The following is a 57671-nucleotide window of genomic DNA, read 5'->3' on the forward strand; positions in this document are numbered from 1 at the left end:
ATGCCGCCCGAGCATGACGAAGGCCAGCACGAGCAAGCCCGTGATAAGGGCGACCAGCAGCTTTTCGATCCGACGAACCCTGGTGGGCCGCGCGTGCGTTGGCTGGGTTTCCGTCGCCGTGCCCGAAGGCACATCCGGCTGCGCGGCCGGCGTGGCGGCGGCATCCCGGATCATGGCCGGCACCAGGTCCAGATCCGCCGCCGTCACTGCCCTGCGCTGCGCCAAGGCCTCGCGTGATTCGGCAAAGCGCACGTCGGCGTCGAGGCGAAAGCCAACGCCATGCACGGTGTGCAGGTAGCGGTTTTCCTCGCCGCTTTCGCCGAGCGCGTGGCGCAGCAAGGCAATGATGCGGCTGAGCGAGGATGGCGTGACGTGGTTGTGCCCCCAGACCACGTCGAGGATCTCGTCGCGGCTCAGCACACGCCCGGGTTCGCGTGCCAGCAGGACGAGCACGGCAAAGGCCTTGCGCTCCAGCCCGACCTCCTCGCCGTCGACGAACAGGCGATGCCCGAGCGTGTCGATCTCGACCGTGCCGAAGGCCATCCACGCGGCGGAGGCGGACTCAACAGCCATCGGTTCGACCTCCGTTGCTGCGCGTGGTGCCGCTCAGGTTACACCCAGCCTGTCGCAAGCTTCGGTGGAGCCCGAGTGATTCCGGGGTTGACTGAACGGCCTTCCGGCGCCGCCCTTCCTCAAAACGACGAACCGAACGCCGGCAAATCGACCTGGCCGCCCTATCGCTCGGTTGGACACTGACAGCCGCTTCGCGTGGCGCGTGGTTGAATACTGCCCGGCAGTATGCGATACATACTCCCAACCAGTATCAGTGAGGCACCCGCATGCCGCATTCCGCCGAAGAGAAAAAACGTGTCCTGGCGCGCGTGCGCCGCGTGCGTGGCCAGCTCGACGCGCTGGAGCTGGCGCTGGAGAAAGGCGAGGCCTGCGGGCCCATCCTGCAGCAGATCGCCGCCGTGCGCGGCGCGATCAACGGGCTGATGGCCGGCGTGCTGGAAAGCCACTTGCGCGAGGAGTTCGCGCATCTGGCGCATGGCAGCGACGCGCCCGAAAAATCCATCGACGAAGTCGTTTCCCTCGTGCGCTCGTATCTGCGCTGACACATTCCGGCGCCTGCTGTTGACGCGGCGCCACCTGTTTCCCCTGCTTCGAGGACTCTCATGAAATCACGTGCCGCTGTTGCGTTTGGACCGGGCCAGCCCCTGCAGATCGTCGAGATCGACGTCGAGCCGCCCCGCAAGGGCGAAGTGCTGGTGAAGATCACCCACACCGGCGTGTGCCACACGGATGCATTCACGTTGTCCGGCGATGATCCGGAAGGCCTGTTCCCCGTGGTGCTCGGGCACGAAGGCGCGGGCGTGGTGGTGGAAGTGGGCGAAGGCGTCACCAGCGTGAAGCCGGGCGACCATGTGATCCCGCTGTACACCGCCGAGTGCGGCGAGTGCCTGTTCTGCAAGAGCGGCAAGACCAACCTGTGCGTGTCCGTGCGCGCCACGCAGGGCAAGGGTGTGATGCCCGACGGCACCAGCCGCTTCAGCTACAACGGGCAGCCGATCTATCACTACATGGGCTGTTCCACCTTCAGCGAATACACGGTGGTCGCCGAGGTGTCGCTCGCCAAGATCAATCCGGATGCCAACCCGGAACAGGTCTGCCTGCTGGGCTGCGGCGTCACCACCGGCCTCGGCGCGGTGAAGAACACCGCCAAGGTGCAGGAAGGCGATTCCGTCGCCGTGTTCGGCCTGGGCGGCATCGGCCTGGCCGTGATTCAGGGCGCGAAGCTGGCCAAGGCGGGCCGCATCATCGCCATCGACACCAACCCCGGCAAGTTCGAGCTGGCGCGCCGCTTCGGCGCCACCGAGTGCATCAATCCCAAGGACTTCGACAAGCCCATCCAGCAGGTGATCGTGGAGATGACCGGCTGGGGCGTGGACCACAGCTTCGAGTGCATCGGCAACGTCAACGTCATGCGCGCCGCGCTGGAATGCGCGCATCGCGGCTGGGGCCAGTCGGTGATCATCGGCGTGGCCGGCGCGGGCCAGGAAATTTCCACGCGCCCGTTCCAGCTGGTGACGGGACGCAAATGGCTGGGCACCGCCTTTGGCGGCGTGAAGGGCCGCTCGCAGCTGCCGGGCATGGTGGAGGACGCCATGGCCGGCCGCATCGAACTGGAACCGTTCGTGACGCACACCAAGCCGCTCGCCGGCATCAACGAAGCCTTCGACCTGATGCACGAAGGCAAGTCGATCCGCACCGTCGTGCATTTTTGATGCAGGCGTGATCCATCGACGGCGCAAGGCCGTCGATGGATCCATTCGCGTATGGCAAAAGAGAGCTTCGCCTCCTTGGCGAAGCCCTCCTCCCGCTCAGTGTTGATGCGACAGCGTGGTCGGCGTGGCGATAAAGCCATGCTGCTGATGGTTCGCATCGCGGTAGTAGCCGGACACCACGCCGAAGTTGTTGATGGTGGTGACCGCCGTGCCCGTCGCGCCCGGCACGTCGAGCTGCACGAACTTGCCCTGCGTCAGCACGAACGAATGCAGCGGCCCGGTGGAGCTCCAGTAGTAGCCCGCGATCTGGCCCACGTCGTTGATGGCGAACGCCACCGTGTTGCTGGCGCCGGGCACGTCCACCGTGGTGATGCTGCCATTCGCGTCGCGATAGAAGCCGTGCGGCTGCGGCGCCTTGGGATTGGTGTCCCAGTAGCCCACGGCCTGGTTCAGGTCATTGATGCCCAGCGGATACGTCTCCGCCGAGCCGGCCACGTCGAACGGCGTGTCCCAGCCGTGGCCGCGGCGCAGGATGCCGTGGAACGCGCCGTCGGCATCCCAGTACACGCCCAGGATGGTGCCGAACTCGTTGTAGCCGTCCACGTTCGAGTTGAGATGGCCGGGGAAATCCACCGTCTCGAAACGCTTGCCGTTGATCACGAAACCATGCTGCGTGCCGGTGGCATCGGCATACGCGCCATAGGTGTTGCCCAGGTCGTTGGGGCCGCCCGCCGCGCTGAAGTACGTGCCGAGCATGGACGGGTCGAGCTGTTCGAAGCGGCCGTGGCGATACACCATGGCATGCGCGGTGCCGCCGTTGACGGCGAACTGGCCGCCCAGGTCGCCGAAATCGTTGATGCCCCAGAAAATGGTCTGCGACGAACCGGGAACGTCGAGCGTCTGATAGGTGTAGCTGCCAGGCGTTGGCTCAGTGCCATCGGCGAAGGCGACACCCGCAAGGCTGGCGAAGGCCAGCCCGAAAGCAACCGCGGCCCTTGTGAGCCGGCCGTACGTAGCGCGATGATTCGACATGACTTCTATGCCTCTCTTGGATGCGACGGGCGATGGCATTCCCTGGGTCTGTGATCGTTCCGTACTGGGCCATCTCCCCTTACAGCGCAAAAAGGGAGCCGATAGCGACATGACCGTGGGAACCTCGACGCGCATGCCTGCGGAACCGCAGATCACCCAGGTGCTATCGCGCGCCGCCAACGGCGATGCCACAGCGTTCGACACGCTGATCCCGCGCATCTACGCCACCCTGCGCCGCCTTGCACAGCACCAGCGCGCCCACGAGCCCGCCCACACGCTGCAGACCACCGCCCTGGTGCACGAGGCCTACCTGAAGCTGGTGGCCGGCGACGAGCTGGCCTTCGCCGATCGCGCGCACCTGTATGCCTACATGAGCCGCGTGATGCGCCACCTGCTGATCGACCACGCGCGTCGCAGGAAGGCACAGAAGCGGCAGGTGCCGGAGCTGACCGCGGAGCGCGCGTCGCCGGACATGCTCGACGTGCTTGCCATCGACGAGGCGCTGACCCGGCTCGCCGACACCGATGCACGGCTTGCCCGCGTGGCCGAGCTGCGCCTGTTCGCCGACCTGTCCAGCGCGGAAATCGCCGAGGCGCTGGGCGTCACCGCGCGCACGGTGGAACGCGACTGGCTCAAGGCGCGCACCTTCCTCAGCGCCTGCCTGATGCCCGATGCGTAAGCCATGTCGGAATCTGCCCGCTGAATACGCTTTAGGGATAGGCACACCGAGGAACCCGCGCCGCCGATGAACTCCGTCTTCGCCGAACGATGGCCTGAGATCGAACCGCTGATCGACCAGCTGTTCGACGTGCCCGCCGACGAGCGGGCCGAATGGCTGCGCAAGCACTGCGACGACGCCACCCTGCGCACGCTGGTGACGCAGGCGCTGGACAACGCGCCCGGCACGGAGGCGCTCGAACGTGGCATGGGCCAATGGCTGCCCGCGCTCGCCGACACCTCGGCCGACACGCTGCCCGCCATCGACGGCTACCGCGTGCTGCGCTTCGTCGGCGCCGGCGGCATGGCCAGCGTGTTCGAAGCCGAGCGCGAACTCCCCGGTGGCCCGCAGACCGTGGCGCTGAAGCTGCTGCGCATCGACGTGCACGACGCCGACGAACGGCGGCGCTTCCTGCGAGAACAACGCATTCTTGCGCGCCTTCGCCATCCGCATATCGCACAGTTGCTGGACGCGGGTTTTTCGCCAGCGGGCACGCCGTTCCTGGCGCTGGAATTCGTCGACGGCACCGACCTGGTATCGCATTGCGCGATGCACGCGCTGCCGACGCATGCACGCTTGGCCCTGTTCCTGGATGTGTGCTCGGCTGTCGACCACGCGCACCGCAACCTGATCGTGCATCGCGACCTGAAGCCGAACAACGTGCTGGTGGGGGCGGATGGCCGCGTCAAGCTGGTGGACTTCGGCATCGCCAAGCTGCTTACCGGCGACGGCGAACGCACGCGCACCGAAGCTCGCCGCCTGACCCGCTCCTACGCTGCGCCCGAACAGCTGGCCGGCGATGCGGCCACCACGGCCATCGACGTCTACGCCCTGGGCGTCCTACTCGCCGAACTGCTAGGCGACCAGCAGCCGCATCGCGGCGACGAACAGGCGGACGTGAAGACCTCGGTGTTCGACGACGATGCGCTGCGCCGTACCCTGGGCGTGGACCTTCACGCCATCGTGCAGGAAGCCACGCGCGCCGATCCCGCGCGGCGCTACGCCAGCGCGGCGGCGCTGGGCGAGGACATCCAGCGCTATCTGGACGGCAAGCCGCTGCAGGCGCGTGCGGACACGCTCGCCTACCGCGCACTGACTTTTGCCAGGCGCCACACGCTGGCGGTTTCCATCGGCATCGTCATCGCGGGCGTACTGGCGGGCGCAACGGTGCTCGGCCTGCACGAGGCGCGCCTCGCGCGGCACGCCGCGAAGGACGCGCGCGCGCAGGCCATCGCCGCGTCCGGCGAAGCGCGGCGCGCGGATGCGCTCAAGTCCTTCATGGAGGAACTGTTCGACAGCGCCACGCATGGCACCGAATCCAACGAAACCGCCGAAGAATTGCTCGCGCGAGGCCGCGAACGCGCCGACCGCGACTTCGCCACGCAGCCGGCGCTGCGCGCGGAAATCCTGGCGCTGGTGGGCGACCTGGAACGCCGCAGCGGCCATCCCGAACGCGCGTGGCAGCCGCTGGAAGAAGCCGCCGCCTTGGCGAAGACGCAGTTCGGCGTCACCGACCGGCGCACCATGCACATCGAATACCTGCTCGCGAAGGAAGCGGACGAACTGGGCCGCGTGCGCGAAGCGACCGCCCGCCTGCAGGGCGCCGTCGATGCCTTCGAGGCCGGCCCGCAACGCGACTCGCCCGAGGCCGTGCAGGCGCTGGCGTGGCTGGCGGGCCTGGACGAGCGCCTGGGCGAATCGGCCAAGGCCATCGAGGTCGGCGAGCAGGACGTGGCGCTGGCCCGCCGCGTCCTGCCCGGCGATAGCGAGGCGCTGACCGAAGCGGTGCTCAACCTCGGCTGGATCTTCGAGGATGCCGGCCAGCCGCAGCGCGCCGAGCCGCTGCTGCGCGAAGCACTGGCGCGCAAGCGCAGTCACCTGGGCAACCGTCACGCCGACGTCGCCGACACCATGACCCTGCTCACCGGCGCGCTGGTGCAGTTGGGCCGCTACGGCGAAAGCGAACAGCTGATGCGCGATGCGCTGGCCATCGACGCCGCCGCGTATACGCATCCCAATGCCCACACCGCGTGGCACATGAACGACCTCGCGGCCGTCTATATGGTCGAAGGCCGTCTCGACGAAGCGCAGGCCTTCTACACGCAGTCGATCGCCATCGACGAGGCGCTCAAACCCGCCTCGGCCTCGCAGGAGGCGATAAGCCTGGGCAATATCGCCAAGATCCGCTTCCGCCAGGGCGCCTACGCGCAAGCCGAAGCAGGCATGCGCGATGCGATCGAGCGCAGGCAGCGCACGCTTGGCGTGGATTACATCGACAACGGCCGCGCCTACGACCACACCTATCTCGCCCAGATGCTCATCGCGCGCGGACATCTCGACGAAGCGCGCACGCAGGTGGAAGACGCGCTGGCCGAGGCGCGCCGCCGCCATCGCGACGCGCATCCCGACACCGCTTTCGCGCTGGCCGTGCAAGCCGAGCTCATGGCGGCTATGGGCGAACAGGAACGCGCCGCCTCATTGGCTTCGCAAGCCGTGGGCATGTACGCCGATCTGTCGGACGAGCAGTCGGACAAGGCGATCCGTGCCCGGATGGTCTACGCCGATGCGTTGCAGGCGCTCGGCCGACATAGAGAGGCAGCGATACAGCTCGATGCCGCCCTCGCGGCAGCCCATGCCGACTCGCCCAACACGAACGTGCTGGTGGCGCGCATCGAAGCCGATCTCGCGCAGGCCGATGCCGCACTCGGCGACAAGGTCAGCAGCGGAAACCTGCGCGGCGACGCGCGCCTGCTGCTGGCCCGCGCCGAGCCTGGCCCCAACACCGACCGCGACGCGGCCATGCGCCTGCTGGCCGCCGCGCCCCGGTCCCGCTGAGCGGCGCGCGGCATATTCAGGCCTGCGCCGCGGTCAGTGGCAGCCCGATCAGCTGATCGGTGGTGAGAACGTCGCCGAACGTATCCTCGATGCTCGCCAGCGCCGCGCGATGCAGCATGGCATGCGGCACGCTACCGCCGTCGGCGTTGTCCAGGTCGCGGGTGGCGCAGGCATCCCCGATCACCATCACGCCGTAGCCCAGCGGTACGGCGTCGCGCGCCGCGCCCGCCACGCAGGCATGCGTCATCAGGCCCGTCACGATCAGCGTATCGATGCCGGACTGCTTCAGCCGGCGGTCGATGTCCGTGCCTGCAAACACGCTGACCTCGCTCTTGTTGACCACGTGGTGATGCGCGGCCGGTTGCGCACCCTCGTGGAAGGCGGATGTCGCACTGTCTTCGGCAAACACCGGGCTGCCTGCCGGCGTGACGTGCCGCACGTGATACACCGCCATGCCCGCTGCGTCCGCGTGGGCGATCAGGCGCTGTGCGTGGCGCAAGGCGTTGCGGCCGTCGGGAATGGGCAAGCGCCCATCGAAATATTCGTTCTGGAAATCGATGACCAGCAGCGCCGTGCGGGCCGGCGCCAGGGCCTTGGGCGCGCAGGCGCCGATCATCGTGCGGATGGTGGAATGTGTCATGGCATGGTCCTCTGGTCAGGTCGGAGGCCGCCATGGTCGGCGGTTGGCGCCGGCGCCAACAGTGGCAGAAATGACAATATGCTATGGGATTCGGCCAACCTTGCCTCTGGTGACACCCATGCACACCGTTGCCGTCGTCGCTTTCGACGGGATCAGTCCATTTCACCTCTCCGTGCCCTGCATCGTGTTCGGCGACGACCTGCTCAAGCTGGGCACGCCGCGCTATCGCCTGTTTGTCTGCGGCGAACGCCGCGGGCGCGTCGCCACCATGTCCGGCTTCGATATCGAGGTGAAACACGGCCTGGCCACGCTGCGCAAGGCCGACACCATCATCGTGCCCGCGTGGCGCACGCCGGGCGAACGTCCGCCGGAAGCGCTGCTGCGCGCGCTGCGGCAGGCGCATGCACGCGGAAGCCGCATCGTCGGCCTGTGCCTGGGCACCTTCGTGCTGGCCGAAGCCGGGTTGCTCGAGGGCAGGACGGCGTCCACGCACTGGGCGTGGGCGGAGGAGTTCGAGCGGGCTTATCCCGGCGTCACGCTGGACCGCCATGCGATCTATGTCGACGAAGGCGACCTGCTCACCTCGGCCGGCACGGCCGCCGCGCTCGACTGCTGCCTGCACCTGCTGCGCAAGGACCTGGGTGCCGACATCGCCAACCGCGTCGCGCGACGCCTGGTGGTCGCGCCGCAACGCCACGGCGACCAGGCGCAATACATCGAAAACCCCGTGCATGAAGACCATGCACCGGACGCCTTGAGCAAGACGCTGGACTGGGCCATCGCACACCTGAAACAACCGCTTTGCGTCGAGAAGCTGGCCGCTCACGCCGGCATGAGCGTGCGCACGTTCAGCCGCCACTTCCGCAAGAAGACCGGCAGCACGGTCATTCCCTGGCTGCTTCACCATCGTCTCGCGGCGGCGCAGCGCCTGCTGGAGACCAGTCGCCGCTCGATCGACCAGATCGCCGAAAGCGTGGGTTTCGGATCGACCGTGTCGTTCCGCCAGCACTTCACCCGCGCGTTCTCGATTTCCCCGGCCAGCTATCGGCGGCAATTCCGCGCGCAACCGGTATCGTGCTGAGGGCCGCGACGGAAACGGTGCGCCTGCCGTTTTAGGATTCGTCTTATGTGTTGCCTTCACCCGCTCGGGCAATCTGCCGCCATCCGACCGCCGCGCAACGCGGTTCATCGATGGAGGCCGACATGCTCCCCGCTCGCTTCGTACCGCACAACGAATTCCACGTGTTCCGCCGTGGCGAGTGGCAGTTCAGCGTCGCGGAGCTGCGCCTGAAGCACGACGAGGCATCGGCGGCGCAGCCGCTCGCGCACCAGTACTGCCTGCGCGCGCCGGGCTTCGACCAGGTGGCGTTCGACGTGCGCGACATCCGTTCGATGGATCCGCAGGCGGCGTGGGATCCGCACCTGGGCGTGGGCCGGCTCACACGCCTGCTCGGCAAATGCTTCGACGCCACGGAAGAACTCATCGACGCCATCGCGCCTTACATGTGCCCGCTCGATGCCTCGGTGCGCTTTGCCGCGCTACCTGAGATGGAAGCCACGCCGCATTGATGCGCGCGATCAGGAGGCCGCTCGCCATTCCTCGATCAGCGTCTGCAACAGCGCGCCCGCGGACATCGTCCGCGCCATCGGCGCGCCCTGCCCGGCCCAGTGCGCGCCATAGCCGGATTCGCCGGCTGCGCGCGCTGCCGCATTCAAGGCCTTGCCCGCGTCGTAGGCGATCGGGTAGTCCGGCACGTCGGCATCCTGCACATCAGTGCCAAGGCGCGTGAACAGGCTGGCCAGGCTGCGTGCCGGCCGCCCCGACACGGCGCGCGTCATCACGGTGGCGTGGGCCGCATCGCTCGCCAGCGCCTTGCGGTAGCCCGCGTCCGCCAGCGATTCATCGGTGCCGACGAAGGCCGTGCCCAATTGCGCCGCCGCCGCGCCAAGCTTCAAAACGGCGGCGATGCCAGCGCCGTCCATGATGCCGCCGCTGGCGATCACCGGAACGCCGATGTGCTTAACCAGCAGCCGCGTCAAGGCGAAGGTGCCCAGCGCGCTGTCATCGGCATCCGGATCGAACACGCCGCGATGTCCGCCGGCTTCATAGCCCTGCGCCACGACGGCATCGATGCCGGCCGCTTCGAGAGCCTGCGCTTCCCGCAACGTGGTCGCCGAGCCCATGAGGAAGATGCCGGCGTCATGCAGCGCCTTGACCTGATCCGGCCGCGGCACGCCGAAGTGAACGCTCACCACGGCCGGACGCTCGGCCACCAGCATGGCAAGCATCGCGTCATCGACAAGAAACGAGGTGTAGATTTCCGTCAGCGCCTGCGGTGGCTTCGCACCGAAGCGCTCGAATGCCGGCGCGAGCCGCGCCAGCCAGGCAGCCTCTTTCGCCGCGTCGGCATGTGCTGGACGATGCACGAACAGATTGACGTTGAGCGGGCCGCTGCTCAGTTGACGAAAGGCATGGATGGTGTCGCGCGCCTTGTCCGCCGTCATCGCACCGACACCCAGCGAGCCCAGGCCGCCACCGTTGCTGACCGCCGCCGCCATCGCGGGCGAGGAAACCCCGGCCATCGGCGCCTGGATGATGGGCACGCGGATGCCGACGGCCTCGAGCAAGCGGGAAGACGCGTCGGTCGCCATGATGAATCGCTCCTGCCGTGTAGGGACAGAGGCGAATTTTACGCGCCCGAGATGTCATGCCAAAGCGGCAGGCACCCTCAGTCAGCCGAACCGTCCTGATCTTCCTCAGCGCGCCCGGTGCAGGCCGGATGATGGCAATGGCATTGCGTGTCGGCGTCTCCCGCCGCCTTGGCCTGCCGGCAATGCGCGCTGCAGTACTCGCCCGGTTTGTCGACGTAGCAGCGGCATGGCGGATATGCGCAATGGAAACCCGTGGGCATGGCGAACCTCCGCAGGGGAAAGCCTCAGCTTAGCCGCCGGCGTCGAGGCAAGGGTCACCATGGAGTCAGCGCAGCGTTGCCATTTCGATAGATGGCATCACGCAAACGTGCGGTCGATACGAAGACACGCAGAGCCGTCCGCCAACGCGGCGGACGGCTCCGTTCCAGGTTGCAACCGACTACGTCAGTGCGTGGTGGTCGCAGGCGCAGGCGAGCTCTGCGCCGGTGCCGGGGTCGTGCTAGCGGGTGCGGGCGGTGCGGCTGGCGGCGCGGCAGGTGCCGGCGCGGCGGTGCTTGCAGGCGCCGGCGGCGTTGCGTTGTCGTTGCCGCCCTGATTGCCGCAACCGGCCAGCGTCGCGGCCGCCAGCACCAGGGGCACACCCAATTTCTTGACTGAAAGCATCATGTTTCACCTCCGTGGGACTTCGGATTGATCAGGACCTGCATACGCCCTGTTCGTACGTGCCGCTTCCTCACCGCACCGAATGTATGCCGTGCATTCCCTCGCGCACTTCCCAAACTGCGCTGGCATGTTCAGCGGCCTTCGCGCCAGCCGACTGCGTTGCGAGTCGCCAGCCACGTTCTTGCGCATGGTTGCCTCGCAACCGACTATCGCCTTCGATTGTCTTTTCCGTTTAGGCAACCGTATGTGCATAGCATGTCATCCTTTTGCACATGCTGGCCAATGTTCAGTGGGAACTTATGCATCTTCACGCGTCTGTCACGCCTTGTCGCCGCTGCGTCGACGAACAGCGTCGTCATCGGCGCGCATCTACGGCACATCGGCCTTCTCCATGCGGGCCAGGCCATCCAGCAGGGGACGCAACGCGGCCATGACGTTCGCCAGCGCGCGGTCCACGTCCTGCGAAGACGCGCCGCTCTTGCAGGCCTGCTGCAAGTCGCTGGCGGCTGTTGCCACCGCCGACGCGCCGATGTTCGCGGCCGATCCGCGCAGCGTATGAGCCGCGCGATACGCCGCCGTGGCATCGCTCCCGTCGCGTGACGCCTTGAACGCCTGCTCGAAGCCTTCGTTGTTCTGCAGGAACAGGCGCAACAGGCGTCGATACAGCGACGCGTTGCCGCCGCAGATGCGCAAGCCCATCGCCTGATCGAGCCCGGGAAGCTCCCCATCGCCCCTGGTCGCTGCGGCAGGCGCGGACCGCGGCGTGATCCATCGCGCCAGGGTGGCAAGCATCGCGGGGATGTCGAGCGGCTTGGCCATGTGATCGTTCATGCCAGCCGCCAGCGCCCTTTCGCGATCTTCCGCCGCGGCGTCCGCCGTCATGGCGATCACGGGAAGGTCGGCCATCCGCAGTTCGCCGCGAATGGCGCGCGTGGCCGCATAGCCGTCCATGACCGGCATCTGGCAGTCCATCAGCACGCCATCGATACGGGCGTCGGCAGACAGCACCTCGAGCGCTTCGCGGCCGTTGTGCGCCTCCACCACCTCGATGCCGTGACGTTGCAGCAACTCCGTCGCCAATGCCCGGTTCAGGTCATTGTCTTCGACCAGCAGCACGCGCCTGCCCGCCAGCGCCGTGGTGTCGATGCCTTTGGCGCGTGCTGTCCGATCCTGGCGTGGTCGATCGGATGCGGCCGCGCTGCCTGTCAGACGGACCAGGGCACTGCCCAGCGCATGCGGCAATACCGGCTTGACCAGCAGCGGATGGCGCGTGGCCGCAGGCGTACTTGTATCGTCCGAGGCGCGCCGATATGGCGAAACCATCAGCAGCACCTGCTCGCCCTGCCGTGCATCGTCGGCGACCGACTCGTATGCGGGCACGGCCGCATCGATCAGCAGCACGCGATAGGGCCGCCCTTCACGGCGCGCCTGCGCCATGCGTTGACGCGCCACTTCCGCCGTCGATGCGACATCCACCGCCAGCCCCCATCCGCGGGCGATGGCCGCGAGCACGCCGCTTGCGGCATCGCTGGCTTCCACCAGCAGCAGCGACACCCCCGCAAGAGCCTCTGGCGCCGGCGACGCCTTGGCATCCGCCTGCAGCCGCAACCGTACCTCGGCGTGAAAGGTGGAACCGCGCCCCGGCGTGCTCTCTACCCACATCCTGCCGCCCATCAGCTCCACCAGGTTGCGGCAGATGGCGAGGCCCAGCCCGGAGCCGCCGTATTTCCGCGTGGTCGACGAATCCGCCTGCACAAAGGATTCGAAAATGCGTTCGCACTGCTCCTGCGTCATGCCGATGCCGGTGTCGGTGACGCGAAGATGCAAGGTCGCCTGCGCCTCGTCTGCCGCCGTCATGTCGGCCCGGACGAGCACGGAGCCGCGCTCGGTGAACTTCACCGCGTTATTCACCAGGTTGATCAGGATCTGCTCCAGCCGCAGCGGGTCGCCGATCAAGGCGGTTGGCAGCTTGTTCTGGTACTGGAACAGCAGCTCCAGCCCTTTTTCCTCCGCCTTGAGGCCGATGATGCCGGCGACGTGCGCCATCACGTCGTCCAGGTCGAACGGCACCTGTTCCAGGCGCATGCGCCCGGCTTCGATCTGCGAGAAGTCGAGGATGTCGTTGATGATGCCGAGCAGGCTTTCCGCCGCGCGCTGGATGTTTTGCAGGTAACCGCGCTGCCGCTCGTCGGCGGCCGATTCCAGCGCCAGGTGGCTCATGCCGATGATCGCGTTCATCGGCGTGCGGATCTCGTGGCTCATGTTGGCAAGGAAGTGGCTCTTGGTGCGCGTGGCTTCCTCGGCTACCTCCTTGGCGCGCTGCATGGCGGCCTGCGCCGCCTTGCGCTCGGTGATGTCGATGAGCCAGGCAAGCACGCCGGGCTCGCCGTCATAGTCGATAGGCAGGAAGGAAACCAGGATGTCGCGTTCACGCCGCTGCGCGTCGTACATGCGCACGTCGCGGCTGGACACGCTGCCCTCGCCCTCCAGGCTGGCCCATATGCGTGCGCGCGTGCCGGCTTCCACGTACATCGGCGCCGTGGTGTCGCCCACGCCCACGCCAAAGGTCTCCACGAACTTCGGATTGGCGAAGCAGATGCGTCCCTGCGTGGACACGGCGATGCTCACCGGACTGTTGTCCAGTATCTGCCGAAGCCGCTCCTCGCTGTGCACCAGCGCCAGCTCCATCGCGCGCCGCTCGCTCACGTCACGCACGGCGGCGCAGACGCAGCGGCCCTGCCCGTCGAGCTCCGGCAGAAAGGAAAGGCCGATCTCCACGGAGAGCTCGCTGCCATCCTTGCGCCGGCCGCGCAGGTCCGCGTTGCCGCGTCCCATCTGCCGGCTCTGGCCTTCGGAGAAGAACGTTGTGCGCAACCTGGCGTGCTGCGTGCCCGTTCCCGGCGGCACCAATTGCTCGACCGGCACGCCGTCCAGTTCGCCGCGGCCGTAGCCGAACATGGCCTCCAGACGCGGATTGGCCAGCACGATGCGGCCTTCCTGGTCGGCGATCATCATGCCGTCCGGCGCGGATTCGATGATGCCCCGATACCACGCGCGCGCCGCCTCTATCGTGTGCTGCGTCGCCTCCAGCGCCGCCGTCTTCTCGATGAGCGTGGCCGCCTGGCTGGCGGCGAGCTCCGCATGCTCGCGGCTCTGCGCCAGCAGGTGGCGCATGTCCAACGCCTGCTCGAGCAGCTCCATGTTGATCGCCAGCACGGGTATCAGTTCGTCGATCAGTTCCCGCTGCGCGTCGCTGAGTGCGGCGAGCGTGCCCAGTTCGACGACGCCCAGCAGGCGGTCGGTCCTCTGCACGGGGATGAGCATCAGCTGGGCAAGCGGCGCCTCGCCGAGCCCGGAGGTCACCTTGAGAAAATCCGGCGGTGGCGGCGACACGACCAGGGTGCGCTCTTCCAGCGCGCATTGCCCAACCAGGCCTTCCCCGACGGCGAACACCGGACGCGCCAGCGCCGCGGCGTAGCTTCCCTGCAGGCGTAGACGCCGCGCCAAGGGTTCGTGTGCGTAGAGCGCGGCGTGAGCGACGGGCGCCAGTCGCGCCAGGGCCGACAGGAAGCGGTCGGCGAGTTCGTCCGGTTCGGTGATCGATTGCAGCTCTCGCGATATCTCGGCCACATGCGTCTTCACCCAGCGCTGCACTTCCACCTGCCGGCCTTGCGTCTGCAGCGTGACGATGGCGCGCGCCAGTTCGCCGGCCTCGTTGGGATAGTCCGTATAGGGCACGGTAACGTCCAGGCGGCCTGCGCTCAGCGCTTCCAGGGCCTTGCGCAAGCCTTCGCTGGGGCGGCGCACCGATCGGCTGATCAGCCGTCCGAACAGCACGCCCGCGCCCAGTCCCAATACGATCAACCAGAGGGTGAGCTGCACGCCGAAATGGAAGCGCGCCACGGCATCGCCCACTTCGGCGTTGGCCCCTTCCCGCTTCAGCCTTTCCATGCGGTCGAGCGCATCGCGGGAGGCCGTGGCCGCCTGCAGGAAATCAGGGGAGACGATCAGATCCGCCGCGATGCGTGCGCGATCGTCGCCGGCCCGCAGCAGCAGCGCCGCGCCATCGACCTGGCGCGAGTAATCGGCGAACGCGGCCTCGAAATCGGCGAGGTTGTGCTGGTTGGCCTCACGGTAGATGCGGGGCTTGGCCAGCTCCATTTCGCTGCGCACCTGCGCCTGCGCCGCGCTCAGCTCGCGCAGCGCCGCCGCGCGCCCTTCGCCGGGCCCCATCAGCGCGGCCTGGCGCAGGTTCTGCCCCACGTCCGCCAGCGACGCCCGCGCGGCTTCGATGTGGAGCAGGCCTTGCATGTCCTGCTGATAGAGGCGGCCGATCTGCTCTTTCTGCGCACGCTGCATGCTCAGGCTGTACCCGCCCAGCAGGATGGCGATCAGCAGCATGCCGCCGAAGCCCAGCTCCAGCCGGCGCCGCAGCGGCAGGCGTTCCAGGCGTTCGTAGAGGCGGTTCATCGCGCGACGTCATCGTCAGGTGGCGAGGTGATGTGCCCGCCCATCGCCCGCCATCGCGTCGTCGTCGGAGAAGCGCTGGGCGATCTCGCGGAAGGTGTCGCCCAGTGACACGAACGCATCCACCACGTCCGGATCGAAATCCATGCCGCGCCTGGCGACGATCATCGCCACGGCCTCGTCATGCGTCTTGCCCTTCTTGTAGACACGCCGGCTGATCAAGGCGTCGTACACGTCGGCAACCGCCATGAGCCGCGCGGAAACCGGTATGGCGTCGCCCTTGCGTCCTTCCGGATAGCCCGAGCCATCCCATCGTTCCTGGTGGCTGTACGCCATTTCCTTGGCAAAGCACAGGAACGGCACCGGCGTGCCCAGCCGATCCTCTGCCCGCTGCAGCGCGCCGCGTCCCAGCGTGGTGTGCGTCTTCATCACCTCGTATTCCTCCGCCGTCAGCGGACCGGGCTTGAGCAGGATGCGGTCGGGGATGCCGATCTTGCCGATGTCGTGCAAGGGCGCGGACTGGAACATCAGCAGGCGCGTGGGTTCGTCGAGCACGGCCGCGAAGCGCGGATGGTCCTTCAGTGCGTCGGCCAGCGCCTTCACATAGTGCTGCGTGCGGCGGATATGGTTTCCGGTTTCGTTGTCTCGCGTCTCGGCCAGCGACGTGAGCGCGAGGATGGTCGCCTCCTGGATCGCTGTCACTTCACGCGTGCGCCGTTCCACCTCGGCGTGCAGGTAGGCGTTCTTGTCGCGCAGGAACTCCGAGGCCGCGCGCAGTCGCAGTTGCGTGGCGACGCGCGCCATCACCACCGGCGGGTTCACGGGCTTGGTGATGTAGTCGACCGCGCCAAGCACCAGGCCGCGCGTCTCGTCTTCGGTGGCGTTGAGCGAGGTGAGGAAGATCACCGGAATGTCGCGCGTCCGGCTGCTCGTCTTCAACCGCTGGCAGACATCGAAACCGGTGGTGCCCGGCATGACCACGTCGAGCAGGATCAGGCTGGGCTGCTCCTGCGTGGCGATGCGTAGCGCCGACTCGCCGCCCGGCGCTTCCAGCACGCGATAGAGCGGCTTCAACAGCTCCGAAAGTATCAGGCGATTGTCGGCCGCGTCGTCCACCACCAGGATGGTGGGTCCCGGGTTGCTGCCTGTGTTTTCCATCCCCGCCCCTCCCCTTGCCGAGCGCACGGGAAACCCCGGCTTCCCGTCGAACCGCGTCCCCAAGTAAGCCTCCAGCGGGCGTGAAGGCGGCGCCTACAAGAACCTGCCGACTCGTGACGCAGAGACAACGTACTTAGACCGAATTACCTAAAGAGCGACCGTAGATGTTCGCTAGCCGCCCGGACGTCCAAACCGCTGAAATACGGTGAGCACAGTTACCCAGAACACGCCGTCTACCCACGCTTGCGGGGTGCGCGTGGTGTCGAGCGAAAGTTGTCCGGAACTCCCTGCCGTTGGCATCAGTCACGCATCCGGAGAAGCGCATGAGCGGGCTTACTGCAAAGATCAAGCACGAATTCATGGAGATGATCCCGCCGACCATCTTCTTCTTCGTCGCGATCAACATCGTCGTGCTGATCCGCGCGCTGATGACCAAGGGCATCGGGCTTTCGCTGCCCACCTTCGCCACCATCGTGATTTCCGCGCTGATCCTGGGCAAGGCGGTGCTGATCGCCAACATGCTGCCCTTCATCAACCGCTTTCCCGAGAAGCCGCTGATCTGGAACGCGGCGTGGAAAACACTGATGTACATGGTGGTCGCCACGTTCATCCACTACCTGGAACGACTGCACGAGTACTGGCAGGACACGCACGACCTTGGCGCCGCCAACCACCAGTTGCTGACGGAAACCAACTGGGCGCACTTCTGGGCCATCCAGCTCATGCTGCTGGTGCTCATCTTCAACTATTGCGTGTTCGCGGAACTGGCGCGGGTGATCGGCGAGAAGAAACTGCGGCGGATGTTCCTGGGACCCATGCCGATCGAACCGGACGCCACTAGCGGCCCCGCCGGTTAGCCGCCGGCCTTCACAAGGCCTTGGCGAGCGTGGGTATGCACTGCCGCGAGGCCCGCGATCCGGCGCGGCCATAGCGGAGACCCTGCGCATGTCCGAGCACGTCTACAAGTCCATCGAACTCACCGGCTCATCCAAGACCAGCAGCGACGATGCCATTCGCACCGCCATCGAGCATGCGTCCAAGACGGTGCGCAACATCCGCTGGTTTCATGTCATCGAAACCCGTGGCCACGTCGAAGGCGGCAAGGTGGCCTACTGGCAGGTGACGCTGAAGGTCGGCTTCACGCTGGAATAAAGCCGTCGCCGCGCGGGGCTCAGGCGCCGTCCGGCGACAGCAGCCAGGCCGCGCAACGTTCGACATCGCCCGCATCGTGCCAGCCGTGAAAGGCGACGCGAAGGTAGCCTTCGCGCGTGCTGGTGCGGATGCCCTGCGCTTCGGCCATCTGCACCAAACGCTCCGACATGCGGGAAGGCAAGGCGAAACACAGCGTCGAGCCGGCCTTGTCCGCGTCGATCAGCCCTTTCCATCGCGCTGCCTCCGCCGCCCAGCGCGCGTCCGCTTCCAGCGCGGAAAGCAGCAAACGCTGCAGCCTGGCGATGTGGGCATGGATGGTCGCTGCTCCGCCGCAGTCCAGCAGCAGGCGTATGGATGCGGCCAGCGCGGCGCACGAAAGGATCGACGGGCTGCCCGCCTCCAGGCGCCGTCCATCCTGCGCCCAGGTTTCAAGGTTAGGCTTCTGCGTGCCGCTCTGCGAGAAATCGTCCGGTGCGGACAGCCACGTGCCGAGCGGGGTCAACTGCTGGCGGAACGCGCTGTCCGTCCACAGCAGCCCCTGCCCCTGCAGGCCGAGCAGGCCCTTGTGGCCGCCGGTGGCGAACGCGCTGACGCCGTCGAGCGAGGCCGCCACGGTGCCCGCGCCCTGGATGCCGTCAACGACCAGATGCACGCCGCGCTCGCGGCATCCGCACGCCAGCTTCGCCAGATCAAGCCGGATGCCGTCCTGATAGCGCACCCACGAAACCGCCACGATGCGCGTGCGCGGACCGATGGCGTCCAGCAGGCGCTGCTCCGCATCGATGCCTGCATGCGGCGCGCGCACCGGCGTCGCCGCCTGCCCGTCCCACAGTGGCACTTCGGTGCAGGTCACGCCGCGACGCGCAAGCGCCAGCCACGGAAGCCGGTTGCTGGGAAATTCGCCGAGGGGAATCACCACCTCATCGCCGTGCTGCCAGGGATAACCCAGCGCCACCGCTTCGAGCCCCGTGGACGTGCAGGTCACCAGGCTCATGTCCTCGGCGCGGGCGCCCAGCAACGCGGCGCCAGCCTCGCGCAGGCCACGCTGCACGTCGAGGAAATCCTCGCTCCAGCGCAGATCCCACGGCCGCAACTCCGTTTCCAGCAAGTCGCGCACGACATCCGCCGAGATGCGCGGCAGCGGACCATCCTTGCAATGCGACAGCCACAGCACCTCCGGTGGCATGTCGAACCGTTCGCGAGGAATCGGCGGGGAAAGCGTGTGCGTCACCAGTGTGTTCCTTGATACGGCCAAAGCGAGTCGGCCACGCGACCGTGTTGCGACCGGCACGAACCGAAGGTTCGGCACCGTAGCACACGCCTGCGCCAACGCAGCCGGCGCGATTTCCGCCGTGTTGGCGCTGTCCGCAGTCCGCCACGCCTGTCCGGACACCGTCCGCGGACACATGCCACAGCCTTTGAGGAGGCCGTAAAAAGGGCTTGGTGGCGCGGTTTTCCAAGGGTTATCGAGGTTGGCACGGGGCTTGCCATCTATCCAGTGAAAGCCACTCAACCCTGTTCAAGGAGAACGATCATGAAATTCGAGAACCTGATGCTGCACAGCCTGTTCGCCGCCTGCCTGCTGGTTTGCGTGCTGACCCTGGGCGCCATGATCAGCGCGCCGGTCGCCAGCCCGGCCGCCGTGGCCAGCGCCGCCCCTGCGGCCACCGTGGTTCAGCCCGCCGGCTGAGGACATCGCCGTGCATCCGATGCTGCACTACCGGACAACGATCCGTGCGGGCACCACTGCGGCACGCGAAAGCGCCCCGGGAACGACCGGGGCGCGATAAGCGCAAGGACATGCGCGTGGAAATGCGAGCCACGGAGACGGCAGTCAGCGCGGCTCCGACACCAGCCGGCTCAATGCGGTGAGTCCATGGCGCTCCATGGCGCCGTACACCTGCTCCCACCACCAGCGGCGGTCGGCTTGCTCGATCGATGACGTGGGCACGTGCACGAGATGCTCGAAGGCCACCCAGAGCTCTTCCTCGGGCGCATCGATGGCAGCGAGCCGGAGCAGCTCGGTGTCCAGCTCCGCGAACTTCGCCGCCAGTTGTTCTCGGGAGTAACGCACGCGCATGGGTCCGCTACCTGGGTCTTCAACCGTTGCACCGAAGCCTTTCTATTTCATTTCGCGCCCGCGCGATGCACGAATCTGGCAGATGATCCGCGGAGCCGCTCCGCTGACGCCCGGCGAAGGGAAGCATTCAGCCTGCGGCCGCCTTTTCACGGACGTTGCCCGTTATTGCGCGCCAACCCGCGGCCCGCTTGACGTCGGCTTCACCTCGGAGCGCCCCAAACGCTGCTCTTTGAGCGTCGCTGCATAAGCCTGCGCCTCCCTTCGCAGGCATGCATTCGATGGGCAGCGTTGGCCGTCGTTCATCGGGCATGGCCCGCGAATTCACCCTGCATCGCCACGCATCAACGGAACAGATTGGTTTTCGCCAGCTCGATCAACTCATCGCCGCGCCCGTTGATCACCGTGCGCAAGGCCCAAAGGCCAAAGCCCTTCGCCTGCTCCAGCTTGATGCTGGGCGGCAAGGCGAGCTCCTGTGTGTTGGTGACCACGTCGAGCAAGGCGGGACCATCGTGCGCAAGGATGTCCTTCACCGCCGCGGCGAGATCGCCGGGATCTTCCACGCGTATCGCGTGCACGCCGGCCGCGCGCGCCACCGCGGCGAAATCGGGATTCACCAGCGACGTGCCTGTTTCCAGGTAACCGCCCGCCTTCATCTCCAGCGCCACGAAACCCAGCGTGTGGTTGTTGAACACCACTACTTTCACCGGCAGCTTGTGCTGCACCAGGGTGAGGAAATCGCCCATCAGCATGGTGAAGCCGCCATCACCCGACAGGCTGATCACCTGCCGCCCCGGATACGCCGCCTGCGCGCCGATGGCCTGCGGCATGGCGTTGGCCATCGAGCCATGCACCAGCGAACCGATCAGGCGCCGGCGCCCGTTCATTTGCAGATAGCGCGCCGCCCAGATCGACGGCGTGCCCACGTCGAAGGTGAACACCGCATCGTCCGCGGCCGCGTCGCTGATGAGCTTGGCGAGGTATTGCGGGTGGATGGGCTTGCGTCCCGGCTGGCCGGTGGCCAGTTCGTCGAGCCCTTCGCGTGCCTTGCGGTAATGCGCGAGGCATGCGTCCAGGTAAGCCCGATCCGTGCGGGATTTGAGCTTGGGCAACAGCGCCTCGATGGTGGCGGACACGTCGCCCACCAGGCCCAGATCGAGCCGCGCGCGGCGGCCCAGGTTCTCCGCACGCACATCGACCTGCGCGATCTTCGCCTCGGTGGGATAGAACTGGCGATAAGGGAAATCGGTGCCCAGCATCAGCAACGTGTCGCAGTTCAGCATGGCGTGATAGCCGGAGCTGAAGCCGATCAAGCCGGTCATGCCGACGTCGTATGGGTTGTCGTACTCCACGTATTCCTTGCCGCCGAACGCATGCACGATGGGCGCTTTCAGCGTTTCCGCGAGCTTCAGCAGATTGTCGTGCGCGCCGGCGCATCCGCGGCCGCACAGCAAGGTGACCTTGCCGCTGCCGTTGAGCAGCTGCGCCAGCGCGTCGACGTCCGCCTCGGCCGGCTGCACCACCGGTTGACGGATCGCCAGGGACGCACCCGCCGAGGGTTTCGCATTCAACTCGCGCAGCGCGACATCGCCCGGAATGATCACCACCGCCACGCCACGCATCCCCACCGCCGCGCGGATGGCGCTTTCCAGCACACCCGGCAACTGCTCCGGGCTGGATACCAGTTCGCAGTAGTGGCTGCATTCGCGGAACAGCGACTCCGGATGCGTTTCCTGGAAGTAGCCGCGCCCGATCTCCGCGCTGGGGATGTGCGCCGCGATGGCCAGCACCGGCACGCGCGAGCGGTGGCAGTCGAACAGTCCGTTGATGAGGTGCAGATTGCCGGGCCCGCAGCTGCCCGCGCACACGGCCAGTTCGCCGGTGAGGTGCGCTTCCGCGCCAGCCGCGAAGGCGGCCGCTTCCTCGTGCCGCACGTGGATCCAGTCGATGTCGCCGCGACGCCGCAGCGAGTCGGTGATGCCGTTGAGGCTGTCGCCCACCACGCCGTAGATGCGCCGCACGCCGGCCACGTGCAGCGTTTCGGTCACCACATCGGCCACTTTCGTATTCGCCATAATCCGGATCCTTGCAGGAGGAAAACGAACCGCCATGCGTGGCGGATCGTCCGAGTATGGTCACGCGATCGTGACAACAACGTCAGCCGGGCGGATCTCAAAAGGGCTGCCCGGCATTACCCGATCGGGTAATGCCCGGCCTTTCGCGATGATTACTTGGAGATCAGCAACAGCAGGGATTGGCCGCACTGCCCATACGTGGTGCCGGCGCCGCCGATCAGGGCTTCGCTGCCCGGCGCCACGAAGGTATTGGCGCCATCGTTCCAGTTGCAGGTGTCGGTGACGCGATACCACTGCGTGCCCGAGGGCGGCGCCGGCAGCGTGAAGGTCACGCTGCCCGACCAGCCGTTGTAGGCGACGTACATGGAATTGCCGTCACCCAGCGACGGTCCGTTGATGGTGTAGGCAATCGCGTAGTTGCTGGTGTTGTTCCAGTAACTGCTGTCCGCCACCGCGCCGCTGGGCTGATACCACACCAACTGGCTGCCGCTGTACCAGCCGGACGGACGCAGCGCGGGATGCGCCTTGCGGAAGGCGATCAGGCGCTGCGCGAAGGTGTGGAAGTTCGACTGGTCGGTGGTCCAGCTGTAGTTGAGCCAGTTGGCGCTGGAGTCGAGGTTGTACGCATTGTTGTTGCACTGGAGCGTGCGCAGGTATTCGTCGCCGCCCTGCATCAGCGGCGTGCCGGCCGACAACATCTCGAAGGCCATGCCGGTGCGCGCGGCGCGGCGCTGGTCGGCGGCCGTGCCGGTGCCGGCCGACATGCCCTGGTCCCAGCTGTAGTTGGTGCTGGTGCCGCCGTCCGATGGGCCATAAGGCCATGCCTGGTTGTTGTTCGCGCCGTTGCAGGAATAGACGTCCTTCAGGGTCATGCCGTCGTGCACGTCGATGAAGTTCACCGAATTCCACGGCGAGCGTCCGCTGGCCTGGAACAGGTTGGACGAGCCGGAGAAGTCGTTGGCGTCCTGGGTGATGTGGATGGTCATGTTGCCCAGCTCGTTCTGCGCCTGGCGCAGGCTGTCGCGGAACAGGCCATTCCATTCCGACCACCCCTGCGGGAAACCGCCAAGCTGATACGAATTGCCGCCGATGGCCCAGGGCTCCGCGAACAGATCCAGGCCGCTGCCGCCCGCCGCGGGCCGCACGGTGAATTCGCGCAGGATGCGGTTGATCGCCACGTTGGAATCGGCCGCGTCGAAGTTGTAGCCGCCATTGGGGCAGTTCGGCGCGGACGACGTGTAGGCTCCGTTGAGGCAGCTGTTGCCCAGCACGGAGGCCAGGTCGAAGCGGAAGCCATCCACGCCCATCGTGTTCGCCCAGTACGCCAGCGAGTCCACGATCAGGTTCTGCGCCACCGTGTTGTACGTGTTGAAGTTCGCGCCGGTGCCAGTGTTGTCGTAGAAGTATTGGTTGCCCGAGGTCAGCTCGTAGTACGTGGCGTTGTCCAGGCCGCGCCACGAGTAGATGGTGGCCGTGGTCGGATCATTGCTGGTCCAGGTGCCGCCTTCGGCCGTGTGGTTGTAGACCACGTCCATGTAGACCTTGATGCCGGCGTTGTGGAACGCCTGCACCATGGCCTGGAATTCCGCCGTCGGCCCGCCCGGCGCCTTGTTGTACGCATAGCGGCGATCCGGCGAGAAGTAGTTCTCGGTCATGTAGCCCCAATAGTTCTGGTTGGCATCCGAGTTGGGCACCACGTCGTTCGCGTCGTTCTGCGTTTCCTGCACCGGCAGGAATTCCACCGCGGTCACGCCGAGGCTGGCGAGGTAGCTGGCCTTCAGGCCCGCGCCGTAATAGGTGCCGCGATACTGCGCGGGAATCGAGGTGTCCTGCTCGGTGAAGCCGCGCACGTGTACCTCGTAGATCACATCGTCCTTCTGCGCGCGCGTAGGCTTGGTGCCGGTGCTCTGCGTGCTCGGCGCCAGCACCACGCCCTTGGGCGCGTAGATGCCGCTGTCGGTGGTGCGGTAGCTGGCGCCGGAAGCGAACACGTTGCCGTTCTGGTTGGACGGGTTCTGCGGATCCTGGCTCACTTCCTGCGCATACGGATCGAGCAGCAGCTTGTTGGGATTGAAGCGGTTGCCGCTGGCGTCCACGTCGGAGACGAAACCGGCCTGCGAGCCCTTGCCCCAGCTGCTGCTGTAGGGCCAGTTGGGTCCCCACGCACGATAGCCGTAGTACACCGCCCCGGTGATGCCCGCGCCCTGGATGGACGACACCGGCACCGTCACCGCCCACACGCCGCTGCCCGCGGGGCTGAGCGCATAGGTCGCGGATTCCTGCACGCCGTAGCCCGCGGAATACAGGTACAGCACGATGCGCGTGGCCGTGGACGAGTAGACGCGGAAGGTGATGCTGGTCTGCTGCGCGTTGTAGCTCGCGCCCAGGCTCATGCTGTTGATGGCCGCATGCGCCGGCGATACGGGCACGCTGGCGAGCACCGCGCAGCCGAGCAGCGCGGCGAGGATCTTCGGGCACTTCATGGGTCAGCCTCCATCCTGTTTCGTGGACGATCAGGTCGAACAGCATCGACGCCATGGGGCGAATCCGTGCCGCGGCTGGCGGGCAAGCGAACAGCACTGTCGTTCACGATTGCAGGCAGGTCGCGCGCACTCCCCTCGCGCAACCGCCTCCTGGGCGGCAGTGCGACGCATCGTAGAAAGCATCGCAATGCAGCAACCAGTCATTGCATACGTATTCATTGCGGATCGCGTCCGCAAACGCCTCACGCGGCGGTGGAGCGCTCCCAGCGCGCGAGCTGCTCACGCAGCGCTTCGTTGTCGGCCTTCAGCTCCGCGACTTCGGCGGTGAGTTCGGCCACGCGGCGGCGCAAGGTCGGCAGGTCGTCCTCGCCCGCCTCCGGCTCTTTCTTCGGCTTGCGCTTGGCCTCGCGTACACGCTTGGCGGCCTGCTTGAGCTCGTCCTCGCCGGCGATGGCCGCGGCACGCTGCTCTTCCTCCGGCAGCGTGGCCACCGCCGCCGCCGCGTTGATCGACAGCACGCCGGACTTTACCGCCGCCACCACTTCGGGCGCGGCCTGCTTCTGGATCTTCTCGATCATCACCACCTGGCTGTTGCTCAGGCGGGCTTCGCGCGCAAGCGCCTGCCGGCTCGGCAAGGGCTCGGCCTTGGGCGGCGCCACGGCAGGCGCATCGACCGCTTCCGGCGCAGGAACATCGGCCGCCGTTTCCGCTGCCGGAGCCGGCGTGGTTTCCTCCGGCACAGGCTTCGCCCGCGCGCGGCGTTCCGCCAGGATCTCGCGCTTGCGCAGAGCCAGCACGCCGCGCTGGAAGTCGGAGACGCTGCGGCGCCCCAGGTGCTGCTCGATCATCCACAGGTGCACGTCTTCCATGGACTGGAAGCGCGTGTTCTGCACCGTGTTGAACGGCAGGTTGTGTTTCTGGCAGATGCCGTAACGGTTATGGCCGTCCACCAGCACATTGCCCCACAGCACCAGCGAATCGCGGCAGCCTTCGGCAAGCAGGCTGCGCTCCAGCGCCTCGTATTCGTCGGGAGTGAGCGGATCGATGTAAGCCTTGAGTTCTTCGTTGACGACGATGTCCATGGAATCGGGCAAGCACGGCAAAGAGGCGGCATTGTAGAGAACCCGCGCCGCGGTTTCGCGGCTTGCAATGAGCGCCCGAACGTGCGCAGCCCCGCCCTTCGGCAGGGGCGTCCATGCGCCCGCTCTGCTACCTTGCAGGCTTTACGACCTGGGGAGGTTCCATGCTGCTGCGCCATTGCCTTGCCGTTGCGCTCATCGCCGTGCTGTCCGCCACCGCGGCCGCCGACGAAGCGAAACCCGCACACACGCCCTCGCCCAAGGAGCTGCTGGCCAGGTCGCAGCCGCAGGAATGGCGCGTGCCCGATCCGCAGAACCTGTTGGTGATGCAGTTGCCGCAGGGCCGCGTGCTGATCGAACTGGCGCCCGACTACGCGCCGCTGCATGTGGCCAATATCCGCACCATGGCGCATGAGCATTACTACGACGGGCTGGTCATCGAGCGCGTGCAGGACAATTTCGTCACCCAGTGGGGCGATGCCGCCAACGAGGATGACAGCCATACCAGCAAGCTCAAGCCGCTGGGTTCGGCCAAGGACCGCCTGCCGCCGGAATACACGCGCCCGTACGACGCGAAACTGCCCTTCACTGTGTTGAAGGACGGCGATTTCTATGCGCCGGAAGTGGGCTTCTCCGAAGGCTTCCCCGCCGCGCGCGACAAGGCCGGCCAGCAGCAATGGCTCACGCATTGCTACGGCATGGTGGGCGTGGGCCGCGACATCGATCCGCAAACCGGCAGCGGCAGCGAGCTCTACGCCGTGATCGGCCAGGCCCCGCGCGCGCTGGACCGCAATATCGCCGTGGTGGGCCGCGTGCTGCAGGGCATGGAATATCTCTCGGGCCTGCCGCGCGGCACCGGTCCACTGGGTTTCTACGAGAAGCCCGAGCAACGCATCACGATCCGTTCCGTCACCTTGGCGTCCGACCTGCCGGCCGGCGAGCGCCCGAAGGTCGAAGTGCTGCGTACCGACAGCGCCACCTTCAACGCCCTGGTGGAAGCCAAGCGCAACCGCCTCGACGATTTCTACCGCATCCCCGCGGGCAAGGTGGACGTGTGCAGCGTGAATATCCCGGTGCGGGATGCGAAGCCCGCGCATTGAGCGTTGGTTCTTGCCATAAGAGCCTGTTCGACGTCTCAGGCGAGCGCCCGATGTCCTCACCGTCATTCCGGCGCAGGCCGGAATCCAGTAGCAGAAATAAACGGCTATCGCGTGGCGTCAAAGCATGAGTCTTTGGCAAAAACCACGCCGTGACGCTGCTGGATTCCGGCCTGCGCCGGAATGACGGTGATGGTGGGCGCTCGCGCGAGATCTTGAACGGGCTCTAAGGCCTATGCGCGCAACTGGTGCGTATATCGTGAACGGGCTCTGAGCCCTACACTGAACGAAGACACACTCTTCACCGGTCGGGCCGGCAGGATGCCTGTGTCTCCATGAGGGAGCGGGGCATGCCGCGGGTCTGGAAAATCGTGTCGTGGGTGGTCGGCGTCTGCCTGGCGCTGATCGTCGTGCTGTTGATCGTCATCGCCACGTTCGACTGGAATCGCCTCAAGCCCACCATCAACGCCCGCGTCAGCGAAACCCTTGGACGTCCATTCGCCATCAACGGCGACCTCAGCGTGCACTGGCAGCGCGAGCGGCGCGCCGGCGGCGTGGACAGCTGGGTGCCGTGGCCGGAGTTCGTCGCGCAGGACATCCGCATCGGCAATCCCGACTGGGCCAGCCAGCCGTTGTTCGCACGGCTGGATGCGCTGCGTTTCCGCATTTCGCCGCTGCCGCTGATCGCGCATCGCGTGGAAATACCGGTGCTCTACCTGTCGCAGCCCACCATCGACCTGGAACGCAACAAGCAGGGCCAGGCCAACTGGGATTTCACCCTGCCCGACAACGGCACGCCGTCGGCATGGAAGCTCGACCTGCACGCCATCGGCTTCGACCGCGGCCACATCGCGCTCAGCGACGCCATCAGCAAGAGCGAGCTGCAGGTGACGGTGGAACTGCTACAGCACGCCATTCCCTATGGCGACATCGTGGCCCAGCAATCCACCGACGCGCGCGAGCAGGCCCGACGCACCGTGGGCGCGGCGGCAAAGACCGCGCTCGCCAAGGACGCGGACAAGGATGGCAACGAGCCCAGCCATACCGATGCTGCGTACCAGTTCGCCTGGCAGGCGGTGGGCAAGTACCAGGGTGCGAATGTCGATGGCAATGGCAAGACCGGCGGCGTGCTGGCGCTGCAGCAGTCCGACCAGCCGTTCCCGCTGCAGGCCGACGTGCACGTGGGCGACACCCATATCGCCCTGGTCGGCACGCTCACCGATCCCTTGCACCTGGCCGCGCTCGACATTCGCCTGTGGTTCGCCGGCACCAGCATGGCCAAGCTCTATCCGCTGATCGGCGTGACCCTGCCCGACACGCCGCCCTACGCCACCGAAGGCCACCTGCGGGCCAGCCTGAAGCGTGGCGCCAGCCATTTCTCGTACGACCGTTTTCGCGGCCGCGTGGGCGGCAGCGATCTCTCCGGTGACCTGGCCTTCGATACCGGCGGCGCGCGGCCCAAGCTTTCGGGCAACGTGTCTTCGCAATTGCTGCGCTTCGCCGATCTCGCTCCCTTGATTGGCGCGGACTCCAACGCGCAGAAGCAGCAGCGCGGCGATGCCACGCCGCAGCCTGCCGACAAGGTGTTGCCGGTCGAACCGTTTCGCACCGACCGCTGGCGCGCGATGGATGCCGACGTGACCTTCAAGGCGGCGCGCATCCTGCGCGAAGCGCAGCTGCCCATCAACGCGCTGTCGACGCACGTGATCATGGACAACGGCGTGCTCACGCTGGAACCGCTCGACTTCGATCTTGCCGGCGGCACCGTGGCCAGCAACCTGCACCTGGACGGCAGCACCACGCCAATGAAGGGCACCATCCGGCTGAAGGCGCGCCACCTCAAGCTCAAGGAACTGTTTCCCACCTTCGAGCCGATGCGCACCAGCTTCGGCGAGATCAACGGCGACGCGGCGCTTGACGCGCGCGGCAACTCCGTGAGCGAACTGATGGGCACCTCCACCGGCGAGCTGAAGCTGCTGATGAACGATGGCGCGATCAGCAAGACCTTGCTGGAGACGGCCGGGCTCAACGTGGCCAACGTGGTGATCGCCAAGCTGTTCGGCGACAAGACGGTGAAGATCAACTGCGCCGCGTCCGACCTGTCGGCCACGAACGGGCTCTACGAAACCCGGCTGTTCGTGTTCGACACGGAGGACGCCACCATCCGCGTGAACGGCAACATCAATTTCGCCAACGAGAAAGTCGATCTGGACGTGCGCCCGCAATCGAAAGGCCTGCGCATCCTCTCGCTGCGCTCGCCGCTCTACGTGAAGGGCACGCTCAAGAACCCGGACGTCGGCGTGCAGCCAGGGCCGCTGATCCTGCGCGGCGGCGGCGCGGTGGCGCTGGGCGTGTTCGCCGCACCAGTCGCCGCGCTGCTGCCGCTGGTCGCGGCGAGCCGGGGCGCGCCGGACAATACCTGCGCCACCGTGCTGGAGCAGATGCGCGGCTCATCGCAGGCACGGCCCGCGCCGCCACCCGCGAAAACCAAGGCCGCCGCGCACTGATGCAACGCGTGGACGATAGAATGTCGGGCCATTCCCTCCCGACGTCCACGCATGCAACCGGCAACCAAGGCCCGCTGGCAGATCCATTTCTGCGTCCTGCTATGGGGTTTCACCGCCATCCTGGGCAAGCTGATCACCCTGCCCGCGCTGCAGCTGGTGTGGTGGCGTACCCTGCTGGTGTCCGGCGCGCTGCTGCTGAGCCCGAAGGTGTGGCGCGGGCTGAAAGCCATGCCGGCGCGACTGCGCTGGGGCTATGCGGGCATCGGCGTGCTGGTGTCGCTGCATTGGCTGACCTTCTACGCGGCCATCAAGCTTGCCAATGCCTCGGTCGGCGCCACCTGCATCGCGCTTGGCCCGGTGTTCCTGTCGCTGGTGGAACCCTGGATCGCCGGCCGCAGGTTCGATCCGCGCGAGCTTTTGATCGGCGTGGCGGTGGTGCCCGGCGTGGCCATGGTGGTCGGTGGCGTGCCGATGGACATGCGCATGGGCATCGTCGTGGGCACGGCGTCCGCCTTGCTGGTCGCCTTGTTCGGCGCGTTCAACAAGCGCCTGGTGGAACACGGCGACCCGCTGACCGTGACCTGCATCGAACTGGGCACCGGCACGCTGTTCCTGACCCTGCTGGCGCCGCTGCTGCCTGGCCCCGCTTTTATGCTGCCGAGCGTGCACGACGCCCTCCTGCTGCTGGTGCTGTCGTTCGGCTGCACGCTGCTGCCTTTCGCGCTGGCGCTGGTGGCGCTGCGCCATATGAGCGCCTTCGGCACGCAGATGGTGACCAACCTGGAACCGGTCTACGCCATCGTGCTGGCCATTCTGCTGCTGGGCGAGCAGCGCCAGCTGGACGGTTGGTTCTACGCGGGCGTGGCGGTGATCCTCGCTGCCGTCTTCATCCATCCGCTGCTCACGCGCAAGCAGACGCCGCCCTCCCAGCCCGAACTGCTGGGCACCGCGGAAAGCCACGGTGTGATTGAGTAAGCGACTGCTACCGGATGATCAGCGCGCCGCCGCGAGCGTGGCGCGCATATGGTCGATGAAGGCGCGCACCTTGGCCGGCGGCTGGCGTCCCGGATACACCGCGTAGATGCCGCAGTCCGGCAGGCTGTATTGCGCCATCAGCACGACGAGGCGCCCTTCGCGGATGTCGTCCGTCACGAGGTAATCCGGCAGCACGCTGACGCCCGCGCCATGGCGCACCAGCGCGTGCGTCGCGGTGACGTTGTTCGCCTGCGCCACCGGCCGCATGCGCACGGTGCGGCGCGAGCCGTCCGGCGCGGTGAACGTCCAGCGCAAGGGCGTCGCCAGCAAGGCCAGCGCTATCCAGTCGTGCGAGGCCAGGTCGGTGATCTGGCGCGGTTCGCCGCGTCGCGCAAGGTAGGTGGGCGACGCCACCATGAGCTGGCGGAAGCTGCTCAGCCGTGCCGAACGCAGGTTGGAATCGCGCAGCCAGCCCATGCGGATGGCCATGTCGAAGCGCTCGGCGATCAGGTCGCTCATGTGGTCGGTGAGCACCAGATCCGCCTGCATGTCCGGATGCGTGCGCAGGAATTCCGCCAGGGCCGGCGCCACGGCGGCCGGGCCGTAATCGGTGGTGGCGGTGAGGCGCAGGGTGCCGCTGGGTTTCTCCTGGCCGCGTCCCACCTGCTCGATGGCGTCCTCCGCGTCGGCGAGAATGCGCACGCACGCCGCATGGAAAGTCGTGCCCGCCTCGGTCAACGTCATGCGGCGCGTGCTGCGCGAGAGCAGGCTCACGCCCAGTTCGCTTTCCAGGCGTGCAATGTGCTGGCTCACCATGGCCTTGGTCATGCCCAGCACTTCGGCGGCCGCGGTGAAGGAGCCCGCGCGCACCAGCGCCACGAACACGGACAGGCGGTTGAGATTGACGTCGGCCATGGGCATTCCTCACTGTCAATCCAAACTTTACAGTGAATTCCCTTTTGATGCGTTTATCCGCCCCTGCCGCAGGCGCATGATGGCGTCCGTTCCCGGTGCTGGCGGATCTTTCACGGACCACGCGTCATGGTTCGCCGCACTCCCCTCATCCCCTGCTGGAGAGCAATACCCATGAAGATCGCCCTGTTCGGTGCGACCGGCCACGTTGGCCACGCCATCCTCGACGAAGCCCTGGCACGCGGTGCCGACATCACCGCCATCGTGCGCGACCCGTCGCGACTGGTGAGCCCGGACCCGCGCGTGAAGGTGGTCACCGGCGACATCGCCAAGCCGGAAACGTGGACGGACGCCGTGCGCGGCGCGGAGGTGGTCATCGTCAGCATCTCGGCGCGCCGCGACGGCTCGAACGATGCCATCCCGGCCCAGGCCGCCGCCGTGCTCGACAACCTGTCCAAGGCCGGCGTGAAGCGCCTGGTATGGGTGGGCGGCGCCGGCTCGCTGGAAACGGCGCCGGGCGTGCGCGTGGTGGACGATCCGAACTTCCCGGAAGCCTGGAAGGCCGAGGCGCTGGGCCAGGCCAAGGCGCTGGACGTGTTCCGTCAGCACAAGAGCGACGTGGAGTGGACCTACATCAGCCCGGCCGCACTACTTGAAGATGGCCCGCGCACCGGCAAGTACCGCGTCGGCGGCGACCAATTGCTGGTGGACGCGCACGGCAAGAGCCACATCAGCGTGGCCGACTACGCCGCGGCCCTGCTGGATCGCGTCGAGAAGAACGATGCGCGCAGGCAGCGCATTACGGTGGCGTACTGATTGATCGACTAGTGCGGATGGCGACGGGCTGTCCGCATTCTCCCTCACCGTCATTCCGGCGAAAGCCGGAATCACGGTGAGGGAACGTTCAATCACGAGGGAGAGTGAACCATCCCTCAGTGTTCGTGCTCGTGATCATGCGCGCCAGCGTCAGCATCGGCATGGTCATGATCGGCATCCGAACCCTCGCCGTGATGATGCGCATGCCCGCCGTGACCATCATCCGCTGCCCTGCCCGCCATCGCTTCGAACGTCGCCTGATCCATCTTCGGCAACTGCCGCACGAAGGCCACCATGTCCCAGATGGCCGCGTCGTCATGGCTGCGTCCCCAGGCCGGCATGGCGGTGAGTTTCACGCCGTGCTTGATCACCCAGAACGCTTCGGCCGGATCATGCACGCCATGCGTCGACAGATCCGGCGGCTGCGGATAAAGGCCCTCGCGCAGCTCCGTGCCGTGCAGCCCCGGCGCAAGATGGCAGGATGTGCACATCTCCGCATAGTGCTCCGCGCCGCGGCGGATGCGCTGCGGGTCGTCCAGGTCAGGCACGGTGGTGCCATCCGCATGGCGCTCGATGGAGCGCTCGCGCAGCACATCGATGACACGCTCGGTCAAGGCCCAGTGCGGGCGATCCGCGCCGATGTCATAACTTCCCGACAGCACAAACGCAGCCAGGGCCGCGCCCGCCAGCACGAGTACAAGCAAAACGATAGCTATGGTCTTCTTCATGGCATTCCCCTTCAGAGCCAGATTCGCACGCCGGCCACCCACGCCGTTTCGCGCGCGTGCACTTGCGGCACGCCGGGCATGCCGTTGAAACCGCCAAAGCGGCGCGTCCAGTCCACGCCGATGTAAGGCGCAAACTTGCGGCTGAACTCGTAGCGCAGGCGCATGCCCGCCTCCACGTTCGACAGGCCGGAGGAAATGCCGCGTCGTGGATCGTCCTTGCCGTAGAAGTTCAGCTCCACCTGCGGCGTCAGGATCAGGCGCTGCGTGAAACGCATGTCGTAGCTGGTCTCCAGCCGCAGCGCGGTGCGGCCTTCCTCGCCGGCATAGAGCGTCGCCTGCGTGTCGAACCAGTACGGCGCCAGCCCTTCCACGCCCATCGCCAGCCACTGGCGGTCGGGGCCTTGTCCGAAGTCGTGGCGCGCGCCGAGCTGCCAGTCCCAAAAGCTCGCGAAGGCATGACTCCACAACGCCTCCACGCGACCATCCTGCGTGCCGCCGCTGTCACGTTCGCCTTCGGTCTTCAGCCACAGGCGATCGATGGCGTTGCCGTACCAGCCTTCCGCTTCCCAACGAGTCGCATAGTCGCCGGAGGTACTGCGGCTGCGTTCCAGGCGATCGAGCGCGAACATGCCCAGCGGGGCGTTGTCGTCCATCTGCATCATCGCGTTCATCTGCGATGGCGTCATGGCGTGTGGCATGGATTGCGGCGGCGAAGGCGGCACGTGGTCATTGGGAGGCAGGGCCGGTGTCGTCGTCTTATCCATGTAATGCCCGCTCATGTCGTGGCCGGCGTGGTCCATGCCGGCGTGCTGTGCATCGTCCTTTGCGGGCACGGCGTTGTGATGATCGTGCGCGGATGGCATCGCCATGCCGGGCATGTCCTGCATGTCCATGTTCTGCGCAAACGCAGCGAGCGGAAGCACGCCGAGGCAGGCGAATATCCAGAGCGAAAGCGAACGGCTCATGCCACCACCACCTCGCGGAACATGCCCGCCTCCATGTGATAGAGCAGATGGCAGTGGTAGGCCCAGCGGCCCAGCGCGTCGGCGCTCACGCGATAGGCCAGCTGCTGCGCCGGCTGCACCATCACGGTGTGCTTGCGTGCCTGAAAGGAACCGTCCGGCGCTTCCAGTTCGCTCCACATGCCATGCAGGTGGATGGGATGCGTCATCATCGTTTCGTTCACCAGCACGATGCGCACGTGTTCGCCGTGGCGCAGGCGCAGCGGCTCGGCGCCCGAGTAGCGCTTGCCGTCGAACGACCAGAGGTAGCGCTCCATGTTGCCGGTGAGCCGCAAAGTGAGCTCACGATCCACGTTCGGCGAAATGGGGGCATCGACCGCATGCAGGTGGGCGTAGGTGAGCACGCGGCGGCCGTTGTCGCGCAGGCCCACGCCGGGATCGTCGAGGTTGGTGCGCGGCGTGGGCACGCGCATGTCCACCTCGGGACCGGTGCTCAAGGGCGCCGACATGTCGTGATGCGCCATCGGCATGGCCATGCCCGGCATCGCCATCGTGTCCATGCCGGCCATGTCGTGGCCCATCGCGGCGTGGTCCATCGTGCCCATCATGTCGCCCATGCTGAGGATGGGGCGGCGATCCAGCACCGGCACATCCGCCACCATGCCGGCGCGTGGCGCCAGCGTGGCGCGTGCGTAGCCGGTGCGGTCCATGCTTTGCGCGAAGATGGTCCACGCGCGATCCGCCGACGGCTGCACGATCACGTCATAGGTTTCGGCCGTGCCGATGCGGAACTCGTCCACGGTCACCGGCTCGATGGCCTGGCCGTCCGCCGCAACCACGGTCATCCTGAGGCCGGGAATGCGCACGTCGAAGAAGGTCATCGACGAACCGTTGATGAAGCGCAGGCGGATCTTCTCGCCCGCATCGAACAGGCCCGTCCAGTTGCCGGCGGGCGTGCAGCCGTTCACCAGGTAGGTATAGGCCAGCGCGGAAACATCCGCCAGGTCGGTGGGATCCATGCGCATCTGGTTCCACATGCGCCGATCGGCCAGTGCCTTGGCAACGCCTTCGCTGCCGGCATCGCGCATGAAATCGCCGACGGTGCGCTTGCCGACGTTGTAGTAGCCGCTCTGCTTCTTCAGGTTGGCGTAGATGGTTTCCGGATCGAGATCGGTCCAGTCGTTGAGCATCACCACATAGTCGCGATCCGCCGGATGGCGCTCGCCCTCGCGTGGCTCGATCACGATGGGACCGTACAGGCCGGTCTGTTCCTGGAAGCGCGAATGGCTGTGGTACCAGTAGGTGCCCGACTGGTTCACGGTGAAGCGGTAGGTGTACTCGCCGCCGGCCGGAATGCCGTCGAAACTCAGGCCCGGCACGCCATCCATGTCCGCCGGCAGCACAATGCCGTGCCAATGGATGGAACTGGCCACGGCGAGGCGATTGCGCACGCGCAAGGTCACCGTGTCGCCCTGTCGCCAGCGCAGCAGCGGCGCCGGCAGCTGGCCGTTCACCACCGTCGCGACACGCCGACGCCCGGTGAAATCGACGGGCAGCTCGCCAATCTCTAGATCGAAGTGCTGCCCACGCAGTTCGGCGCGCGGCGCAGCCGACTGCGCCAGCGCATTGCCGCGCCACAACCCCAAGCCCGCGGCCACGCCGCCCAGCACCAGTCCCTGTACGAAACGCCGACGCGGCAGCTGAAAGCCGCGTGGTTCCTGCTTGTTCATTGCCTTGACTCCGCTACGCGCGCCCGCGACGCAGGCGCATCGAATCAGCCGGCGCGTGCCGGCCTGTTGCCATCAACGGAGAGTCAGGCGACCGGAGGCCGCAAAGGCGGTTCGTAGGCAGGCTGCGGCGCGTTTTCCCGGCGCGCCTGCACCTGCGCGCCATCGGCTTGCACGTGCAACACATGCGGCACCATCGACGCAGGCACGCTGGCCGGCGCATGGGCACAGCAGCTGTCCGCGCTGAGCGGCGAGCCATGCGTCGCGCCGTGATCCGGCACGGCATGCTGCATGGCCATCATGCCCATCGCATCCGCGGGAGGGCAGCATTCGTCATGCCGCGGCATCGACCACGCCACGCTGGACAGCGCCATCCACGCGCACAGCGCCAGCACCATGAAGGTGCGGCAGCGGCGCAGGCGGTGGAACAGGCGGTGGGTCATGGGGCCGGAGCATAGTCGCGCGATGCACGGGGCTCAACTCTGGACGAGGCTCCATGCGGCCTGGGAAACGGTGCGCGGCGTTGCAGTGGTCGGACGAACGCGGCGCGCGCAAAAAAAGGGCCCGCAAACGCGGGCCCTTCTCGACGCTTCATCGCAGGCTTACTGCGTACAGGCCTTGCCGTGATCGGCGTGATAGCCCTTGGCCTTGGCGTCGGCTTCGCTCATGTACGAGCCCGCCTTGGTCTTGCCGTACCACTTGTCGCCCTGGCAGTGATAGACCTTGCTGCTGTCGTTCACCCACACCATGCCCGGACCGCCACCCGGCGCGGCATTGGCCGGCGGCTGCGGACCCTTGCTGCTCGCCGCGCTCTTGCTGGCCGGTGCCGGTGCCGGAGCGGCGGCCGGTGCGGCCGCAGGTGCCGCAGCGGGAGCTGCCGGGGCTGCTGCAGCGGGTGCCGCTGCCGCGGCGGTGCTCGGCGCGGAGTACCACTCCTTGACGCCCTGATGGCCCGAGCAGGCGCCCTTCTTGGTGGCGTGGTTGGTGTAGCTGCCGTCCTTGCACTGCCCGGTCGATCCGGCGGGCGCCGCGGACTGCTGCGCATAGACGGCCGGTCCGGCCAGAAGACCCGCGAGCAAGACTGCCATCAGACCATATGACTTCATCTTCGATCCTCCCTAACGAATTCGCCTGCCCCATGGGAAACCTATCCCGCGCGGCGGAACGTGTCCCCCTGCCTCGTCAGCCGCAACCACGGCATCGCCGTGGCTGCGTGACGTCCTTACAAGCGCGCAAGCGCCCGTGTGAACACTATGCGCCAGACGCGTGACGCTTCATCACGCTGCCGCAACCGGCGTTCATCTGGCGTGATGCCATTTCGCAAATTCATGCGGAACCGGCCGCGCGGCGCGCACGGCCATTGGCTTTTTAGTGATTGATCACCAGGTCGGCGATCACGCCCGTGGCGACGGCGACCAGCAGGAAATCGCCGGTATCGCTGCGGATCCACACGTGATCCGGCGGCGGCGGCGCAAGGTGATAGGCGTGGTAGTCCACGTAGTAGCGGCGGTCGTGGTAGTACTCCTCCGGCACGCGTCCGCCGCGGTGGTACCAGCCCTCGTGGTTGCCGCGATCGTGCACGATCACATAGTCGTGGTGATCGCGATCGGGCCCGTGATCCCGGTCATGGTCGTGGTCGCGGTCATGCCCATGATCGTGGTGATCCTGGTCGTGCTGATCGTGATGGTCGTCGTACTGAAAAGGTGCGGCCGACACGCTGGTGGAAACCATCACGGCGCCTAGCATCAGTGCGAACAATGTCTTCTTCATGGGACTCTCCAGGTAACGCCGCGGGCTCGGGCGCGCCCCTCGGCGCACTTCTCCACGGCGGCGCCATGATGTGATTCGCAACGATGCACGATGGGTGAATCCGCTCGCAAAAACGATGCAGCCACGCAACGCAAGTTCATGCGTTGAGGCGTCGTTTGGGTTGCCTGTCGCACGCCTGTGGCACGCGAAGAAGAAAAGCCATCCATGGCCCCCTGCTCCATATGCGTGACGGCTGCCGCCGAATCGCCTTGCTCAATGCACGCGGGCGCCCAGGCGCTCCTTCAGTGGCGCCGCATCGAGCAGCAGCAACGTGCGCTGGTCGGGCAGCTCGACCACTTCTCGCATGTCATTGCGCAGCGTCGGGTCGATCTGGTTGCGCAGCACGCCGGGTACGCCAAGCTTGTCCGCGGCGTCGATGGTCACGATGTTCTCGATGGCGTCCACGACCAGGCCGAACTTGTCCTCGCCGTTCTCCACCACCAGCACCTTGGCCGCCTGCATGTCCGCATAGCTCTTCATGCCGTAGAGCGCGCGCATGTCGATGATGGTGACCAGCTTGCGGCGAAGGTTGAGGATGCCGCGCACGTAATCCGGCGCGCCTGGCGGCTGCATCATCTCGGCCGGGAAGTCGATCACTTCGCGCAACTGGTCGATGCGCATGCCCATCAGCTGGTCCAGGCGGAACGTCACATAGGTTTCGCGCACGGCGCCGCGGCGCTTGCCCTGGTCGCGCTCCGAGGCCGACTCCAGCGCGTACAGCGCACGATGGCCTTGGGTGATGTCGGCCACGGTGGCATCGCTCAGCAAGGCCGCCTCGTCGATCAGCAGGATGTCGGGCGCATCAGGCCGGCTGATGCATCCGGTGAACAGCTGCGGCTGCTCCGCATGGAAGGACGGCACCGCGAGCAGTTCCTCGTCGCGGTAGCCGACGATGCTTTCGACGTCGTCCACCAGCAGGCCGAAGTCCATGTCCTTCTGGCGGAGCACCACAATGCGTCGCGGATCGTCGAAGTCGCCCGGCGCCACCGCGCTGGCCGCGGCGGCCGGCAGTCCGAGGAAGCGCGCGAAGTCGACCACCGGCACGGTGTTGCCACGCAGGTTGAGCATGCCCAGGCACAGCTCGCTGGCGAGCACGGAGGTGAGCAGTTCTGGCACGCGGATGATCTCGTGGATGGCGCCCATCGGCAGCGCCAGTCGCGCATCGAGCACGCGGAAGGACACGCCCTGCCGACGCTGTCCCTGCGCCGCGCGCTGGCGCATGGGTTCGGAAGCAGGCGCATCGCCGCGCGGCATCGGCATGTCCGGCAGCCGTTGCAGCGCATCCATGCTGAGGATCTGCAGGATGCGCTGGCCGCCGTCCAGCTTGAGCGCGCCGCCGATCATCGACGGTGCGCCTTCGCCCTCGCCGAACATCACCCTCTGCTCGCCGGGCACGCGCAGGATCTCGCCGGTGGTATCGAACAGCAGCCCCAGGCGCCCCTGGCGACATTCCACGATAGCGATCTTGGCGCCGGCGCGCGTGCCCCGCTCGGGCAGGCCCAACAGTTGACCTAGATGGATGATGGGAATCAGCCGGCCGCGAAGATTGAACAGGCCGAGCAGGTAGGTCGGCGCCAGCGGCACCTGCGTGACCACCGAAGGGTAGTTCACCACCTCCTGCACGGCCGCCACCGGAAGTACCAGTTCGGTGTCGCCCAGGTGGAAGGATCCGAACATCTCGGCGGCATCACGCCGGGCGGACGAAGCGATCGATGGTTCCATGCGCATGCTCCGATTCACGTCGTGCGGCCAATCGTCTTGACCGCGAACTGGTGTTGCGCGCAATCGATCACGAGCTGGCGACCGCTGTCGCCGCCCACGTCGACATGCACGACCCTTATCCTGGTTTCGGCGAGCAGGCGCTGCGCCATGCGCGCGTTCTGCTCGCCGATCAGGCCGTGCCGCGGCATGCTCGCGTGCTGCACCATGCATGCGCCGCCGGCCACCACGGCTTCCACTTCCTCGTGCTGCCGGCGCTCCAGCTCCATCATCGCCAGCAGTGAAGGCATGGCGCCGGTCACGTACTTGGCACCCTGCTCCGGCGGCCCGTGCGGCGACTCCGGCAGCAGGCAATGCGCCATGCCGTACACGCCGCGGCGGCGCCACAGCAAGCCGATGCCCACGCAGGAGCCGAGGATGGCGCGCAGCACGTCGTTGCCGCGGCCGATCCGCACCTCGCACATGCGCACCTGGATGTCCTGCCCATCAGGCATGCGCACGCTCTCCGCGACGGTAGATCAGCGGCTGCTCGAACTCGAAGCCCACGTTGAGCCGCGTCAGCGATTCCGATTCGCCGATGACGAGCACGCCGCCCGGCGCCATCGCGCGGTGCACGTTCTCCAACACGCTGCACTGCCCTTCCTCGTCGAAGTAGATGAGGACGTTGCGCAGCAAGGCGATGTCGAAACGGGCCGCGCCATCCAGCCGCCTGTGCAGATGGTGTTCACGGAACAGCACGTGCGCCCGCAGGGACGGCGACGCCAGGTAGCCCTCGCCGCTGGGCTGGAAATACTTGGCGGCCAGCTCCGGATGCGTGCGCCGCAGGCCTTCGATGCTCTTGCCCTGGTAATGCCCGGCCTTGCCCGTGGCCAGCACGTGGCTGGCGATGTCGGTGGCCAGGATCTGATACTTGAACGCCGGATGATGCTCGCGAAACTCCTCGCACAGCATGGCCATGGAGTACGCCTCCTCACCGGTGGAGGCCGCCGCCGACCACAGCTGCAAGGTGGCGCCGCGATGCTGCCGGAACCATTCCGGCAGCAGTTGCTGCCGGAAGTGATCCCAGATGCGTGGCGTACGGAAGAACGAGGTCTCGTTGGTGGTCACCAGGTTGATGAAGGCGCCCACTTCCTCCGGCTGCGCGTCCAACACCGCGAGGTAGTCACGGTAGCGGCTGAGCTCCAGCGCCTGCAGGCGGCGTCGCAGGCGCCCCTGCAGCAGGGTCCATTTCCTGTCCGCCATGTGGATGCCGGTATGGCGGCGCACCTTGTCCAGCAGGGCGCGCTGCACGCCCACATCGATCTCGCTCTCGATCTCCATGGCTCGATCCTCAGACCACGAAGCGCTGGACCATGCGGTTCAGTTCATCGGCACCCTGCGTGAGCGAGGTGGTGGAACGCGCGATGGTGTCGCACGCCGCGGCCGATTTCTCGGTTTCCTCGGCCACCTGCTGGATCGCCGTGCTGACTTCGCGTGCGGCCACCAGTTGCTCGTCCGCGCCGCAAGAGATCTCGGAGATGGCCTGCGTGGTGCGGCCCACGCCGGCGACGATCTTCTCGAAGGCTTCGCCGGCCTGCTTGGAAATCTCGCTGCCCTGCGTCACGCGCTTCACCGATTCGTTGATGAGCTTGGAGATCTCCTTAGTAGCCTGCGAGGAGCGCTCCGCCAGCTTGCGCACCTCATCGGCAACCACCGAGAAGCCCAGGCCATGTTCGCCGGCGCGCGCCGCCTCGATGGCGGCATTGAACGCCAGCAGGTTGGTCTGGCTGGCGATCTCGCCGATCACCTTGATGATCTCGCTGATGTCTTCGGACGACTTGTTGATCAGCTCCATCGCCTCGATGGAACGGGCGATGGCCTTGGCGCCGCGCTCGGCTTCCTGGTGCGTGTCCTTGGCGAGCTGGTCGGCGCTGCGCGAGTTGGTGGCGATGGAGTTGATCGAGGCGGTGAGCTCCTCGATCGAGGCGTTCATTTCTTCCACGGTGGCGCCCAGCAGCTGCGCGCCGCTCGCCACCGTGCTGGCGCGGCCGGCGATGTCCTGCGAGCTGCCGGAGAAGCCGCTGGCCGAATCGACGACCTTGCCGATCACGCCGCGCAGGTCGCTCATCATCTGCTGGATGCCGTCGGCGAGCTGGTCGATGGGGTCGCTGCCTTCCACGCGCACCTCGCCGGTAAGGTCGCCCTCCGCCGCCTTGCGCACGGTGCGGAGCAGCGCCTCGACCTTGCGCTGGTCCTCGGCGGCGCGCAGTTTCACGCTCTCTTCCAGCTCCACCTGCACGGTGACGTCGGTGGCGAATTTCACCACCTTGTTCAGCCGGCCGTTGCCGTCGTAGATCGGGTTGTAGGAGGCCTGGATCCAGATCACGCGGCCGCCCTTGCCCAGCCGCTTGTAGCGCCCCGCATCGAACTCGCCGCGATTGAGCTTGGCCCAGAACTCCGCATAGGCGGCGCTGGCCGTGTAGCCCTCTTCGCAGAACATGCGGTGATGGCGGCCCTTGATCTCGTCCAGTTCGTAGCCCATCGCCTTGAGGAAGTTGTCGTTGGCGTTGAGCACGTGGCCGTCCAGATCGAACTCGATCATGGCCTGCGCCTTGTCGATGGCGTTGACCATGCCTTCGAACTCGGCCTTCTGCTGGCGGGAGGCGGTGACGTCGGTGGCGAACTTCACCACCTTGTAGGGCTTGCCGCTCTCGTCGAACACCGGGTTGTACGAGGCGTTGATCCACACTTCGCGGCCGTCGCCGGCGATGCGCTTGTATTCGCCGCGATCGAGCACGCCCTTGCCCAGCTTCTCCCAGAATTTCTTGTATTCCGCGCTGGCCGCATACGCCGGCTCGCAGAAGATGCGGTGGTGCTGGCCACGGATGTCTTCCAGCGTGTAGCCGAGCGCATCGAGGAAATTGTCGTTGGCGTGAAGGATCTTCCCTTTAAGGTCGAACTCGATCACGGCCTGAACCTTGTTGAGCGCTTCGTTGACCGCACGCAGCTCGTGCGGCTCAAGCTGGATATCCGGTGTCTCTTTACCCATGGCCCCTCTCCATCGTTGGCAAGAACGCAGACAAAACACTTCCGGCGGAAGCGATGCGGGAGAGGCATCGGATGCGTTGCTCCAACGACACAAAGGCACGCGACGGCGCTCCCAGCATCCCGCTGGGCCGCAGCCGGCAAACCGTTGTGCGTCCTCCCCTTCGCTGTGGGATATCGGCGCGGGAGAGATCGCCTTGAGGGGAGTATTTGCGCGGAAAATCCGGGGCTTTTGTGAGTTTCGTGAGATTCCGACGTGGATCGATTCAGGTGGCCGGCGCTCGATCCATTGACGGCCGAAAAATGTGATGTGCTTCGCAAAAAGGGGCCTCGCGAGCGAAGCCCCTTACGGATGGCCTATGACTTAAGGCTAGGGTGCCGCGGCGCGCTTCAGCGTCGATTGCGGGCGCGCCACCGCGTACATCTCCCACGCGATCTTCTTGAGCAAGGCGGTGCGATCGTTGCCGACCGCATACAGGTCGAAATGGGTCTTGTCGGGCAGGAAGCGGATGTCCGAACGCGCGTGCAGTCCGTCCAGCGCATCCTTCAGGCGATGCGCGGCACCGTCGAGGTAGAAGGTGTCGGCCGTGCCGACGATCAGGTGGATCTTGCCGTCCAGGTCCGGCGCAAGCGCGGGCCAGTTGTCCTGCAGGCGGTGGGCGATGTCGTAGTGGTCGCGCCAATAGGCGACGACGCTTGCGTCCACGTCGCCGGTATCGCGGTCGAACATGGGCAGCGGACGGCCGTCCTTGCCGCGCGGCGAAAACACCCACTCGAACGACGCCAGCTGTCCGCCGTAGCTGCCCAGCACGCGTTCCAGCTGAGCGAACTGCTGGAAGGTGGCCAGCACCTTGCCCTTGTCGCGCACCAGCGGATAGGCCGAACCGTCCGCCTTGCGGTACACGTTGGCGTGCGGCGCGTACAGGTCGACGCCGGTGAAGTCATGGAAATCGCTGGGATCGGGCGACGTGGACCAGGTGCCGCCGAATACCTTGGGATAGCGCGTCTGCAGCCACAGCGTCGCCCAGCCGCCGGAGGAATGGCCATTGAGGAAGCGGCCGGACACGCGCGCATCCATGCGATAGCTCGATTCCAGGTGCGGGATCAGCTCCTCGGTGAGCGCTTGTCCCCACGGGCCATTGTTCACCGAGTCGGCGAACTCGTGCGTGCCGGTGGGCGAGGATTCGTCCAGGTACACCCAGATCATCGGCGGCATGTCGCCCTTGGACATCGCCAGCCAGGTGCCGGTGATACCGCTGGGAAAATGATTCAGCCCACCGCCAAAGCCGTGCGTGACGTAGACGACCGGATAGGTGTCGCCAGCCTTGGCGTCATAGCCCGGCGGCAGCAGCACGAAACCGCGCATGTGGATGGGCCTGCCCCAGAACGCGGTGAGCGCGGGGCTGGTGAAGTCGATGTCCTCCACATGCTTGCGCGCCTCGGCCGCGCCATCGCGGATGGCCTGCGGCGCCGAAGGCGGCAGCGTCCACGAGGCCTCTTTCGGCAATACGCTTTGCAGCGTCAAGGTGGATGCCGAAGCGCTCGGCCAGTGCAGCTTGACCACGTTGCTGACGATGTCGCCCGCGCCGCGGCCGGTGTAGTTGTAGCTGTGGTCGGCATCGAGCACGGCCTGCACGTAGTAGTCGCCGGCCGGCAGCTGCGTGACGGGTTGCGGATAGCTCATCGCATCGGCGTGAACGTCCACGCCCTGCCCTGGCGCGAGATGGCCCACTTCCTTGCCGATCACCGTGACCTTGGACGGATCGAGGATGTCGGTGTCGACCTCGGTGACCTTGCCGTCCTTGGTGCCGGCCTCGGCGTCCTTCGCGCTTTCCACGAAGATCAGCAGTCGGCCCGAGGCCGCATCCGTGCCCGGCGCACCGAGGTCGACGTGCAAGTCCCGCGAGGCCGAAGCGGCGGGATGGTCGACCGGCGAGCAGCCGGCGGCGGCAAGCCCCAGGCACAGCAGCGTGGAAAGCGTCAGGCGATGCGACGGCATGTTGGACTCCCTATGGTGTTCCCCTTGGTAGGCGAACCTTCGTGCCAAGCGGAGCGAATGTCCATCCCTCCCGGCGCCTGCGTTACGGGATGCGCTGGCCCGTCCCGTACGGCGGCTTGTCGCTCTGGCGGATCCAGTCCGCGAGCAGGCGGAAATAGCCGTCCGTGATGCGCGTGACATGGCGGGTGCCATCCGCATCCTGGGTGAACTCGTACATGCCGTGGTCGGTATGCGGGTACACGTAAAGATCGATGGGCTTGCCTTCGCGCTTGAGCGCGGTCAGGCGTTCGCGGGTCAGCGCCTCGGGCGCGTCGCGGTCCTCGCCGGCCAGCACCCAGAGCTGGGGAATGTCCAGGGCGCGCAGCGCCGCGACGGCGTCGTAATGCCAGTCGATGTTGAGATTGTCGTAGCGCGGCGCGCCGGTGCGGCGCAGGTCTGCCTCGTCTTCCGCCAGCAGTTCGCCGGTGTATTCGCCCTCGATGCTGTGCAGCCAGGGCTCGTTGGCGAACTTGCGCTTCACTGCGGCAAGCTGCTCGAAGCCCGACGTGAAGTGCGAGGCCATCACGGCCCCGGTTGCATCGGTGACTTCGCGCACGCGGGCGATGGCAGCTGCGTCGTAGCCCTTCTCCTGCATCTCCACCACGGCCTGCTGCTGGTCTTCCTCCAGCGGCGTCATCGCCAGGCCAAAGCCCACCTCGACGAAATCGGCATGCGCAAGCGCCGCCGCGCGCGGCGCCACCCAGCCGCCCTGGCTGCCGCCGAAGAAACCCGTGCGCGACACGCGCCCACCAGCCAGCTTGCGCGCCTGCTCCATCGCGGCGGCGGCGTCCTCGGCCAGCAGTTCGAAGTGCTGCGTGTAGTCGCCTTCGGAGGCGCCGGTGCCGCGCTTGTCAAAGGCGAACACGGCCAGGCCCTGCGCGGCGAACATATACGGGTAGTAGCCACCGATGCCCGGCGTCTTCTCCGAACCATGCACGAAGACCACCAGCGGCGGCTTGCCGTTCGGCTGCGCGGGCTCGATCAGCACGCCGGCCAGTTCCGCGCCGTGGCTCTTGAAGCGCGTTGGCGTCTCGCGCAGGGCCCACTGCGGTTGCGCCGCGTAGCGGCCATCGTCCTGCCGCACGCTCACCACGCCCTGCGCGCAGCGCACGGGGCCGTCGGCGGCGTTGACGTCGCCGCGCCGGCCATCGAGAAAGGTGTAGCGCTCCGGCGCTTGCGCGCCGTTGCCGGTCGGGTTGGAGATCACCACGGGCGGCTTGCCGGTTTCGCCGTACACGCCGTAATGGCAGGCGGGCGACGCGGCCAGGCTCGCACCGGCAAACGACAGGCACAGCACGCCTGCGACAAGCTGCTTCATGGGATACCGCTCCTTGGTGGGGACGCCGCCACTATAGGCAGCGTCTCGCCGCGGCGCCCCTGCTGTTGGTCAGGGCTTGTCCTGCTTGACCGGCGCGAGGCGCAGGTCCTGGAAGTCGAAGCTGAAATCCGTCAGCGGCGACACCGGCTGCATGCGCACCTCGCGCACCTTGCCGTCGGCATCCAGCGCGTAGCTGACGAAGGCGTCAGCATTGAGCGCGCGATCGTCCCAGCGCACGATGAAGGTGTCGTGCTGCCACGGCGTCATGGTGCCCACCAGCTGCGCCGTCTTGGAGAACGCCATGCGCAGCTTGCCGCCCTGCTGGCTCACCACGATGTCGCCGTACCACGGATCGCGGAACGTACCGGCGTATCCCGACAGCGGCAACGACGGCTTGCCGTTCCTGTCGCGCGCCGCCTCATGCTTTTTCCAGCTGTCGTCGGCGTTGCCTTCGGACTTCTTCACCGCGGCGGCATACGCGCCCACCCAGTCGGTCTTGTCCTTGCCCAGATACGCATCGAGCACGCGATAAGTGACCGCGTTGAACGCCGCGCCGGATTCCTGGTTGGTCAGCACCACCACGCCGAGCTTGAGCTCCGGCACCAGGGTGACGCGCGACACCATGCCCGGCCAGCCGCCCGTGTGCCACACCAGGCGCTGGCCCTGGTAATCGGAGAGGAACCAGCCTTCGCCGTAGCCCGCGAAGTTGGGACGGGTGGCCTTGAGTTCCGGCACGGGCGGCTCGGAAATCTTCATCGGCGTGAGCATGGACCACATCTGCTTCTGGCTGCCCTCGGAGAACAACGGCTTGCCGTCGGGCAGCTTGCCGCCAGCGAGCTGCACGTTCATCCACTTGGCCATGTCGTGCACGCTGGCGTAGATGCCGCCGGCGCCGGAGTTGTTCGACCACGCCATGGGCGGCACCGGTTTCAGCTCGGTGAAGTTGAACTTGGCGTGACCCATGGCCACGTCCATGCCGGGCTTGAGCTGCGACATGTCGATCAGCGATTCGTCCATGCCGACCGGCTTGAAGATGCGCTGGGAAATGAAATCCGCGTAGCTCTGGCCCGACACCTGCTCGATCACCAGCGTCGCCACCGCGAACAGGATGTTGTCGTAGGCATAGGCACTGCGGAAGCTGGTGGCGAGCGGCACGTTGCGCAGGCGCTGCACCACGTCCTTGGTGGAATACGAGGTGGGCGGCCAGTACAGCAGGTCGCCCGCGCCCAGGCCCAGGCCGCTGCGATGCGCCAGCAGGTCGCGGATGCGCATTTCGCGCGTCACGTAAGGGTCGGACATCTGGAACCACGGCAGATGGTCGATCACGCGATCGTCCATGTTGAGCTTGCCTTCCTCGGCCAGCATCTGCAGCGCGGCAGCGGTGAAGGCCTTCGTGTTGGAGGCGATGGCGAAGCGCGTGCGTGCGTCCACCGCTTCGGGCTTGCCCAGTTCGCGCAGGCCATAGCCCTGCTCCAGCACCACCTGACCATCCTTGACGATGGCCACGGCGATGCCCGGCACGTCGAACTGCTTGCGCACGCTGTCCACGTAGGCGGAGAAATCCTGCAGCTGCGCCGGCAACGCGGGTTGCGCCTGACTCGCCACAACGACGGGCGTCGCGGCGGCTGGCGCAGTCTGTGCCCATACCGGCGCCGTCAGGAACAGCAGCGCGCAACAGCCCGCCACGCGCGGGGAAAGGGTTCGCAGAAACATTCGGCAACTCCGCAACGGCAAAAGTCCACACTATCGCGGCAAAGCCCCGGCTGATCCAGCACTGAAGGTCATGCCCCAGCCGTCTCGACGCGATGCGCCGCAGCACGGATCATGCAGCCTTGCATACAGGAGCTGGCATGAACGATCTGGCCGAATGGATCGCCACCCACGCGCTGCCCGTGTGGGCGGCCCTGCTGATGGCGACGCTCGTCGTGGGCGACGTGGCGTGGCAATGGAATCGCCGGCACGGCAGGAAGACCGCGGCGGCCGGCGGGCAACCCGTGGCGGTGCGCGGCGTCACGGCGGCGCTGCTCCTGCTATCGATGGGCCTGTTGTTCGCCGCGATTGCCGTAGCGCTGAACGAGGAAGCCACGCGCTGGCTGCCGGCGTTCGACCAGTCGCTGGCCAAGGATCTGCACGCCAGCATGCAACCCGGTGTGCTGCGGCTGGTGGCGGCGGTATCCCATGCCGGCGACCTCGGTTCGGTCGCGGCGGCGAGCGTGCTGGTGCTCGCCGTGCTCCTGCTGCGCCGGCACGTGCGGCTGGCCACGTGCTGGGCCGTCGCCATGGCCGGCATCGTGCCCATCAACAGCGGCCTGAAGGCGATGTTCCAGCGCCCTCGCCCGCTGGACGGCTACATGGTCGAACACGGCTGGAGCTTTCCCAGCGGACACGCCTTCGGCGCCATCGTGTTCTACGGCATGCTGGCCTATGTGCTGCTGCAGCGGCTGCCGCATCGATGGCATCGCTGGGTCATTGCCGCCGCCGTCGCGATGATCGGCGTGATCGGCCTCAGCCGCATCGTGCTGCAGGTGCACTATTTCAGCGACGTCATGGCCGGCTATGCGAGCGGCATGGCGTGGCTCGCGGTGTGCCTCGGCATGGCGGAATGGTGGCGGCTGCGCGCCCCGCGCCGCTGAGCGGTCAGTTCGGCGAGTAGAGCATGTGATGCAGCAACTGCTTCGATCGCTGGTCCGGCGAGCCTAGCCAGAGCAGGTCATCGTTGGCCGGATCGTTGCTGTCCGCATCGTTCGCTGCGCTGGGCTTGCGCCGCGCGAACAGGCCGGACATGGCGTGCGTACTCTCGTCGTAGAGGATCAGTATGCGTTCCGAGGGACAGTCGTGCGGCTTGCACGCCGCGGCGAGCAGCAGCGTGTGGCCGTCCAGCACGACCTGCTGCGCGGGCGTCGCCACGCCGCCCTGCTTCGCCCATGCGGGCAACTGGTCGGCGCCGGACAAGGCCGCGAACGCCGTGGAAAAATCCGGGCGCTGCATCAGGTCGTAGAGATAGGTCAGGCCACTGGGAGTGCTGGAGGTGGTCGCCAGCGCGGGAGCGGCGGTGGAAGGTGCGGATGGCGCGCCCGAGGTCGGCGCGTTGCCTTCGTGCTGCTGCGAACACGCGGTGCAGGCAAGCAGCAGGCCCAGGACGACGATGGAACGATGACGCATGAAAACCTCCGATGGTGACGGTGCGCATCGCCGGGGCCGGGAGGCGACGCCGCCTGGGCAGCGCCGCCTTGCCGCCGGTCAGGCCAGCTTGCGGGCCGCGGCCACCACGTCGGCATCGCCCGGCAACACCAGCAGGGCGGCGCCGGCCAGCGGCGTGTAGGTGTCGGCACCCACCACGCGTTCCAGCGGCGTGGCGCCACAGCCGCCTTCCACGATGGCAGTGATGACGCCCTCGCCCACGCCGGCGCTGCGGCGGCCTTCGTCCAGCACGATGATGCGCTTGGCGGACTTTGCCTGCGCCGCGATGAAGTTATCGTTCAGAGGCGCGAGCCAGCGCAGGTCGACCACGCGCACCTTCCAGCCGAGCTCCGCTTCGATGATCTTCGCCGCGCGCAGCGACATCGGCACGCCGTTGCCAAAGGTGAGCACCACCAGGTCGTTCGCGTCTTGGTTATAGACGCGGCCTTCGCCCAGCGGCATGGCCTCGCCCGGCGCGGGATAGGCGAACTGCCACTGGCCGTCGCCGGCTTCGTACAGGTCCTTGGTCATGTACAGCGCGATGGGCTCGAGATACGCGCAGACGCGGCCGTCCACCTTGGCCAGCGCCGTCATCGTGCGCAGCATGGTCGCCGCGTCGTCGCCACGGCTGGGGCACCCCACCACCAGGCCCGGAATGTCGCGTAGCGCCGCGATGGAGTTGTCGTTATGGAAGTGCCCGCCGAAACCCTTCTGGTAACCCAGGCTGGCCACGCGCATCACGATGGGGTTGCGGTACTGGTCGTTGGAGAAGAACTGCAGCGACGCCGCCTCGCCGCGGATCTGGTCGCAGGCGTTGTGGAAGTACGCCAGGTACTGGATCTCCGGCAGCGGCAGCATGCCCATGTTGGCGTAACCCTGCGCCAGGCCCAGGATGATGGTTTCATCCAGCAGCGTGTTGAACACGCGGCTGCCCTTGAAGGTTTTCTGCAAGCCCTTGGTGACGGTGTACACACCGCCCTTCTGCGCCACGTCCTCGCCGAACAGCAGCGATTCGGGATACTTCGCCATGATGTCGTGCAGCGCCTGGCCGATCTGGATGGCCAGATGGCGCGGCGGCTGGTTCTCCGGCAGCTTGTCCTCGCTACCGAAGGCCGCGAGGCGGCGATCCTGGTAATCCGTGCGCTCGGCTTCGGCCTTCACCGCCGCCGGCGTATACGGCGCCAGCGGCTTCATTACCTGCTCCAGCGTGGTCAGGCGCGGGCGCCGATCCGCCTCTTCGGCGGCCTCGAAGCAGCGCTTGCGCGTGGCTTCGTACAGCGCCAGCAACGATTCCTTGGTGTACAAGCCCGAGGACAGAGCGATGTCCGCCGAACGCAGCAGCGGATCGGTGGACTCGACGGCGAACAGTTCTTCCACGCTGCGCCATTCGATCTCGAAATCGGTGCCGGCGTGGCCCATCACGCGCGTGGTGCGCAGATGCAGAAAGGTCGGGCGGCGCGTGCTGCGGCAGTGCTCCACCGCCTCCTGCACCTGGGCGTAGCCTTCCGCCAGATCCAGGCCGTCCGCGTAGAAATAATCGAGGTCGGCGCGATGGCGGAAGTTGTTCGCCACCCAGCCGTTCGGCGTCTTCACCGAAATGCCGATGCCGTTGTCCTCGCACACGTAGAGCACGGGTGCGGGCAGCTTCTGGTAGGCCGTCCATGCGGCCGCGTTGAACGCCGTCTGCGCGGTGGCGTGGTTGGACGAGGCATCGCCGAACGAGCAGATGGCGATGCTGTCTTCGGGAATCGGCAGCTTGTGGCCGATGCGGCGCGCCTGCTCGATGGCCACGGCCGTGCCCAGCGCCTTGGGCAGATGCGAGGCGATGGTGGACGTCTGCGGCAACACCCACAGCGGCTTGCTGCCCCACACCTTGTGGCGGCCACCGGAGGCCGGATCTTCCATGCTGGCGGCGAACGACAGCGCCGAATCCATCACCGGATCCATGCCCGGCAGCTTGCGGAAACGCTCGGCCATGAAGCCGCCGGAACGGTAATGCAGGAAGGCGGGATCGGTATGGCGCGTGAGGCGCGCCACCATCGCATTGCCTTCGTGCCCGCTGGAGCCGATGGTGTAGAACACCTTGTTCTGCACGCGCAGCACGCGCGCCATCAGGTCCAGGTGGCGGCTGATCAGCTGCGATTCGAGCAGCTCGCGGAAACCTTGCGCGTTCAACGCGCTGCCCGGCAGCACCGGCGCATGGTCGCCGCGCGGCGGCAGCACCTCGCCCTGCCAGAGCTGCACGAACTCGGTGAAGTTCTGATCGACGATCTCGGCGCGATTGAAACCCTTGTGGCGTGCCGTGAGGGAATACGGGATGGCGGTCATGGTGTCTCGTCAACGAACGGCCGCAAGGCGGCAATCAGGGGATTATTGGGTTGGGGGTGGCGCACGCGCCAGTATGGTGTGCGTGATGATTCAGGCGGGCGGCGATCTGCTCCCTCTCCCCTCCGGGGAGAGGGTCGGGGTGAGGGGTCAATCTTGCGAACGCGCTGGATCGAAGCGTGCGAAGCGTACTTCGTAGCAAACTCATCGCGAGCCCCCGCCCTTTATCCCCTTTTCGGGACTCACCTCAATCCTCTCCCCGCAGGGGAGAGGAGGCCAAAGCGCGCAGCACTGAAGCGCGACGCACATCTTTCTCCCGCCCAAAGCTCTCAAGAATACGTATCTGATCCTCGACCGAAGGCACCGGCACGGCGAGCCCGTTCAGGCCCGCGAGCGTCAGCCGCCCCGCCCTCACCGGCTTCCAGCCATCGCCCTGGTTGAGCTCCAGCCCGCCCATCACTTCGACAGGCAGGCCAGGAAAGCGGAAGCGCGCGAAGTGTGAGCGGAAACGTTCGGCGCCGGCTGGCTCGTAGACATGCTCGCGACGGTCGCTCCACAGCGCCATCAGGCGCTCGGCATCCTCGCGCGAGGTGAGCAGGTCCACGTCCGCCACGCCCACGTCGGCACCGGCCAGCAAGGCCGCCGCGCTGCCGATCACGCACCAGGGTTCGAGGCAATGCACGTGCAGCTCGGGCACGATCTCGGCGAGCGTCGCGTACAGCGCGGGCGTCACGTGGCTCATGCGCGCCGCTTCCATTCGTCGCGCGTCTGTCCCCAGATCTCGATGGGCACGTCCTGGAAAGGTTCCGGCAAACGGCCAGGGCCGCGCAGGCGCGAGCCCAGCTTGACGGCCAGCGCCTGCGAGGGTGCATTGGCGGGATCGATGCTGTGGATCACCTCGTCCCAGCCGAGGTGATCGAACGCGAAGTCCATGCATGCCTCGGCGCCTTCCCTCGCATAACCCTTGCCCCACGCGTGACGCGCGAGCCCCCAGCCGACTTCGCGGCCCGGCCAGCCTTCGGGAAACCACGGGCCCATGCGGCCGATCCACCGCCCGCTGCTTTTCTCGATCACCGAGAACATGCCGAAGCCCTGGATGGCCCACGAGCCAACCATGGTGAGGAAACCGCGCCACGCCACGGCACGCGGCTGCAGGCCGCCGATGAAGCGCGCGGATTCGGCATCGGCCATGTTGGCGGCCCAGCCGTCGAAATCCTCGGCCTGCGGTGGGCGAAGCACGAGGCGTTCGGTTTCGATGCGGATGTCTTGCCAGTTCATGGAATGAATCCAAACCTCATCGACCGGCCTCCTTCACCGTCATCCCCGCGAAAGCGGGGATCCAGTGACTTTCACGCCAAGGCATAGGCGCTGGATGACCAGCCCTTCGGCTGTTGAAAATCGCCTCCCGCCCTTTTGCGGGGTTCGCAGGAATGACGGTGAGGAACTACCTGCCCCACTGAAATCGTGGAGACATGCTCAAAACGCGTTGATCCCCGTCAACTCACGCCCCACCACCAGCTGGTGCACCGTCTCGGTGCCTTCATAGGTGATCACCGATTCCAGGTTCAGCGCGTGGCGGATGGCGACGTGCTCGGTGGTAATGCCAGCACCGCCGAGGATGTCGCGGCACTCGCGCGCGATGTCGATGGCCATGCGGCAGTTGTTCCACTTGGCCAGCGACACCTGGGTCGGCTGCATGGTGCCGGCATCCTTCAGGCGGCCGAGCTGCAGCGAGAGCAGCTGCGCCATGGTGATGCGGCGGGCCATCTCGGCCATCTTGATCTGGATGGCCTGGTTGGAGGCCAGCGGGCGGCCGAACAGGATGCGCTCCTGCGTGTAGTTGAGCACTTCCTGCAGGCAGGCCTGCGCGGCGCCGATCGGGCCCCAGGTGATGCCGTAGCGCGCCTGCGTGAGGCAGCCCAGCGGACCCTTGAGGCCCTTCACGTTCGGCAGGCGATTGGCTTCCGGCACGCGCACGTTGTCGAAGAACAGCGCGGAAGTGATCGACGCACGCAGGCTCATCTTCTTGTGCACTTCCTGCGCGGTGAAGCCCTTGCTGTCGGTGGGCACGATGAAGCCCTGGATGCCGTCCTCGGTCTGCGCCCACACGATGGCGATGTTCGCGACATTGCCGTTGGTGATCCACATCTTGGCGCCGTTGATGACCCAGTCGCCGCCGTCCTTCTTCGCGTGGGTCTTCATGTTGGCCGGGTCGGAACCGCCGTGCGGCTCGGTAAGGCCAAAGCAGCCGATGATCTCGCCCGCCGCCATCTTGGGCAGGTAGTGCATCTTCTGCTCTTCCGTGCCGTAGGCGTAGATGGGGTACATGCACAGCGAGCTCTGCACCGAGGCGAAGCTGCGCAGGCCCGAATCGCCACGTTCCAGCTCCTGGCAGATCAGGCCGTAGCTGACGCCGTTCATGCCGGCGCAGCCGTATTTCTCGGGAAGGGTGGCACCCAGCAGGCCCAGGCTGGCGATCTCCGGAATCAGTTCCTTGGGAAAGCGGCCCTGGTCGAAGCAATCCCCGATGATCGGCAGCACGCGCTCGTCGACGAAGCGGCCGACGGAGTCCTGCACCATGCGCTCTTCGTCGGTCAGCAGGGAACGAACGTCGTAGAGATCCAACGGGTTCAAACGGGAAGCCATAGAAATTCCGGAGACGGGCTAGGGAGTCAGCCATTCTAGCCATGACCTCCACCTCCGGTCACGTCGCTGGGCAACATGCGCAAACCAGCGCCGGACAAGGGATTTTTCGGCGATTTCCGCTGAAACCGCCCCCGCGGGCGCGCCGCGCCGCCGCGCTCAGGCGGCTTCGCGCAGGATCAGCGAGGCGCCCTTCTCCGCCACCACCATCGCGGCGGCATTGATGGTGCCCGAGGTGATGTTCGGGAACACCGAGGCGTCAACCACGCGCAAGCCACGCAGCCCATGCACGCGCAGGAAACGGTCCACCACGGAACGGGAAGGATCGGCCCCCATGGCGCACGATCCGCACAGGTGGTGCACCGAATCGCTGGTTTCGCGGAAGTACGCGAGCATGGCGTCATCGTCCTGCACCTGCGTGCCGGGCCGGGTTTCGCTGGCGGTGATGGCGCGCATCGCGCGGGTCTGCATGATGCGCCGGATCACGCGGCCGCCCTCGATGGCCTCCCTGATGTCCTTTTCCGTGCTCAGGTAGTTCGGATCGATGCGGGGCGCGTCGTCGGCGTGGCGGGAAACCACGTGCACCGAGCCGCGGCTGCTTGGACGGCATGCGTTGAAGGTGAGCCGGAAAGCCGGTTGCGAACGCGACGCGACGCCGGCCTTGCCATCCCCATGCCGCGGCAGTGGATTGAAGTAGACCTGCAGGTTCGGCGTAGCCTCGGCCGCATCGCTGCGAAAGAATCCGCCCGCCTGGATGATGTCCATCGGGCGCGCGTCGCTTCGGCGCAGCATGCCGCACATACGATCCCTCAAGCGAGCCCACGCGCGATGCCCGTCGACGGACTGCGCCGCGTAGTCGTAGCTCGCGCACAGATGATCCTGCAGGCCTTCGCCCACCGCGGGCAGATGATGCGTGGTGGTCACGCCCAGTTCGCGCAGGCGCGACAGATCGCCGATGCCGGACAGCTCCAGGATCTGCGGCGAGCCCACCGCGCCCGCAGCCAGGATGACTTCGCGTCTGGCGTGGAAGTCCACCAGGGTGCCATGTTGCCGGACCCGTACGCCGGTCACTCTTTTCTCCGCGTCGAAAAGCAGGTGCTGCACGGTGGTATCGATTTCCGCGTGCACGTTGTCGCGCTTCATCGCCGCGCGGAGCACGACACCACTGTGGCTGCGCTCGCCGTGCGAGGTGTTCAGATCGTAGATGCCGGCGCCCTCGAGACCGGCGCCGTTGAAATCATCGTTCCGCGGATAGCCCAGCTCGGCGCAGCCGGCGAGGAAGCTGTCGCAGGAAGGCGCGGCCCTGCCCTGCATGGGACTGACGCGGATGGGGCCGTCGCCGCCGTGATACACGGTATTGCCCAGCGGGTGCGTTTCCAGCTTGCGGAAATAAGGCAGCAGGTCCAGCCACGACCAGCCCACATTGCCTTGCGCGGCCCAGTCGTCGAAATCGCGGGGCTGGCCGCGCAGGTAGATCATCGTGTTGATGGCGCCAGAACCACCCAGCCCCTTGCCACGCGGCGCATCCAGCGTGCGCCCGCCCAGCCCGGACTGCGGCGAGGAGCGGAACATCCAGTTGTACGCCGGGTTGCGAGGCAAGCCGCCGGCGTCGCCCGGCCGCCTGATCGCGGCGGAACGGTTCCTGCCCCCGGCCTCCAGCACCAGCACGGTGTGACGCCGCGATTCGCTCAGGCGATCGGCAAGAATGCTACCGGCAGAGCCGGCGCCAACGATGATGTAGTCGTAGGTCATGGGGAACGCGGGACTGGTTGTTCAACGGAGCAGAAAGGGGGGGGACTCCCCTGATCGAAGCCCAAGGGGACCCTGTCTGTTGATACGTGCTGCGTGGGGAGCAGCGGTGTCGCGCTTGCCAACGCTCCCCGCGGCATGGCGTGGCGCAAGGCCCAGCAAAGCTACGGAAGATGAACGTCTAGGCAAAATCGTACAGGCGGCTACACGGCCCATTGCATAGGAACATTCTGAAACCATCCCCACAGGCGCCCGGCCCGCCGGAGCCTTGCGGCAAGCCGTCGAAAGCCCCGGTTTTTTGCTGGGCGAGAAACGAAGAAGGCGCGTCACGAATGACGCGCCTCCGCGATCCCATGGGATGGATGCCTGTGCGAGAGCGCGCCTCAATCGCGCTCGCTCAGGATCTGCGAGGACGCCTTCTCTGCCACCATCATCGTCGCGGCATTGATATTGCCCGAAGTGATGTTGGGGAACACCGACGCATCGACCACCCGCAAGCCGCGCACACCGTGCACCTTCAGATGCTTGTCCACCACGGCGCGTTCCGCGTCCGGCCCCATCGCGCACGAACCGCACAGGTGATAGATGGACCCGCAGTTCTCGCGGAAGTACGCGAGCATCTCCTCGTCACTCTGCACCTGCGGCCCCGGCAAGGTCTCCTTGACCGTCACCGAACGCAGCGCCTCGGTCTGCATGATGCGACGGATCAGGCGGCTGCCCTGGATGACCTCGTCGATATCCTTGTCGGTGCTGAGATAGTTGGGATCGATGCGCGGCGCGTCTTCCACGCGGTTGGAAACGATGCGCACCGAACCGCGGCTGGTGGGACGGCACGGGTTGAAACAGAGCAGGAATCCCGGATACGGCTCCGGCACGATGGACGCCTTGCTGCTTTTGGGAATCTGGTACGACAACGGATTGAAATAGAGTTGCAGGTTCGGCGCGGTCGCCGCCGCATGGCCACGAAAGAACCCGCCCGACTGGTTCACGCTCATCGACAGCGGGCCCGTGCGCGCCAGCATGTATTGCAGGCCCGCCTTCGCCTGGCCGAACCATGAGCGCAGCTCGTCATTGAGCGTGGGCACGTTCGCCATGTAGTAGTAGCTGGCGCACAGATGGTCCTGCAGATGCTCGCCCACGGCCGGCAGATGATGCACCGGCGTGATGCCCAGCCCGCTCAGCCGCGCCGAATCGCCAATGCCCGACAGCTGCAGTAGCTGCGGCGAGCCCACCGCACCCGCGCTGAGGATGACTTCGCGATTGGCGCGGAAATCCAGCACCCTGTCGCCTTGCCTCACGCGCACGCCCGTGACGTTGCGTTCCGCACCGAACAGCAGTCGCTCCGCGACGGCATCCACCTCGACGCGAAGATTGTCCCGCTTCATCGCGGGATGCAGGCAAGCCACCGCACTGGAACAACGCTCGCCACGATAGGTGTTGAGGTCGTAGATGCCCGCGCCTTCGAAGTCACGCCCGTTGAAGTCGTTGCTGCGCGGATAGCCGAGTTCCTCGCAACCGGCGAGGAAGGCATCGCAGATCGGGTGCGTTTTCCCGCGCATGGAGCTGATATGGATCGGGCCGCTGTCGCCGTGGTACGGCGTGTCGCCCAGCGGATGGGTCTCCAGCTGCCGGAAGTAGCGCAGCACGTCCCGCCACGCCCAGCCGTCGTTGCCCTGGGCCGCCCAGTCGTCGAAATCGTGCGCCTGTCCGCGCACGTAGATCATCGCGTTGATGGAGCCGGAGCCGCCCAGCACCTTGCCGCGCGGCGCGTACAGCTTGCGCCCGCCGAGCTGCGCCTGTGGCTCGGAGTAGAACATCCAGTTGTATTCGGGGTTGTAGTACAGCTTGACGAAGCCGCCCGGCATGGTGATCCACGGCGAGCGGTCCTTGCCGCCCGCTTCCAGCAGAAGCACCGAGTAGCGGCCCGATTCGCTCAGGCGATCGGCAAGCAGGCAGCCGGCGGAGCCGGCGCCGACGATGATGTAGTCGTAGGTCATGAAGAACGCACGCGAGAGTTGTTCGATGAAGACGGCGGGAGTGCATCAACCCCGTGCGGGGGCGCTGTCCCTGACGTCGACGGGGTCGGCGGCCATCTGCAGATGCAGGCGCTCGCCCGTGTAGGGGGAATGGCGACGCACGACATCCATGTTCAGCTCCACGCCCAGGCCCGGCTCGGACGACGGAATCACGTAACCGTCTTCCCACTGCAAGGGCTTCTTCAGGATGTCCGCATGAAAGCCGACCCAGGTGCCGATGCTTTCCTGGATAAGGAAATTGGGCGAGCACGCGGCCAGCTGGAAACTGGCGGCGGCGCCAACCGGGCCGTTGTACAGATGCGGCGCGATCTGGGCGTAGAACGCCTCGGCCATGCTCGCGATCTTCTTGCCTTCCAGCAGGCCACCGCAGCGCCCCACGTTCATCTGCAGGATGGAAGCACCACCCGCCTGCAACAGCTTGAAGAACTCGTACTTGGTGGTCAGGCGCTCGCCCGCGGCGATGGGAATGGACGTGGCGCGCGCCACCTGCGCCATGGCGTCTTCCTGACCCGGCGGCACCGCTTCCTCGAACCACAGCGGATCGTATTTCTCCAGACGCCTGGCCAGGCGTATCGCCGACGACGGCACCATCTGCCCGTGCGTGCCGAACAGGAGATCACAATGATCGCCCACGGCGTCGCGGATCTTCCTGCAGAAGGTTTCGCAGCGGCTCAACACGTCCAGCGACAACTGATGCCCGGAGAACGCCGAATAAGGGCCGGCGGGATCGAACTTCACCGCGGTAAAACCCTGCTCCATCGCGCGCACGGCGTATTCGGCGGCGAGATCG

47 protein-coding genes and 1 pseudogene (2 of these 48 cut by a window edge) are annotated in these 57671 nt (G+C 66.6%); 14 read left to right on the forward strand and 34 right to left on the reverse strand.

All coding sequences use genetic code 11. The annotated features are described in order from the left end of the window. On the reverse strand, nt 1–573 hold the 5' portion of the coding sequence (locus tag BDW41_RS02490) for a winged helix-turn-helix domain-containing protein (RefSeq protein WP_074547054.1). Its footprint begins 1707 nt before the window's first position; 573 of the gene's 2280 nt are visible here — the first part of the coding sequence; it begins with the start codon at nt 571–573; its stop codon lies beyond the left edge, outside the window. A gap of 266 nt (nt 574–839) precedes the next feature. Here BDW41_RS02490 and frmR point away from each other — a divergent pair, with 266 nt between their 5' ends. Together frmR and BDW41_RS02500 are read left to right on the forward strand one after the other, a co-directional pair. Then, nucleotides 840–1115: a formaldehyde-responsive transcriptional repressor FrmR gene (gene frmR, locus BDW41_RS02495; protein ID WP_074547053.1), complete on the forward strand. Its 276-nt coding sequence runs from the start codon at nt 840–842 to the stop codon at nt 1113–1115. A 60-nt stretch (nt 1116–1175) separates the two neighbouring features. After that, the gene (locus BDW41_RS02500) at nt 1176–2285 is read left to right on the forward strand and encodes an S-(hydroxymethyl)glutathione dehydrogenase/class III alcohol dehydrogenase (protein ID WP_074547052.1); all 1110 of its coding nucleotides are present in this window, start codon (nt 1176–1178) and stop codon (nt 2283–2285) included. 96 nt (nt 2286–2381) lie between these two features. Here BDW41_RS02500 and BDW41_RS02505 read toward each other — a convergent pair whose 3' ends face one another. Then, complete coding sequence (locus tag BDW41_RS02505; RefSeq protein ID WP_074547051.1) at nt 2382–3317, reverse strand: hypothetical protein; 936 nt, start codon at nt 3315–3317, stop codon at nt 2382–2384. A 109-nt stretch (nt 3318–3426) separates the two neighbouring features. Here BDW41_RS02505 and BDW41_RS02510 point away from each other — a divergent pair, with 109 nt between their 5' ends. Beyond that, nucleotides 3427–3996, forward strand: a complete 570-nt coding sequence (locus BDW41_RS02510; protein ID WP_158536968.1) for an ECF-type sigma factor — start codon at nt 3427–3429, stop codon at nt 3994–3996. A gap of 66 nt (nt 3997–4062) precedes the next feature. Beyond that, nucleotides 4063–6870, forward strand: coding sequence for a serine/threonine-protein kinase (locus BDW41_RS02515; RefSeq protein ID WP_074547050.1), 2808 nt, complete (start codon nt 4063–4065; stop codon nt 6868–6870). A gap of 16 nt (nt 6871–6886) precedes the next feature. On the opposite strand, the gene BDW41_RS02520 is transcribed toward BDW41_RS02515, so the two are convergent. Then, nucleotides 6887–7510, reverse strand: coding sequence for an isochorismatase family protein (locus BDW41_RS02520; protein ID WP_074547049.1), 624 nt, complete (start codon nt 7508–7510; stop codon nt 6887–6889). Between the two features lie 118 nt (nt 7511–7628). Here BDW41_RS02520 and BDW41_RS02525 point away from each other — a divergent pair, with 118 nt between their 5' ends. Continuing rightward, nucleotides 7629–8591, forward strand: coding sequence for a helix-turn-helix domain-containing protein (locus tag BDW41_RS02525; protein WP_074547048.1), 963 nt, complete (start codon nt 7629–7631; stop codon nt 8589–8591). 122 nt (nt 8592–8713) lie between these two features. Then, a complete protein-coding gene (locus tag BDW41_RS02530; RefSeq protein WP_110301513.1) occupies nt 8714–9079 on the forward strand; it encodes a hypothetical protein in 366 nt (121 codons plus the stop codon). 9 nt (nt 9080–9088) lie between these two features. On the opposite strand, the pseudogene BDW41_RS02535 reads toward BDW41_RS02530, so the two are convergent. The 4 genes and pseudogenes from BDW41_RS02535 to BDW41_RS02550 all read right to left on the reverse strand — a co-directional run. Then, nucleotides 9089–10177, reverse strand: a pseudogene (locus tag BDW41_RS02535) (nitronate monooxygenase); the annotation flags it as partial. A gap of 429 nt (nt 10178–10606) precedes the next feature. Continuing rightward, nucleotides 10607–10828, reverse strand: coding sequence for a hypothetical protein (locus BDW41_RS02540; RefSeq protein ID WP_199535250.1), 222 nt, complete (start codon nt 10826–10828; stop codon nt 10607–10609). A gap of 366 nt (nt 10829–11194) precedes the next feature. Continuing rightward, the gene (locus BDW41_RS02545) at nt 11195–15295 is read right to left on the reverse strand and encodes a PAS domain S-box protein (protein WP_074547045.1); all 4101 of its coding nucleotides are present in this window, start codon (nt 15293–15295) and stop codon (nt 11195–11197) included. Nucleotides 15296–15310: 15 nt separating this feature from the next. Then, nucleotides 15311–16450, reverse strand: coding sequence for a two-component system response regulator (locus BDW41_RS02550; RefSeq protein ID WP_074547044.1), 1140 nt, complete (start codon nt 16448–16450; stop codon nt 15311–15313). 323 nt (nt 16451–16773) lie between these two features. Between BDW41_RS02550 and BDW41_RS02555 the strand changes: the two genes are divergently transcribed. Together BDW41_RS02555 and BDW41_RS02560 are read left to right on the forward strand one after the other, a co-directional pair. Continuing rightward, the gene (locus BDW41_RS02555) at nt 16774–17307 is read left to right on the forward strand and encodes a hypothetical protein (RefSeq protein ID WP_074547043.1); all 534 of its coding nucleotides are present in this window, start codon (nt 16774–16776) and stop codon (nt 17305–17307) included. 88 nt (nt 17308–17395) lie between these two features. After that, nucleotides 17396–17602, forward strand: coding sequence for a dodecin (locus BDW41_RS02560; protein ID WP_074547042.1), 207 nt, complete (start codon nt 17396–17398; stop codon nt 17600–17602). Between the two features lie 19 nt (nt 17603–17621). Here BDW41_RS02560 and BDW41_RS02565 read toward each other — a convergent pair whose 3' ends face one another. Continuing rightward, the gene (locus BDW41_RS02565) at nt 17622–18833 is read right to left on the reverse strand and encodes an aminotransferase class V-fold PLP-dependent enzyme (RefSeq protein WP_074547041.1); all 1212 of its coding nucleotides are present in this window, start codon (nt 18831–18833) and stop codon (nt 17622–17624) included. 303 nt (nt 18834–19136) lie between these two features. Here BDW41_RS02565 and BDW41_RS23490 point away from each other — a divergent pair, with 303 nt between their 5' ends. Continuing rightward, nucleotides 19137–19292, forward strand: a complete 156-nt coding sequence (locus BDW41_RS23490; RefSeq protein WP_199535251.1) for a hypothetical protein — start codon at nt 19137–19139, stop codon at nt 19290–19292. A 144-nt stretch (nt 19293–19436) separates the two neighbouring features. Here the strand turns inward: BDW41_RS23490 and BDW41_RS02570 are convergent, their stop codons facing one another. From BDW41_RS02570 to BDW41_RS02585, 4 genes are all read right to left on the reverse strand, one after another. Continuing rightward, entirely contained in the window at nt 19437–19676 is a 240-nt protein-coding gene (locus BDW41_RS02570) for a hypothetical protein (protein ID WP_074547319.1), read from the reverse strand. A 347-nt stretch (nt 19677–20023) separates the two neighbouring features. Next, nucleotides 20024–21754, reverse strand: coding sequence for a ubiquinone-dependent pyruvate dehydrogenase (gene poxB, locus BDW41_RS02575; protein WP_074547040.1), 1731 nt, complete (start codon nt 21752–21754; stop codon nt 20024–20026). Nucleotides 21755–21906: 152 nt separating this feature from the next. After that, nucleotides 21907–24237 carry an isoamylase gene (locus BDW41_RS02580; RefSeq protein WP_074547039.1) on the reverse strand — a complete coding sequence of 777 codons (2331 nt, stop codon included), beginning with the start codon at nt 24235–24237 and terminating at the stop codon, nt 21907–21909. Nucleotides 24238–24479: 242 nt separating this feature from the next. Then, entirely contained in the window at nt 24480–25319 is an 840-nt protein-coding gene (locus BDW41_RS02585) for a plasmid replication/partition related protein (RefSeq protein ID WP_074547038.1), read from the reverse strand. 161 nt (nt 25320–25480) lie between these two features. Here BDW41_RS02585 and BDW41_RS02590 point away from each other — a divergent pair, with 161 nt between their 5' ends. The 3 genes from BDW41_RS02590 to BDW41_RS02600 all read left to right on the forward strand — a co-directional run bounded on the left by BDW41_RS02590 (nt 25481) and on the right by BDW41_RS02600 (nt 29895). Further along, nucleotides 25481–26416, forward strand: a complete 936-nt coding sequence (locus BDW41_RS02590; protein ID WP_074547037.1) for a peptidylprolyl isomerase — start codon at nt 25481–25483, stop codon at nt 26414–26416. A 347-nt stretch (nt 26417–26763) separates the two neighbouring features. Continuing rightward, the gene (locus tag BDW41_RS02595) at nt 26764–28920 is read left to right on the forward strand and encodes an AsmA family protein (RefSeq protein WP_074547036.1); all 2157 of its coding nucleotides are present in this window, start codon (nt 26764–26766) and stop codon (nt 28918–28920) included. Nucleotides 28921–28971: 51 nt separating this feature from the next. Beyond that, nucleotides 28972–29895, forward strand: a complete 924-nt coding sequence (locus BDW41_RS02600) for a DMT family transporter (RefSeq protein ID WP_074547035.1) — start codon at nt 28972–28974, stop codon at nt 29893–29895. An 18-nt stretch (nt 29896–29913) separates the two neighbouring features. On the opposite strand, the gene BDW41_RS02605 is transcribed toward BDW41_RS02600, so the two are convergent. After that, on the reverse strand, nt 29914–30810 hold the full coding sequence (locus tag BDW41_RS02605) for a LysR family transcriptional regulator (RefSeq protein ID WP_074547034.1): 897 nt from the start codon (nt 30808–30810) through the stop codon (nt 29914–29916). A gap of 171 nt (nt 30811–30981) precedes the next feature. On the opposite strand from BDW41_RS02605, the gene BDW41_RS02610 reads away from it, so the two are divergent. Next, the gene (locus BDW41_RS02610) at nt 30982–31623 is read left to right on the forward strand and encodes an NAD(P)H-binding protein (protein ID WP_074547033.1); all 642 of its coding nucleotides are present in this window, start codon (nt 30982–30984) and stop codon (nt 31621–31623) included. A gap of 116 nt (nt 31624–31739) precedes the next feature. Here the strand turns inward: BDW41_RS02610 and BDW41_RS02615 are convergent, their stop codons facing one another. The 13 genes from BDW41_RS02615 to BDW41_RS02675 form a co-directional block, all read right to left on the reverse strand. Continuing rightward, a complete protein-coding gene (locus BDW41_RS02615) occupies nt 31740–32351 on the reverse strand; it encodes a cytochrome c (protein ID WP_074547032.1) in 612 nt (203 codons plus the stop codon). Between the two features lie 11 nt (nt 32352–32362). After that, nucleotides 32363–33316, reverse strand: coding sequence for a copper resistance protein B (locus BDW41_RS02620; RefSeq protein WP_074547031.1), 954 nt, complete (start codon nt 33314–33316; stop codon nt 32363–32365). Further along, nucleotides 33313–35043 carry a copper resistance system multicopper oxidase gene (locus BDW41_RS02625; protein WP_074547030.1) on the reverse strand — a complete coding sequence of 577 codons (1731 nt, stop codon included), beginning with the start codon at nt 35041–35043 and terminating at the stop codon, nt 33313–33315. The genes BDW41_RS02620 and BDW41_RS02625 overlap by 4 nt, the downstream gene beginning before the upstream one ends. Before the next feature lie 83 nt (nt 35044–35126). Continuing rightward, nucleotides 35127–35483: a hypothetical protein gene (locus BDW41_RS02630; RefSeq protein WP_074547029.1), complete on the reverse strand. Its 357-nt coding sequence runs from the start codon at nt 35481–35483 to the stop codon at nt 35127–35129. Nucleotides 35484–35642: 159 nt separating this feature from the next. Beyond that, nucleotides 35643–36146: a DUF3761 domain-containing protein gene (locus BDW41_RS02635; protein WP_074547028.1), complete on the reverse strand. Its 504-nt coding sequence runs from the start codon at nt 36144–36146 to the stop codon at nt 35643–35645. Nucleotides 36147–36408: 262 nt separating this feature from the next. Then, nucleotides 36409–36810 (reverse strand): RcnB family protein, encoded by a 402-nt coding sequence (locus BDW41_RS02640; protein ID WP_074547027.1) that lies wholly within the window; start codon nt 36808–36810, stop codon nt 36409–36411. A gap of 252 nt (nt 36811–37062) precedes the next feature. Continuing rightward, entirely contained in the window at nt 37063–38571 is a 1509-nt protein-coding gene (locus tag BDW41_RS02645; RefSeq protein ID WP_074547318.1) for a chemotaxis protein CheW, read from the reverse strand. 14 nt (nt 38572–38585) lie between these two features. Next, nucleotides 38586–39062 (reverse strand): chemotaxis protein CheD, encoded by a 477-nt coding sequence (locus BDW41_RS02650; protein WP_074547026.1) that lies wholly within the window; start codon nt 39060–39062, stop codon nt 38586–38588. After that, nucleotides 39055–39888, reverse strand: a complete 834-nt coding sequence (locus tag BDW41_RS02655; protein WP_074547025.1) for a protein-glutamate O-methyltransferase CheR — start codon at nt 39886–39888, stop codon at nt 39055–39057. Before BDW41_RS02655 ends, BDW41_RS02650 begins: the two co-directional genes overlap by 8 nt. A 10-nt stretch (nt 39889–39898) precedes the next feature. Continuing rightward, entirely contained in the window at nt 39899–41596 is a 1698-nt protein-coding gene (locus BDW41_RS02660; protein ID WP_110301514.1) for a methyl-accepting chemotaxis protein, read from the reverse strand. A gap of 366 nt (nt 41597–41962) precedes the next feature. Then, nucleotides 41963–43591 carry an alpha/beta hydrolase-fold protein gene (locus tag BDW41_RS02665; RefSeq protein WP_074547023.1) on the reverse strand — a complete coding sequence of 543 codons (1629 nt, stop codon included), beginning with the start codon at nt 43589–43591 and terminating at the stop codon, nt 41963–41965. Nucleotides 43592–43673: 82 nt separating this feature from the next. Continuing rightward, on the reverse strand, nt 43674–44948 hold the full coding sequence (locus BDW41_RS02670; RefSeq protein ID WP_074547022.1) for an alpha/beta hydrolase: 1275 nt from the start codon (nt 44946–44948) through the stop codon (nt 43674–43676). 69 nt (nt 44949–45017) lie between these two features. Then, nucleotides 45018–46661: a serine hydrolase gene (locus tag BDW41_RS02675; RefSeq protein ID WP_199535252.1), complete on the reverse strand. Its 1644-nt coding sequence runs from the start codon at nt 46659–46661 to the stop codon at nt 45018–45020. Between the two features lie 137 nt (nt 46662–46798). Here BDW41_RS02675 and BDW41_RS02680 point away from each other — a divergent pair, with 137 nt between their 5' ends. After that, on the forward strand, nt 46799–47581 hold the full coding sequence (locus BDW41_RS02680; RefSeq protein ID WP_074547021.1) for a phosphatase PAP2 family protein: 783 nt from the start codon (nt 46799–46801) through the stop codon (nt 47579–47581). A 4-nt stretch (nt 47582–47585) separates the two neighbouring features. Here BDW41_RS02680 and BDW41_RS02685 read toward each other — a convergent pair whose 3' ends face one another. The 8 genes from BDW41_RS02685 to BDW41_RS02720 form a co-directional block, all read right to left on the reverse strand. Then, nucleotides 47586–48110 (reverse strand): Ivy family c-type lysozyme inhibitor, encoded by a 525-nt coding sequence (locus BDW41_RS02685; protein WP_074547020.1) that lies wholly within the window; start codon nt 48108–48110, stop codon nt 47586–47588. Between the two features lie 78 nt (nt 48111–48188). Further along, complete coding sequence (locus BDW41_RS02690) at nt 48189–50456, reverse strand: thiamine pyrophosphate-dependent enzyme (protein WP_074547019.1); 2268 nt, start codon at nt 50454–50456, stop codon at nt 48189–48191. A 244-nt stretch (nt 50457–50700) separates the two neighbouring features. Continuing rightward, nucleotides 50701–51195, reverse strand: coding sequence for a hypothetical protein (locus BDW41_RS02695; RefSeq protein ID WP_074547316.1), 495 nt, complete (start codon nt 51193–51195; stop codon nt 50701–50703). Beyond that, nucleotides 51192–51731 carry a GNAT family N-acetyltransferase gene (locus tag BDW41_RS02700; protein WP_074547018.1) on the reverse strand — a complete coding sequence of 180 codons (540 nt, stop codon included), beginning with the start codon at nt 51729–51731 and terminating at the stop codon, nt 51192–51194. The genes BDW41_RS02695 and BDW41_RS02700 overlap by 4 nt, the downstream gene beginning before the upstream one ends. Before the next feature lie 198 nt (nt 51732–51929). Next, on the reverse strand, nt 51930–53099 hold the full coding sequence (locus BDW41_RS02705; protein ID WP_074547017.1) for an acyl-CoA dehydrogenase family protein: 1170 nt from the start codon (nt 53097–53099) through the stop codon (nt 51930–51932). 156 nt (nt 53100–53255) lie between these two features. Beyond that, complete coding sequence (locus tag BDW41_RS02710; RefSeq protein WP_074547016.1) at nt 53256–54848, reverse strand: GMC family oxidoreductase N-terminal domain-containing protein; 1593 nt, start codon at nt 54846–54848, stop codon at nt 53256–53258. A 380-nt stretch (nt 54849–55228) separates the two neighbouring features. Then, entirely contained in the window at nt 55229–56842 is a 1614-nt protein-coding gene (locus BDW41_RS02715) for a GMC family oxidoreductase N-terminal domain-containing protein (RefSeq protein ID WP_074547015.1), read from the reverse strand. 45 nt (nt 56843–56887) lie between these two features. Next, a protein-coding gene (locus BDW41_RS02720; RefSeq protein WP_074547014.1) for a mandelate racemase/muconate lactonizing enzyme family protein crosses the window boundary here: on the reverse strand, nt 56888–57671 show its 3' portion. The gene runs 434 nt beyond the window's last position; the window shows 784 of its 1218 coding nt (coding positions 435–1218); its start codon lies beyond the right edge, outside the window; its stop codon occupies nt 56888–56890.

The sequence above is a fragment of the Dyella sp. AtDHG13 genome, assembly GCF_003201105.1.
Taxonomy (GTDB): Bacteria; Pseudomonadota; Gammaproteobacteria; order Xanthomonadales; family Rhodanobacteraceae; genus Dyella; species Dyella jiangningensis_B.

Bases quoted from the DNA above. Each gene is read 5' to 3' on its own strand.
- BDW41_RS02715 (WP_074547015.1), bottom strand. From the start codon at position 56,842: ATGACCTACGACTACATCATCGTCGGCGCCGGCTCCGCCGGCTGCCTG.
- BDW41_RS02580 (WP_074547039.1), bottom strand. From the start codon at position 24,237: ATGAAGTGCCCGAAGATCCTCGCCGCGCTGCTCGGCTGCGCGGTGCTC.
- BDW41_RS02585 (WP_074547038.1), bottom strand. From the start codon at position 25,319: ATGGACATCGTCGTCAACGAAGAACTCAAGGCTTACATCGATCCGCTC.
- BDW41_RS23490 (WP_199535251.1), top strand. From the start codon at position 19,137: ATGAAATTCGAGAACCTGATGCTGCACAGCCTGTTCGCCGCCTGCCTG.
- BDW41_RS02510 (WP_158536968.1), top strand. From the start codon at position 3,427: ATGACCGTGGGAACCTCGACGCGCATGCCTGCGGAACCGCAGATCACC.
- BDW41_RS02630 (WP_074547029.1), bottom strand. From the start codon at position 35,483: ATGACCCACCGCCTGTTCCACCGCCTGCGCCGCTGCCGCACCTTCATG.
- BDW41_RS02500 (WP_074547052.1), top strand. From the start codon at position 1,176: ATGAAATCACGTGCCGCTGTTGCGTTTGGACCGGGCCAGCCCCTGCAG.
- BDW41_RS02655 (WP_074547025.1), bottom strand. From the start codon at position 39,888: ATGGAGATCGAGAGCGAGATCGATGTGGGCGTGCAGCGCGCCCTGCTG.
- BDW41_RS02550 (WP_074547044.1), bottom strand. From the start codon at position 16,450: ATGGAAAACACAGGCAGCAACCCGGGACCCACCATCCTGGTGGTGGAC.
- poxB (WP_074547040.1), bottom strand. From the start codon at position 21,754: ATGGCGAATACGAAAGTGGCCGATGTGGTGACCGAAACGCTGCACGTG.
- BDW41_RS02540 (WP_199535250.1), bottom strand. From the start codon at position 10,828: ATGATGCTTTCAGTCAAGAAATTGGGTGTGCCCCTGGTGCTGGCGGCC.
- BDW41_RS02695 (WP_074547316.1), bottom strand. From the start codon at position 51,195: ATGAGCCACGTGACGCCCGCGCTGTACGCGACGCTCGCCGAGATCGTG.
- BDW41_RS02665 (WP_074547023.1), bottom strand. From the start codon at position 43,591: ATGCCGTCGCATCGCCTGACGCTTTCCACGCTGCTGTGCCTGGGGCTT.
- BDW41_RS02545 (WP_074547045.1), bottom strand. From the start codon at position 15,295: ATGAACCGCCTCTACGAACGCCTGGAACGCCTGCCGCTGCGGCGCCGG.
- BDW41_RS02595 (WP_074547036.1), top strand. From the start codon at position 26,764: ATGCCGCGGGTCTGGAAAATCGTGTCGTGGGTGGTCGGCGTCTGCCTG.
- BDW41_RS02710 (WP_074547016.1), bottom strand. From the start codon at position 54,848: ATGACCTACGACTACATCATCGTTGGCGCCGGCTCTGCCGGTAGCATT.
- frmR (WP_074547053.1), top strand. From the start codon at position 840: ATGCCGCATTCCGCCGAAGAGAAAAAACGTGTCCTGGCGCGCGTGCGC.
- BDW41_RS02700 (WP_074547018.1), bottom strand. From the start codon at position 51,731: ATGAACTGGCAAGACATCCGCATCGAAACCGAACGCCTCGTGCTTCGC.
- BDW41_RS02620 (WP_074547031.1), bottom strand. From the start codon at position 33,316: ATGAGCCGTTCGCTTTCGCTCTGGATATTCGCCTGCCTCGGCGTGCTT.
- BDW41_RS02645 (WP_074547318.1), bottom strand. From the start codon at position 38,571: ATGGAACCATCGATCGCTTCGTCCGCCCGGCGTGATGCCGCCGAGATG.
- BDW41_RS02625 (WP_074547030.1), bottom strand. From the start codon at position 35,043: ATGAACAAGCAGGAACCACGCGGCTTTCAGCTGCCGCGTCGGCGTTTC.
- BDW41_RS02600 (WP_074547035.1), top strand. From the start codon at position 28,972: ATGCAACCGGCAACCAAGGCCCGCTGGCAGATCCATTTCTGCGTCCTG.
- BDW41_RS02560 (WP_074547042.1), top strand. From the start codon at position 17,396: ATGTCCGAGCACGTCTACAAGTCCATCGAACTCACCGGCTCATCCAAG.
- BDW41_RS02520 (WP_074547049.1), bottom strand. From the start codon at position 7,510: ATGACACATTCCACCATCCGCACGATGATCGGCGCCTGCGCGCCCAAG.
- BDW41_RS02660 (WP_110301514.1), bottom strand. From the start codon at position 41,596: ATGGGTAAAGAGACACCGGATATCCAGCTTGAGCCGCACGAGCTGCGT.
- BDW41_RS02650 (WP_074547026.1), bottom strand. From the start codon at position 39,062: ATGCCTGATGGGCAGGACATCCAGGTGCGCATGTGCGAGGTGCGGATC.
- BDW41_RS02555 (WP_074547043.1), top strand. From the start codon at position 16,774: ATGAGCGGGCTTACTGCAAAGATCAAGCACGAATTCATGGAGATGATC.
- BDW41_RS02610 (WP_074547033.1), top strand. From the start codon at position 30,982: ATGAAGATCGCCCTGTTCGGTGCGACCGGCCACGTTGGCCACGCCATC.
- BDW41_RS02680 (WP_074547021.1), top strand. From the start codon at position 46,799: ATGAACGATCTGGCCGAATGGATCGCCACCCACGCGCTGCCCGTGTGG.
- BDW41_RS02670 (WP_074547022.1), bottom strand. From the start codon at position 44,948: ATGAAGCAGCTTGTCGCAGGCGTGCTGTGCCTGTCGTTTGCCGGTGCG.
- BDW41_RS02505 (WP_074547051.1), bottom strand. From the start codon at position 3,317: ATGTCGAATCATCGCGCTACGTACGGCCGGCTCACAAGGGCCGCGGTT.
- BDW41_RS02675 (WP_199535252.1), bottom strand. From the start codon at position 46,661: ATGTTTCTGCGAACCCTTTCCCCGCGCGTGGCGGGCTGTTGCGCGCTG.
- BDW41_RS02690 (WP_074547019.1), bottom strand. From the start codon at position 50,456: ATGACCGCCATCCCGTATTCCCTCACGGCACGCCACAAGGGTTTCAAT.
- BDW41_RS02525 (WP_074547048.1), top strand. From the start codon at position 7,629: ATGCACACCGTTGCCGTCGTCGCTTTCGACGGGATCAGTCCATTTCAC.
- BDW41_RS02530 (WP_110301513.1), top strand. From the start codon at position 8,714: ATGCTCCCCGCTCGCTTCGTACCGCACAACGAATTCCACGTGTTCCGC.
- BDW41_RS02705 (WP_074547017.1), bottom strand. From the start codon at position 53,099: ATGGCTTCCCGTTTGAACCCGTTGGATCTCTACGACGTTCGTTCCCTG.
- BDW41_RS02615 (WP_074547032.1), bottom strand. From the start codon at position 32,351: ATGAAGAAGACCATAGCTATCGTTTTGCTTGTACTCGTGCTGGCGGGC.
- BDW41_RS02590 (WP_074547037.1), top strand. From the start codon at position 25,481: ATGCTGCTGCGCCATTGCCTTGCCGTTGCGCTCATCGCCGTGCTGTCC.
- BDW41_RS02605 (WP_074547034.1), bottom strand. From the start codon at position 30,810: ATGGCCGACGTCAATCTCAACCGCCTGTCCGTGTTCGTGGCGCTGGTG.
- BDW41_RS02640 (WP_074547027.1), bottom strand. From the start codon at position 36,810: ATGAAGAAGACATTGTTCGCACTGATGCTAGGCGCCGTGATGGTTTCC.
- BDW41_RS02515 (WP_074547050.1), top strand. From the start codon at position 4,063: ATGAACTCCGTCTTCGCCGAACGATGGCCTGAGATCGAACCGCTGATC.
- BDW41_RS02635 (WP_074547028.1), bottom strand. From the start codon at position 36,146: ATGAAGTCATATGGTCTGATGGCAGTCTTGCTCGCGGGTCTTCTGGCC.
- BDW41_RS02685 (WP_074547020.1), bottom strand. From the start codon at position 48,110: ATGCGTCATCGTTCCATCGTCGTCCTGGGCCTGCTGCTTGCCTGCACC.